Genomic DNA, 57,671 nt, shown 5'->3' on the forward strand with positions numbered 1-57,671 from the left:
AAAAACAATAACCGATAACGACAACAATAGATGGATACAAACGACTAAAACCATCTGATGCTTTTAGCATCGTTGTCGCAATAACCTCAGATATAATTGCCAGCATTAGGTAAGTTAATCCATTCATTTTTTAGCCTTAGTCTTATACACATTCAATTTTGTGAATTCTATCACAAGCTAAAGTGATGGCATTAAAGCAATAAAAATAAAAAAGACACTTTTTATTTTAAATAAGTGCCCTTTATCTTAATAATTTTTTATTTAATGTTGATGAATTTGATTTTTCTTACGAGGCGCACCACCCATTGAAATACGATAACGCGTGAAGATAAACCCACACCAAATTACCGCAATAATGCTCAATAGTGTTCCTGCGTAACCAATGTTTGTCATACCCGCATGAAGGGTAACTTGATTACCTAATAAGGCACCTGCGCCTATTCCAATATTAAAAATACCAGAATAAATCGACATTGCGACATCTGTTGCATCGGGAGCTAAATCAATAACTTTTACTTGTAATCCAAGGCCAATACACATAAAACCGATACCCCAAAAGATAACCAGAATAATAAATGTATTGATATTCTGACTGCTCATCATTAATAAAGCTAAGCAAAAAGTTAATAATATCAAAGCGAAAAATAAAAATGACGTTGGCATTTTAGCACTATAACGACTAAATAAAACACTACCGATAATACCTGCACCGCCAAAAATCAATAAGACTAAAGTGGCAAAATTTGGTGCTAAATGAGCAACATCCACAACAAAAGGCTCTATATAGCTATAAGCGGTAAAATGAGCGGTTACAGCAATAACCGTTAGCAAAAATATTCCCATTAATGGTCCGCGTTTTAACAACACAGGAACACTTTTTAATGAACCAGAATGCTCACTAGGTAATAAAGGTAAATAACGCATTAACGCGAGCATGGTAATTAACGCCAAGAGACCAATTCCCATAAATGTTGCACGCCATCCTAACCATTGACCAATAACACGGCCAATTGGTAGGCCTAACACTGTCGCCAATGCAGTACCTGTTGCTAACAATCCTAGTGCTTGTGCTCTTTTACCATGAGGTGCCACTCTAATCGCTAATGAAGCTGTAATTGACCAAAAGACGGCATGAGAAAAAGCAACACCGATACGGCCAACAATCAGAGATTTAAAATCCCACGCAAGCCCTGACAAAATATGACTGACGATAAAAACAGCGAATAAAATAATCAGTAGCTTACGTCGTTCAACTTTACTCGTGGCTAACATAAGTGGTAGTGACATTAAAGCCACAACCCAAGCATAAATAGTGATCATTAATCCAGTTTGAGCAGGTACCATTGCAAAACTTTCAGAAATATCACTTAACAATGCAACGGGGACAAATTCTGTCGTATTAAAAACAAAAGCCGCAAATGATAAAATAATCACCCTGATCCACGCGGTTTGACGACTGACCTCATTAATATTTGATGTGGTGATATTCATAGTTAATTAACGCTTTTTTTTAAAAGTGGTAAAGATAAATGACTTACGCTTTTTTATATAAATATTCGTGTGGCTAATTAAGTATTTTTATCTCTAATCAATACTAATCAGATAACGACTTAGTTATCCTTATAAAACAAAAAATAAGCCAAATTTTCACGAAATTATATTGCTAAAGCGAATCAGCAATCAATTTTAGCATATCAATGTGATAATTTTAAATCCTATCAATAACTTCTTTTTAACTTGGATAGTACTTAAGGAAATAAAAATGAGATATTTAATCAATAATTGAAAGCAAGTGGTTTAACTGAATAAGCCACTTAATTATAAGAAAAATAGCAGTATATTCATTTAGTTATAAATTATAAAAAAACAGCAAACAAATGAAATTAAGATGAATAAAAGAGAGTTTAGAATAAAAGAATAAAGCAAAAGAGAAAATTACTAACTTAATGTATCAATTACGTTAGTCGCCTGCTCACAGGTAAGATTTTTAGCGGATGTAGAAGCACCATTAAGGCGATTTTTAATAGAAAAAATTTGCGCAATAGAAGCTCTAGGTAATACTAAGCGACCATTTGCAAGAGCGGCCTCTATCGAACTTAACTTAGCGGCTAATTGCTGACAATTTTCAGAGTTATCTAATGATTGATAATAATTGACCAAACTATCACTCTGCTTTTGAGCCGATGAGATAATTTGAGTTATTGGCACTGATTGGCGTTGAATTATATCACGGCTGTCCTGCCAAACTCCGGCCCCGTCCTCTTTTATAAAAGTGACTATAAGAATAGCAACCAAGATTGCGAGTATAATTGCTAACGACAACATTCCTCCTGCAATAATCAGTATTTTTTTCATCATTTACTCCACAAGACTTATTAGCTATATAGTTATATATAATTAAAATAAGTGTGATTCAATTTGAATTACGATTCTTTTTATTTTTTACATTTTATTACGCTGTTATACAGTTTGTTTAATTTAAAAATTAGAGATAAAAATAACATTTTGATTAATAATATAAATAAAAATGGCACATTAAAATATTTTATATAACATACCACTTAAAGATAAATTCAATTTTTTGAAAAAATAAGTGCTATTTTTTAGAACAACAAGCAATATAATTTAAGTTTTTACGATTTGATCTAAAAAATTTAAACATTGATAAAAATCGTGTACGATTTGACTTATTTTTAAGCCCATTTTTAATAATTTTTGCCGTTGTTAATAAGCCTTCGTCTCGAAGCAATCCTATTGGCGAAAGCAAGCTCATAGCACCAAATTTCATTTCTACTGCAGAAAATCCAACATCAATAAATAAATCATGCCATTCCTGTTTAAACATAGGGGCTACATTTGATTGCACAACACCCACTAAGTTTTTTTTATCCACTTCATCATTGCTCTTCATAATATCATGCGTTAATAAAAGTCCTCCTGGTTTTAATACTCTAAAGTATTCTTGTACTAATTTAGATTTTGCTTTATCACCATACATCGTTAGCATTGCTTCATTAATAACAACATCAAAGGTTTCATCAGGAAAAGGAAGTGAAAACCCATTGGCTTTGGTTAGCTGAATTAAATGCGTTAATTGTGCATTATCGATATTACGTTTTGCATTAGCTAAAGCCTGATCATCCATATCAACAGCAACAATTTGGCAACCATATTTATCTGCTATTTCAATAGCGGTTGTCGCCATATTGCACGCAATTTCTAATACATGGTGTGATGATGTAAATTGGGCTTGGTTAATTAACCACTCTGAAGCGTCTATTCCACCAGGTCTTAAACGTGTTTTACCCAAGCTTGCTAAAAAAGTATGCCCTGCTTTAGGCACTGATTGTTCTATTGTTTTACTCACTATTGTTTGATTACTCATGCTACCCACCATTTGCTAATTATTAAGTTGCATTATAAATACACCTTATAATAAAAAGCATTTAATGGGAATAGTTATCATTACTTTATTGAGAAATTGATCCGTCATCAAAAGTAAAGAACCTTAAATTTATAGAAACAACATTGACCTTACCCTTAGGGTAATCTTTAAAGTTATAACACTTTCACATGAAAATTAAGGAAACTGTTATGAAAAAGATTTTACCTGCTGCGATAATTTTAATGAGTGCGTTCTCTTTTAGCGCAATGGCTAATTCTTCACATATGAATATGGATATGCCACAAAGCAATTCTCCTATGCATAAAGAACTAAATGAATCGATGAATAAAATGCATGCTGACATGGCAAAAGGCATGAATACAGATAACGCAGATATCGCTTTTGCTGATGGTATGATCGCTCACCATTTTGGCGCTATTGATATGGCTAAAATTGAATTAAAATATGGTACAGATCCAGAAATGCGTAAACTAGCTCAGGCTATTATTGATGCTCAAGGGCCTGAAATTGAGCAAATGCAAAAATGGTTAGAAAAAAACCGCAGCAAAAAATAATTAATATAAGTAGGCTATATGATTATAATATGGCCTATACTTTCTACTCAAAATAGAAAATGTCATTCATTTAAATTTTAACTTATTGATATATTACAGCCTATTTTTTACCCTTCATTATTATAATAATAAATAATTACTACATTCATATTGTTATAAGTTCTATTTCCTTGCAGTTAATCTGGTTTTATCTTAGTTGTATTTATTTTATCTCTCACACCTTTATAATTATCTACCGTAAATAAGGCTTATAGCCAATTTGTTCATTTTACTATATCAACATACATTAAGGAAAATATATGGCGAATAGTTTTTTACTGACTTACTCCGTTATTGCCAAATATGGTACCCCTACCGATGGAGATAAAGCCGATAAGGTACGTCACGATATAGCTAAAGTAAGGGGGTGGATAAAATCACATACCAATGAAACTACATTTACTGGAATAATGAGTATAAAAGGAAAAAATAATGAAGAGCGGCAAAAGTCGGCGATTAATAATATAAAAAATGAATTTAAGCCAATTTTAAAAAAACATGAAGCTTCAAGAAGCAGCGTGACCATCTATTGTACATTAATGGTAAGTTGCGTAGATAAACCATTTCAGTTCGAAGTTTATTACTAAATTTTTTTAATTTCTAAGAGCCATCATGATTGTATGGCTCTTAATCCTATGAATTAATTTCATCTAAACTAGCCTTGTTATTCAAAATGACAGCACAAATCACATCCTCGACCTAACTATCGCCTAATAAATGACACAAATCTATTGATAGAGATGTCTCTACTTATCGAATCGTTTATAATCATAATTATGACATATGTTTATTGCCGTTATCATCAATCACCGCAATAAACTTCACTAATTTTAAATATAAACAGATTTAAATATGCCAAAGATATTAATAATACAAAGAGATAACATCGGAGACTTAATACTAACAACGCCTCTGATAGATGCCCTTGCCCAAAAATACGATACAAAAATCGATCTTCTCGTAAATTCTTATAATCAAGCAATTTTAGAAGGTAATCCTGCTGTAGGAAATGTTCATATTTACAGTAAGTTACATCATAAAAAATCTGGACAATCCGCATTAAAACTTATTTTTAGTCGTCTAAAAATTATTCTAGCTATGCGTAGACAACACTATGATATCGCTATTATTGCGAGAGATCATTGGGCTAAAAGAGCATTACAATGGGCAAAATTATCAGGTGCTAAACGTATTATTGCTATCGGTGATGACACGCCGTCATCAGTAACTGACCCAATACCTACCCCTGCAAACAAAGGCCATATCGCTGAGCTTTTTTGTCAATTAGCTCATCCTCTTGGTATATACAGTAAACCTGGCCCACTTAAGTTATATGTGAAAAAGGAAGAAATTGATACTCTCCTACAACGAATAAGTATTCCTAATGATATTCCTATTTATGGACTACAAATCAGCTCTCGCAAGCCACAACAACGTTGGCAAGCAGAAAAATTTATCGCTTTAGCTCATCTACTTACACAACGTGAAAAGTGCCATATTTTACTCTTTTGGTCACCTGGTAGTAGCGATAATAAACAGCATCCTGGTGATGATGAAAAAGCCGTATTTATTTTAGAACAATGTAAAGATATTCCTATTACACCAGTAGCCACTCAAAATCTTCGCGAATTAATGGCGGGGATGTCTCTGTGTGACCAAATATTAACGAGTGATGGCGGCGCATTACATATATCAGTTGGAGTGGGAGTACCAACGGTAGCAATGTTTGGTAATAGCGAAGCTGAATTTTGGGGACCTTGGCATATTGCTAATGAAGTTCTTGAAGCACCTGAAAATAATGTAGAACTTCTTACTGTTGAAGATGTACTAACTCGTTTTATTAGACTACGAGAACAAGTTATTCATTCAAAGTCTCAAAATAAACCACAATCTGATATTGAATAACTAACAGCATCTTGTTAGCAGTAATATAGATCATCTTATTAATACTAATAATCAGATGATCTTTTATTACAACTAATGTCAAATACAAAAAATACCAAAGTAAGTTTAGTTTAAATATCAAATAATGGCATTAATAGGCAGTGACAATGGAGCAAAAATGAATAGCTCAGAATCAATGGCATCAGCGACAAAAATACTCGCCAAACAAATTGAAAAATGGACTCAAAACACCAATTTACTTGAGACAGAAATACCTGGGCTAAAACTCACTCATTGGACTTCACCAACACCTATCACCAGTCATACACATCAATCGAGTATTTGCTTGATTGCTCAAGGTGAAAAACGAGTTATATTAGGTGAGGAGAGTTTTATTTATGATGCCAACCATTTCTTAATTTCCTCTGTTGATTTGCCCGTTATCTCTAATATTTTACAGGCGAGCAAAAAAAAACCTTTCCTTGGCCTTATTATGGATTTAGATCTACAAGAAATTTCGCAACTTATTGTAGATGGTGAATTATCGTTCAGTGTTCAGAAAAATGCACAAAAAGGAATTGCCGTTGGAGAATTATCAGAACCATTACTTAACGCTTTTATTCGTTTAATGGATCTGCTTGAAGATCCAGATAGTATTAAAATCCTTGCCCAAGGAATTAAACGAGAGATTTTTTATCGACTTCTTCTTACAGAACAAGGCTCACGTTTAAATCAAATGGTAACCGCCGGAAGCCATAGCCACCAAATATCTAAAGCGATAGAGTGGCTAAAAAATAATTTTATTAAGCCATTAAATATTGGCGAATTAGCAACATGTTCTGGAATGAGCAAATCGGCATTTTATACACATTTTCGGACTATGACGTCGATGACTCCCCTGCAATTTCAAAAGAAATTACGCTTAAGTGAAGCTCGCCGTTTAATGTTAACGGAAAATTTAGCAGCGATTAATACCACTTTTCGAGTTGGGTATGAAAGCCCATCACAATTTAGTCGTGAATACTGCCGATTATTTGGTGCCCCTCCTGCTAAAGATATAAAAATGCTGAGAAAATCAAATACACTATAAATAAACCTCAATTTACTTATTTGTTATAAAATTCTTTTACTCTTTAGCGATAACAACTTCTCTTGCCATTTTTATTTTTGGAAAAATAGGCAAGAGACAGAGAGGATCAGACATTCATTCTTATCGATTAAAACGATAGCATTTACCTCAGCAATAAATGTCTCTCTATTTACAGAGGCAAAATTCTATTTTGAAATGAGGTATAACCATGCAACTCGATTTCACTTATTACAATCCTACCACCATACATTTCGGCAAAAACTCCCTCACCAATTTAAATGATGAATTAACACAATATGGCGATACCGTTTTGCTAATGTATGGTCGTAACGCTATAAAATCTAACGGCCTTTATGATCAAGTAATGACGATACTTGCAGAGACTGGGAAAAAAGTTATTGAATTATCAGGTGTAATGCCAAATCCAACTTATGAAAAAATGATGGAAGGTGCCAAACTAGTTCGTGAACATAATGTAAGCCTAATTTTGGCTGTTGGCGGTGGCTCTGTTATTGACTGCGCTAAAGGTGTTTCTGTTTCTGCCTATTGTGAAGGGCAAGATCCTTTCCAAAAATATTGGGTTGAGCATCAAGAAATCACTAACAAAATAGTACCAGTAGCTTCTATTCTTACAATGGTTGGCACAGGCTCAGAGATGAATGGTGGCTCCGTTATCACTCACGAAGAGAGCAAATATAAAGTAGGTCGTGCATTTCCAGCTAAAGTTTTTCCTAAATTCTCTATCTTAAATCCAGAATATACTTTTACTGTTTCTCAGTATCAGATGGTTAGTGGTGTTTTTGATACGATGTCTCATTTAATGGAACAATACTTTTCTGACCAAGGCGCGAATACAACGGATTATTTAATAGAAGGCTTATTAAAATCTTCTATTGATAATTTGCGTATTGCCCTTAAAAAACCAAATGATTACGAAGCAAGAAGTAATCTAATGTGGAATGCAACATTAGCACTTAACACAATGACTGGATTATCAAAAACTCAAGATTGGCAAGTTCATATGATTGAACATCAATTAGGTGCTTATACTGATTGCGCTCATGGTATGGGGCTTGCGGCAATATCATTGCCTTATTACCGATTGGTTTATAAATTTGGTGTTGAGAAATTTGTACGATTTGCTACCCAAGTATGGGGTATCTCTGCGGAAGGAAAAAACCCAGATCAAATTGCACTGGAAGGTATCGCAGCATTAGAGCACTTCACTAACGAGTGTGGCATTGTAACATCACTACAAGAGCTTGGCGCCACAAAAGAAATGCTGCCTAAAATTGCAAAATCAACAACAATTATAGGGAAAGGCTATAAAAAATTAACCGATAAAGACGTACTGGAAATTTTAGAAGCGTGCTTTTAAATCTACCTAAGATAACGATCTGACTTTATCTATACCGACGAATGAAACAGCACTTGTCGGTATAAACTTTACTAGCTATTCGCGTTTCAAGTAAAAAAGTACTGTAATTTTTTATCTTAATCTATTTTATGCAAAAAAAAACGGACCTCATTGAGGTCCGCTTCTTTTTATATGGTGCCCAGGGCGGGACTTGAACCCGCACAGCCTAATGGCCGAGGGATTTTAAATCCCTTGTGTCTACCGATTTCACCACCTGGGCTAAATTCTGTGGTGCGCCCGTAAATTTTATTGCTAAAAGTTTACTGGTAAGGACGACTTAACTGCTTCCCAATGCCATCATTGATGGTCTTTCTTTTGCACCATACTTTAATTTAACATTAAAGATGGTGCCCAGGGCGGGACTTGAACCCGCACAGCCTAATGGCCGAGGGATTTTAAATCCCTTGTGTCTACCGATTTCACCACCTGGGCATTTCATGGAGGCGCGTCCCGGAATCGAACCGAGGTACACGGATTTGCAATCCGCTGCATGACCACTCTGCCAACGCGCCTCAACTTCTCAATCTCTAAGAGATTGGAGCGGGAAACGAGACTCGAACTCGCGACCCCAACCTTGGCAAGGTTGTGCTCTACCAACTGAGCTATTCCCGCTTTACCGAACTAGCTGATTTACTTATTTATTTCCGTAAACCGTTGTGCCTTTCGATGCGTTGCATTCTACTGATTTCCTGTATCGAGTCAACACTATATTTGCATCTTTTTGACTGTTCGGTGAATTTTCAGTCATTTCGATCAAGCTTCACGCAAATCTGACCACGCAGCGCTCAAATATTGAAACATTGACCAAAAAGTAAGAACGGTTGCAACATATAACAAAGCAAATCCAAACCACTCGGCTTCAATAGTCGGTCGCCATAATAACACAACTAACGACCCCATTTGTGCGGTAGTCTTCACTTTTCCGATCCAAGAAACAGCAACACTATTACGTTTTCCTAATTCAGCCATCCATTCTCTTAATGAAGAGATAATAATTTCACGCGCAATCATAGTTGCGGCAGGTAATGTAATCCACCATGAATGGTAATGCTCAGTTATTAGGACTAATGCCGTCGCAACCATTACTTTATCTGCGACAGGGTCAAGAAAGGCACCAAATCGTGTCGTTTGTTTCAATCTGCGTGCTAAAAAACCATCAAACCAGTCTGTTGCTGCCGCTACCATAAAAATAATAGCGCATATCATAGGGGCATCTTGAAATGGCAAGTAAAATACCAAAACAAAAAATGGGATTAAAACAACACGAAACAGAGTCAGCCAAGTTGGGATATTTAGTTGCATAGCGTTCTACACGACCTAGAAAAGTGAGAGTTATTAGTATGGTGCATCAATACACTTAGTGTTTCAACGCATTAAAAATTTTTTCTGCTAACGCTGTCGAAATTGTGGGGACTTTCGCAATTTCTTCAATGCTGGCATCACGTAAAGCTTGTAAACCCCCCATATACTTCAATAACATTTGTCGACGTTTTGGCCCAACACCTTCAATAGATTCTAATGAACTGGTATTTTTTACTTTAGCCCTACGTTGACGATGCCCAGTTATTGCATGACGATGCGACTCATCACGAATATGTTGAATCAAATGTAATGCAGGAGAATCTGAAGGTAATGCCATTCCTTCACCTTCAGGAACAAAGAACAACGTCTCTAACCCTGCTTTACGATCACTGCCTTTAGCCACACCAATCAATTTAGGATGCGACTTATCCCAAGTAACATCAAGGGAATTAAATACATCTATTGCTTGAGCTAACTGCCCTTTGCCACCATCAATAAAAATAATATCAGGCACTTTATCTTCTTCTAATGACTTTCCATAGCGGCGGGTAAGAACCTGATTCATCGCTGCATAATCATCACCAGGAGTGATACCGCTAATATTATAGCGTCTATATTCCGATTTTAATGGGCCATTCATGTCAAATACTACACATGAAGCCACAGTTTGTTCTCCCATAGTGTGACTAATATCAAAACATTCCATTCGTTTTATCTCATTCATGCCAAGAAGTGACATTAATGCGTCATAACGTTGTTGAATTGTTGATTGTTCTACTTGTTTTGATGCTAATGCTGTAGCCGCATTTGTGCGTGCGAGTTTTAAATACCGCGCTCTATCACCACGAGGTTTGGTTTGTATTTGAATCTTTCTCCCAGCAATAGAAGAAATGGATTCAGAAAGTATTGCTTTATCTTCAAGATTAAAATCTAGCAATATTTCACTTGGAAGAGTACGAATAGCACTACCTTGCAAATAAAACTGACCAATAAAAGTTTGAACTACTTCATCAAGTGTAGTGTTGGCGGGTACTTTAGGAAAATAGCTTCGACTACCTAATACTTTGCCTTGGCGAAAAAAAAGGACATAAACACAAGCTATAGCGCCATTAAAAGCCACGCTAATCACATCAAGATCGTCACCAATATTAGCAACAAATTGCTTTTCGGTTACTTGCCTAACCGCTTGAATTTGATCTCTAATTCGCGCGGCTTCTTCAAAGCGCAAATCTTGGCTTGCTTGCTCCATTCGCTTTACCAATCCATCAATCACTTGCGTATCATCACCAGAGAGAAACAAACGGACATAATTAACTTGTTGTGCATACTCTTCATCCGTCACATACCCTTTTACGCAAGGTGCTAAACAACGGCCAATTTGATATTGCAAACATGGGCGAGAGCGATTGCGATAAACACTGTCTTCACACTGACGAATAGGAAACAGCTTTTGCATTAATGCCAATGTTTCTCTTACGGCGAAAGAGTTTGGGAAAGGCCCAAAATACTCACCCTTGGCATGTTTTGCGCCTCGATAACTGGCTAGCCTAGGATGTTTATCTCCACTTAAATAAATATAAGGATAAGATTTATCATCCCGTAGTAAAACGTTATAACGTGGCTGATAACGCTGAATATAACTATGCTCAAGTAAAAGCGCTTCGGTTTCAGTGTGTGTAATGGTGACATCAATATTAGCAATACATTTCACTAATGCTTCTGTTTTGCGGCTATTGACTTGTGTACGAAAATAACTAGAAAGTCTTTTTTTAAGATCTTTTGCTTTTCCGACATAAATCACCGTTTCTGATGCATCGTACATCCGATAAACACCAGGTCTATCTGTTACTTGGCTTAAGAATGCTTTAGCATCAAATTTGTCTTCCACTTTCTAAATGACTCTCTATCTGAATTAATCCATAACGTACAGCGATATGAGTTAATTCTACATCACCTGAGATTTTAAGTTTACTAAACATTCGATAACGATAGCTATTTACTGTTTTTGCATTAAGATTAAGTTCATCTGCGATTTCAGCTATCTTTCTTCCTCTAATAATCATAGACATAATTTGTAACTCTCGGTCAGAAAGGTGATGCAATGGATTTTGATTTGTTTGTAATTTAGTTAAGGCAATTTTCATTGCTAACTCTTGGCTAATATAACGTTGCCCAGAACACACTTGTCTGATGGCCTGCGTAATATTGTCGCAAGAGGTACTAAGTACCACAAATCCTTCAATACCTAATTCAAGAAGTGATATTGATAAAATAGAATCTGTGTTAGGTGCAATCACAATAATTTTAATTGTTGGTGAAAAACGTTTAATACGTTTTATGGTATCAATTAATGAAATAGAAGGAATTGAATAAATAATAATGAGATTAATAGAAAACTGGCGGCAATAACGAAAAGCCTCTTTTTCATCAGTCATAACTTTACGAATATTAATTTTATTAATCTGACAAAGTAATGTTTTTATTCCCAAGCTAAATATTTCAACTTTACTTATTAGCAGTGTATTAATCAATATAATTCCCTCTTAATAAAAACCAAGTCAATCAATTGAATTGCATAATATTGCAATTATCAGCAACTAGCTACCTTTTTTATTATAATCTGACTTGAACACTTAGAAAAACCAACAAACAACAACAAAGAATAACTATAGATATAATATAAAAATATAATTTAAAATAACAATAGCACTCATCAATTATGATGATGAATGCTACTGTTAAATTAAAAACTTATTGAATATTAGCTTATAAAATATAAATAGCAGTATTATTTTTGCGTATTAATATTATCAAGCTGCCTTTTCGGTGGCAATGGCGAAAAGTAACCAATTAATAGAATAAGTAATGCAACACCAATAAACGCAAGAGCCCTTAATAAACCGCTGCCTAAAGTAATGTCAATTAAGAACAACTTCGCAATAACTACAGCAAGTAATACTCCTCCCACAAACCACTGTGAGCGTAATTTTTTACGTGTTGCAGTCACCATCATAACTAAAGCAGTTATAGTCCAAATAATAGCTAATACAGTCTGAATAACCTTAGAGTTAAGAATTAAATAATAATTCCACTCAATATCAGTAGCGAATACTAATCCTCTTAATAAAATACCATTTGCCCACCAGAATACGGCGAATGGTATAAAATAAGCAATAACATACTGATAGGTTTGAAATATTTCTTCATATTTTGGTTGATGTTTTAATTGGCAGATAAATTTATAAGTGATCCACAGCCCAACAATCCCCATAACATCCATTAAATTAAGCAGTGGTATAAATTTCATTCCTAATGTATTCCCACTATTTAAATTTGCCATAACCAACAACAATACGAGCAAGCCTAAAATAGGAATAGTCATTGCCTGATAAACATCTTGATAGGGTTTTGACCAAGTAATTTTAGTACTTAATATATAGCTTAATACAATAAATAAACTAGTGACAAAAATAGCAACTGTAAAATGTAAACTTATCAATAAGTAATAAGTTCTAATTAACCACAGCATCTCTGTTAATAAAAACAACCCGATAAAACCAAGATGTAAACCATGAATAATTTGTTTATTAAGACGTTGATTTGGTAATAGTGTATTCAATTTAAGCAAATAGAATCCACTTGCAAACATGGCGACCCAAAGTATACAACTTAGCCATCCATCAATTAAAGGATCTGCTTTAGATAAATAAACCAGCATTAATAGTGCTGACGTTGGCCATAATAAAACTGAACAACTTGCCAATTCAGAAAATTGTGACTTTTTACCAGCAAAAAACATTGCCCAACAACTAATAATAATTAAAGCAAAAGCCAGCAGATCAACATGCGGAATTAACCAATATTGACCATTTTCCACTAAAAGTAATAAGCTATATATCCAACTTATTGCGCCAATAAATAAAACTGTAAAACCAACTGTTTTATTATCAATTTTGGTAAATTGTGCGCGAAACCAAAGTATAGCCGCAGCAAAAATAACCACCACTTGCACAATTAACATTATCCATTCGCTAAATTGGTAAATTCTCATATTGAGTAATATAACAAACGAAATAGCGATTAAAGCTGTACCTGCAAAGGCTGGCTTTTTTTGCTGTTGTAGTACAGAAAAAGCCAAAATCATCACACCTTCAATTGACCAAACAATGGATGTCCATTCTGCTGAGAATGCAAACGGAACGGCCAATGTAGCAAATGTTGCGGATAACATAAAGAACGCAATAGAAAGTAATTTACCCTCTTCACGATAACGCTTAAGAGTAAACCAAGTTAAGGCAAAATAAGCCAATGCATACAATGATGATGCAATAGCAATACCATATGGCCACGCCGAAGCTAATTTATGCTGGAATATAAAACCAACAAGCGGTGTACCAAATAACAAGGTAGCATCAAATGGAATATTTAATTTTAGCTTATTTTTTAATGTTGAAAGCTCTGTTGCTACACCAAAAATAAACCAGTTTGCAATAAGGAAAAGCTGGCAAGGCAGATAATCAGCATGACTATAATTTGGTATTGCCCACATCACGCCAATACCAAAAGTAAATGTAAAACCAATCAAGTTTAATAAACGCCATACTTGCCAATGGCTAATAATAAGAATGCCAATAGATAAAATAAGATAATAACTAAACAAGGCAACGTAGTTTCCACTGCCTGTGGAAAGTAAGACAGGTGCTAAATAACCACCTAATGAAGCGAGAATAGCTAAACTAATAGCTCGATGAATAACGGCTAACGCAACACTAACTAAACAAATAAATACCATGATCCCTAATGCAAAGCCAATAGGAATAAAGTCATAAATTTTAGTTGCTGCAAAGATAGTAATATATAAACCACCGATACCACCACCTTGTAATATCAAGGCATAAATAAGGTTTTTCTTTCTTAACCACCAGCCAATACCTAATAAAGTCAGGCACCCTCCACCCGCCATCATTAAACGCGTAGAAGCCGAAATAAGCTCGTTTTCAATACTGTACTTAAGCAAATAAGATAATCCAAAGAACAACAATAACATCCCTATTTTAGCTAATGGATTTCCTGTAATAACCCATTGCCAAATAAGTTCAGTAATGCTTTTTTGCTGTTTTTTGACACTCGCTTTATTGCCATTCCCATGATTAAGATTAACGGGGCTTTTAATATTCTCCATCGCAACTGTTGACGTATTTTGAGAAACCTCAACGTCAGAGACTTCGCGTTGAGACATTTGTTGTTGAGGAGAAAGTATTTGCTCTTTTTTATAGTGACGAGAGAAACGACTCGTTAATGTTTTCGGAGTATATTGTGAAGTCTCTTCTTTAGCGGCGGCACTCTGAGAAGTTATTATCACTTCTTTTGGCACAGCTTGTTTATTTTCAGCTATTGGCTGAGAAGATGTCTCTTTTATTGCTTCATTTGGAGAAACTTTATCAAATATTTTTTCCTCAACAGCAGCTAGCGCATGTTGGTAATCATCTGTTTCTTTCTGCTCATTTTTAAACTCATCTTTTAATTCATTACTGGCTAATTGCTCAATAGGTACTGAAGTTGGATATATCGTCTGTTCTAGTTTTGCAGATTGCACATCATGATGAATAGGAGATTTATGACTATCAGAATATGCATTATCTTTTATTGGTGCCGAAGTTATAATTGATTGATCTAACTCAGGTGATAACAACGTATTCTCAACAGTTGTTGCTTGAGACTTAGTTTCTGTTTTTTTCTCAGTTTTATTATCATCTGCAATAAATCTCAGTATTTTTTCTTGTTGTTCAAGTACTGTTTTCTCTAAAGCCTTTAATTTATAAAGCAGAGAATTAGTATTTATATAAGATTGATATTGCCAATATAGCGATAGCACGACAAATATCACACCTATACCAACAATTAATGTTAGCGTCTCCCACATAGCCTCAATCCTTTTTTTTCCATAAAGCTCAAATGTATTAAACCTTTTAGCTTTAGTTATACTTGAAATTTAATTGATTCATCTTAGTTTATTCCGAAATAGTGAAGTTCAATAACAATTGATTTAAACCTAACACACCATTTCTAAAAAAAGTGTATGATCGTACTCCTCTTTTAAGCTTCTCTTGATACATTAAAACTCACTAATAATATGAAACTAAACGATGAATTAACTAATGCTATTGCTTCGGTCACTGAAGCCGCTGCAATAGCTGCAATGCCTTGGGTAGGAAAGCAAAATAAAAACGCTGCCGATGCCGCTGCTGTCGCTGCAATGCGTGAACGTCTTAATAATCTAAATATTAATGGCGAAATTGTTATCGGCGAAGGTGAAATTGATGAAGCACCTATGCTTTATATTGGCGAGCAAGTCGGCAATGGTAAAGGTGAAAAAATAGAAATTGCTGTAGATCCTATTGATGGCACACGTATGGTCGCAACCGGTGAAAATAATTCACTCGCTATTTTAGCAGCAGGATATCAAGGAAGTTTTTTACAAGCCCCAGATATGTACATGGAAAAACTTGTAGTAGGAAAGCAAGCTGCCGGTATTATCAATCTTGATCGCTCACTTGAATATAATCTTGATGCCATCGCTCAAACATTGCGTAAACCATTACATCAATTATCACTCGCTATTTTAGATAAGCCCCGTCATCACGAGATTATTAATAATCTGCGCTTAAAAGGAATTAACGTTATTACATTAGCTGATGGTGATGTTTTAGCTTCTTTATATGCCACAATGCCAAATAATAGCATTGATGTAATGTACGGTATTGGTGGCGCACCTGAGGGAGTGATTAGTGCGGCTATTGCTAAAGCATTAGGAGGTGATATGCAAGCTCGCTTAATTACTCGAGATATCGCCAAGGGAAATAATGCAGAAAATAGACAGATGGCAATCAATGAAATTACTCGTTGCCATAAAATGGGTACTGACGTAAATATTAAATTGCCATTAGAAACATTAGTTCGTAATCAAGATGTAATGTTTGCAGCAACTGCAATTACCCCAGGTGATTTTTTATCTGGTGTTTGTGAGCAATCCGATTATATACAAACTCACTCTTTAATCATTAATGGATCTACACACTCTTTACGCTATATCCAAAATTATCATTTACGTTAATTGCTACCCTTTAATGCATATTTTTTCCATATTATCTTAATATGACAATAAAAAAAGCGGCGCCTTAATCGGTGCCGCTAAAATAATATCAAGGGGTATTTCTACTTTTTTACTCTTTACACTAAATACAATCTACGCTAATAAATTTGCTGGATTTTCAACACAAAGCTTATCGATAATCGATTTGTCGATACCACGCTGGGCTAATAATGACAGGAACACATTAGGAACAAAACCCCAACCATTTCCGCCATTTTTTGCCCACATTTGTTTTAAGAAAACATCATGACTTAATACAATTTGGTGGCCATAACCTCTTTCAATAAGTGTTGCAACTGCATTGACGGTATCCATTACGCTTGGCGCAGCGCCCTCTTTCGGGAACGATATATCTAATCCAATCATATCAAATTCAAGCCATACACCGCGATCTAGCATCTTGCATTGATAATCGATATCTTTACCTGATGGATCTGAATGAGCTAATGAAATCTTAGCAGGATCACAACCCATTTCCGTTAATAGAATATCTAGAACCTCATCACCACGACGCTGCCAACCTGGCATATGAATATTCATAGAAGCATGAGGATTATTATTTTGTGCAATTGCCGCAGCACGTAAACTATTTTTCTCACCGTCAGTAAAGAATGGAGAAACGCCAATTTCACCAATCATTCCTGCACGAATATCAGTACCATCGATACCAATATTTAATTCATCATCAATCATTTTTGCCATTGCCTCAATATCATCAGCAAGGCGTTGACCTTCAAATTTTTCAATATAAAGGCCTGAAGATGCCACAACATTTATACCCGTTAATTCTGCAACTTCTCTTAGTTTTCTAATATCACGACCAATAGATGAAGAACCTGTTGCATCAACTATCGTTCGGCCGCCTAATTCTTTAAAATTATTTAATTCAAAAATGACATCTTCAATTGGTTTTTTATCCATATTATCGCAACAACAATATGGATCGTATTTAAGTCCCCACTGAATATCCGCACTCACTTTTTTATCCACTAACACATGCGAAAACTCATAAAAAGGTTTATCCACAACACCAGAAAGATCATTAAAGAGATGTTCATGAGGCAATGTCAGCCCCATTTCTTCTTTCTTAACAGGACCTGTTACCGTTTGAATATAACCTTTCATTATTAAGCTCCTACGTTTTTAACTGTCTTAGCAGATCTGAACTCAGGAATAGTCGTCACTATCGCACCAACTAAAGCAAATAATGTACCGATAATAGTTACCAGATAAACCGTGTTACCTAATGATGGTAATAATGTATCGATTAAAACAGAACCTAATAACTGACCTGCTGTTGATGCAACACCTAACATCAATAAACCTAAACCACGAACTAAGATAGCCATTAATGCGATAGACATTAAGCCTAATGGACCACCTAAATACATCCACCAAGTTGCTGGTAATTCAACAGTGATATGACCTAATGCCATACGAACAATCAATGCGATGGTTAAAACAGTAAAGCCAACAATAAAGTTCCAAGTAATCGAAACCATCATAGAGCCGGTTGCTTCAGCAACTTTCGAGTTACCAGCTGGCTGCCAACCTGCTAATAAGCCTGCAAGGAAAGGAAGAATGGCTAAATAGATGAAAGATGTTGAATGCCATTGTGGCGAAACTACAAATAAAGTCGCAACAACAGCTAATACAGCACCTAAAACGCGGTATGGGGTAAAGTATTTTTTCTCATCAACACCTACGCCAAAACGGTCACATAATAAACCTGATAATAATAGTGCGGATATTAATGCAGTTTGGAAGGTAGCAATTCCTAATGCGCTGGCTGAAGCACCTTCTGAAAACACAACCATTGCACCACATAATCCAGCAAACCAGTTCCATAATGGAATTTTGCGCGTTTTAATTAAACTTGGAATAGAAGCAAATTGCTGGCGATATTGTTTTTTTGACATAATAATAAAAAACATCACGACTAAACCACTAGCAAAAGAGATAACGGCACTCGCGTTACCATCTTTTAAAACATGCCCTAGCTGACCATTCACCGCAGACTGCATTGGTGATAGCATACCGGCTAATACCGTCGCTAACATTAGAAATGGTGTTGATAAATTTTTTGTACTCATAAGATGTTCCTTTGGGATTATGGGCTATGAGTGATTTCTTTTTTTATTTTTCAAGTAATCGGTTTTTTATTAGCGCAGAGTTGCAGCTCTGCGCTTTTTACTTTTATTACTGTTATTCTTAGTCAGAATTAACGTGCGATTTGCTTAAGAATATTGACCCACATATCAGCATAATGAGGCCATGCTAAAAACTCTTTACTACCCCAGTGCGGCGAACAATCGCTCATAAAGCAACCGGTTTTACCTTTCTCAAATTGACCAAATACCAACAGTGGATCTTCGCCAATATTTAATACCGTTTCAGTATTTTCTTTAGCTGAGACTTTGTTATAACCAAGGAACATCGGCCATTGAGTAAAGCCTTTTACAGAAGCGTGTTCTGCATTAACAGCGCTTGCAAATACGCCCTCTGGCGCTTCAACACGATCATCACCATCAAGCATTTCTACAGGCAGAACTTCTGCAAGTAATGTATTTTTATAGTTTGCTTTTGCTTCAATACCCATAAATGACAGGTAACCACCAATCATTAATAAGCCACCACCATTAACAACAAATTCTTTTATTAAACCTAACGCATTTGGGATCACTTTCATGTTATAGAAAGTATCGTTTTGCAGAAGGAATGTATTTGCACCAATATCGCTGATAACAATGACATCATATTTAGCTAATTCTTTTGCTGTTTTAGGGAATGCAATTTGCACTGTATGAGCAGGCATATAATCAACTTCAACGCCTTTTTCTCTTAAACAACTCAGTAAAAACGTTGAACCTTCTTCATATTTGCTGGAAGTGAAACTGTCGTAGCCTTTAGAGTGAATCATATGAATGTGCCATGACTCACCAATAAATAAAATTTTCATTTTTATTCCTCTTTCAAAAGCATATTTATTCAGGGGATTGCGTAACAATCTGTGAATATGTTGTTTGATTGATGCGATGCATGACATTAATATCTTCAGGCATTTCTGAAGCATTACTCGTCTCAACAGCTAACGATGAAAAAGCTGATGCATAGCGTAACGCATAAGAAAACTGCTTTCCTTTTGCCAATGAGGCAGCCAGCGCACCATTAAAAGCATCACCAGCGCCTGCCGTATTTTTTACTACGGCCGGGTATGCCGGCGAGTAAATATACTTGTATCCGTCATAAGCTAACGAACCTTTACTACCCAGCGTAATAACAACTTTATTTACGCCTTTTTGATAAATAGAAACTGCGGCATTTTTTGCAGATTCTAAATCCAACACTTCGATACCAGATAATAAACTAGCTTCTGTTTCATTGGGGGTTAATACATCCACCATTGGAAGTAATTTATGAACAATTTTATTATAAGGCGCTGGATTAAGAATAATTGGAATATTATTCTCATTTCCTATAGAGATAATCTCTTTCAATGCCTCAATATTTGTTTCCAATTGTAATAAGATAATATCCGCGTCAATAATTTTATCTTTCTGTATTTTTACTTCATCAGAAGAAATATCCATATTAGAACCTGAGTAAATAGAAATTATATTTTCCCCACTCTCTTCTGATACAAAAATAGAGGCTGTTCCTGTTTGAAAATTTTCTGTTTGATATATCGTTGATGTTTTTATTCTTGATGACGATATAAAATTCACAGCATAATCACTGAACTGGTCCGTGCCGATTTTTGTTATAAAATGCACCTGAGCATCAGCATAACTGGCAGCTAGAGCTTGGTTACACCCTTTACCTCCTGGTGAGAAGATAAATTTATTGGATAATAAGGATTCCCCGGCTTCTGGCAATCTAGGTAGATAACTAATCATATCAACATTAAATGATCCCAGTACACACACCTTATTTATTGCAGTTTTACCTGCTAAATCAATTTTATCAATTTGGTCATTACATTCTAAAAATTGTATAATTTCTTTCTTGGCAACCTTATCTAAAGTTTCAAATTCGATAAAAGCGCCTCCGTGGCATCTTTTTATAATTCCTTTATCAGAAAGAGTATTTAAATCTGACCGAATAGTTTCTTTGGTAACATTAAGTTCTTTAGCTAAAACAGAAACTTTTACGGCACCATTACCTTTGATCAAATTAATAATTTTTTTATGACGTTCTGCTTTCATTTAATGTTACCTCTATGGCAACAACTTTAATTTAATAGTTGTTATGGGATTGTGATTACAATCATATGTTATTTATTAAAAGCAAAAAAAAGCAGAAATACAAAAATAAAAAACAAAAATAAACAGAAATAAATAATGGTTTTAATAAGATTATTTAATAAATAGAATTGCGAGTTTAATTCATATTTATCAATATAAATTATGAAAATAAAAATTTATTCTTTAGATTATCATTAGTAAATTTAATATCAGATATTTCATTTTTATTTTTGATTTTTTTTTAAAAAATAATTAACTCATTAAAAATATCTTAATACCTAATCACTTAGGAAAAATAATATCTTCCTATCATTTAAATAACTGTCGCTATGCTTAAATAATAGACAGCGCTATTGAATCGAGCAAAGCATTAATCTTTTTAATAAAATTATTAAATAAAATTTATCATTAATATAGTGATATTTATGACTAAAACCAAAAGAAAACGATAACGTCGAAAGAAAATGAGATCATTAGTTAAGTAATATAAAAGAAAAGGATAAAACACACACAAATTTCGCATTTCATTTTTGTGATCTAGATAACATTCAATATTGCTGCAATTTAACAGTGTTGACTAAAATTTATCCTTTTTTATCATTTTCAACGTTATTTTACTCGACTTCTAAAATTATTTGAGGTTATTCTTTGTCGATATAACCAACTAATAAGTCAAGCTTTGGCATACTTTTGTAAATTGTCAGTCTACCTATAGCACAATAATCAACTTGCAGTAGCAATGACTTATCTCATCGATAAATTAAATGGCAGATATAATAACCACAATAACCCATATAATGGCCTATTATGGTAGTTATCGTAAAATAATTGAAATTTATCACCATTACATTTTGTCAAATATCCTTTTCACTAGAAACATTTTGACATACATCTTTTCTAGTACTTAGCTGATTTAATGGTTAAGTTTAGGTAAATCAAAATTCAAAGCTATTTGATAAAAATGACAATTTAACTTGCATAAGGATATATCAATGAAAATAAAATCACTCATCGCAATCTCATTATTAAGTGCTAGTTTTTCTCTTTTTGCCAATGATGTAAAAGTTGAAAATCAAACCAATACTGCAACACTGCAGACTAAAGGCGCTATTCAAAGTCAAAAAGAATTAAATGACTATGAGAAAATTATGATAGAAAAAGTCTGGGTAACTACAGACGCTATTGATGAAAAAGGAAACAAAGTTTCAGCTGATAATGCTCAAGTAAGCAACTATTTTGGTTTAGCAGAGTATTATCCTAATGGCACATTCATTATGTTTACACCTGAAGGTAAACAAAAAATGCAAGGTGATTGGGCAATATCATCAGATGGTAAAACCCGGACATTAACCGCGAAAGATACTGAAGGAAAAGTGTTATTTACACGTGGTGTCGAAAATATCACAGTTAAAAATGATGAATATACTTATCGAATTTATCCAAATTCAGACGATAAAAACGTTTATTTTGATATTATTCACCAGCCTAAGAAGTAAAAATTCTCATATTCGTAGGCAAATAATTAAAAGGCTATTTTGTACTTACAAAGTAGCCTTTTTTTAATTTTATCTTTCTTGTTACTTGGTTTTAAACTATTACAGTAGCGTTTGTGATTGACCATTAACCCAATAAATAACTTTATGGGCTTCCTCTGGAGATGGAACTTCTAGCTTAGTTAACATTCTTTCCATTACTTTTATAGGAACTGACTCAACTCTTGCGTTATTCTGTTTTTGCCACTGTATATAAGGTACTTCAATATAAACCAAAGTAATTTTAGCTTGATAACGATAAAACAGTGAAATCAGCTGATCTCGCATTTGTCGAGTTATATTTGTCGCATTCCAAACAAAAGATTTATGCTGACGTAGATATTCCTTTGCTTGCTCTTTTGCTAACTGAGCGATCCAACCATTAGCATCTCGATTATCAGGCTTAATATTATGCTGTCTGCGTAGTGCGTCTAAACTAACTATCGGACGATCTGCACAATACTGCTGAATAAAAGTATCTTTTCCCATGCCTGGTAGTCCGCAAAGTATGGTGACTTCACTTCCTTTTTCAGGATACGGTTCATAATTACAATCAGCACTATTTTCAGTATAAAAATAATGAAAACATGCTCGTTCAGAAGGGAAAAAAGCAGGTTTACGCCAACATTCTAGCTCTTCACAATAAAGTGAGAACAAATCTATTTTATCGAATAGAGCTTGCTTATCTTCACAATCTCGGCCTAATACATCCGCTTTTGCTAATAGTGCTAATAAATAACAATCAACGCGTAATGAAGCAGATAATAATGCTTTTTTAGGATCCTGCTTATCCATTACCCATAAAGGTAATCCGTGATAACGTACTAATGCCGCAATATGTTCTCTATCGATAAAATTAACTGGCACTTTTTCATAAAGAAAACGGCGAGTTGTTAATTCACCTTTACGGGCATGACTCGGTGAAATAATTCTCCCCTCATCTTCTCGTGTAGTAGATCGTTTTTCTACATCATGCAACAGCGCCGCAATCCATAAAATTTGTTGTTCACGCTCTGATAATAAGCTGTATTCAGGCAATAACTTTACTGACGCAATAACACGCTGAGTATGAATAGCAACATCACCTTCAGCATGATGAATGGGATCTTGCACGACTCCTGCCATATCACTTATTTCACTATATAAGCTACATAGTTCATCCCATGACATTTTGGTATGTAATTTTTTATGAAGCATCATCGAGACTCCTGTGCTTTTTCCCAACTTAAGGGAGCTCTTTGCCAATTTTTTTTCCAATGCACATCTGTTTTAACATGATCTTTTCTCACATACTTAAACACCCGATGAGAAAATTCATTTAATGCAAAAGATTGAGCATCTCGGGTAACAATACCTTCCATTGGACTCGCTTTTTTTGTTGATACATCTTGAGACTGAAAAAAGCTTGGCTGGGTTGCTTGTGAAACAATCATCTGTTCAAATTTATTTTTATCGCTACAATCGGGCAACGTAATTTCTGGAACCGTAGGAAAATCAAACAGTGCAGCATAAAATTGCACTTCTTCCCAACTCAGCCATTTATCTTTACAGCGCACCGCAAACACATAAAAGTATTCTTCTAAAAATGTATATTCAATAGAATGAATGGCATAAAGGTTTTCACCGAAGATATCGATATCCCCTAAATCATTTTTTATTAATTGCCAACGTTGACGTAGTTGTGTCGTCCATGCTGATTGTGTTGGTGTTGCATGAGAGCGAGCAAATACCCCTGCTTGATTTAAACAATTATTTTCTCCATCCAGTTTTTCTGTATGGATAAGTGTTTTTATATTGCAGATATCCTGCCACCATTGCGAATTAATGCGATCATCATTCGTTGTGCCTGGTGAAAAAGGATAGTGATACGTTCTATCGTATTTTTGTGATTGATTGTTCATTATTTTTTACTCATTAAGTAACAGAAATCCTGCCAAACTAAAATAGCTATTCGGCAAGTAAACTCGTCTGTAATCTGCACTATTCCATCAGTGCCTTAATGCGTATTACATAATAACAACCTACAATAAGAAGAAGTGAAAAAATAAATAAGTGGCTATATTAACCATAAGATTAATAGAGTGCTAGATAAATAATTCTATTTATTACTTATATTACTTTTCACTTAATTTTTTAATCGAATATCGGAGGAAATATGTACAACGATCTTCAAGGAAAAGTAGCTGTCGTTACGGGATCATCAAGAGGTATTGGTGCTGCCGTTGTGTCACGATTAGTCGCTGAAGGGATGAATGTCGTAATTAACTATCATTCTGATGAAAAAGAAGCAAACGCTCTTGCTGATGATTTAAATAAATTAGGTTTAGGTAAAGCTATTATCTTTGGTGGTGATATTAGTGATGAAGATATCGCACATAATTTTATTTATTGTGCAATAAATCATTTTGGTAAACTTGATCTTCTTATTAATAATGCCGGAATTGAAAACCAGACCCCCTCCCATGCTGTCGATTTAGCTGACTGGCATAAAATTATCAATGTGAATTTAACTAGCTATTTTCTTACGGCTCGCTCCGCTCTAAGATATTTTGTAGAAAATAAAATTCAAGGCAATATCATTAATATGTCTTCTGTTCATGAAATTATTCCTTGGCCTACTTTTGCTAGTTATGCAGCCAGCAAAGGTGGCGTTAGAATGTTGACGCAATCTCTCGCTCTTGAATATGCAAGTCATGGTATTAGAATTAATTCTATTGGTCCTGGCGCAATCAATACACCAATTAATAAAGAAAAAATGGCAGATGATGAACTACGTAAAGAATTGGAAGAGATGATCCCAATGAAATACGCAGCAGAACCTGAAGTGGTAGCAAATGTTGCGGCTTGGTTAGCATCAGAGCAATCTGCCTATATTACAGGTCAGACAATTTTTATTGATGGTGGAATGACGCTTTACCCATCTTTCCAAGGTGGTAAAGGTTAAGTTATTCCAATAGAAAACCCACTTTTTAGTTCTTATAGTGCTAGAAGGTGGGAACCATGATTAGTAAAAATCAGTCTGAATAAAGAACAACATTTTCAGCATTAATCAGATTATCAGGAAAAATAAGCGGCCTATCTGAAATAAAAGGTATATTTAATATTTTCGTACCTGTTGAAATAGAAATACCTGCTTTTAACCATGCATCAGCAACTAATTCTGTGCAATAAACACCTTGTTCAGGATAAATACTAAAATTTTCACCAACACGATTTAAAGCAATATGTAACGCTTTATCTCTTGCTACATCATCCCCTTTAACTTGATAAAATCGAACAGAATTAGGTTTAGCTCTACTAGTAAAAAACTCAAGACTATCAATGGTGACACCGTCTTTTATATTAGGATGTTCACTTGGTGTTGAATGTATTACTTGAATACCTTCTTCAGTGATCCACAACATTCCTACGTGACTAAAACCACTGTTATCTACTTGTTTAATAATATCGCTAATAACCTCATCACCATCACGAAAAACTAAATCACCACTTTTTAATTCATAAGGTAAAGCGAGCGCATTATTTGCGCTCGCTAAAAATAAAACTAAAGAAAAAAATATGCGGATAATCACTTAACAGCAACTTTCCATTTGCCATCAATTTTAATCATTTGTTGGTCTTCAGTTTTTTCTTCGCCGTTTTTAAGTACTGTTTTTAATGTGACAACAGCACTGTTTTTATCTTCTGAATATTCGACTTTAACGACTTCAACTTTAGTTAAACCACCTTGTTCTTTAATTTGCTTACCTGCTTCGGTAATGATCATTTTAAATTTACCCGTAATTTGCTCTGCCATCGGGTCTTTTTCTAAGTCACCAAAGTACATTAATGAAACAGCTTTATCGCCATCTCCTGCTGCAACCGCTTCAACAAATGCGACTGCTGCTTGCCCTGCTTCATCTGTTTTATCGCCACATGCAGATAACGTCATTAACGCAACAGCTAGAAACAAGAAACTCATCATCTTTTTAAACATAATTCACCATCACCTTAAATATTATAATTTGACCAAATAATTTTGTATAACACACTATTTATAATAGCATTATGTTATTTATTGCCTAGTTGATATTTTTCTGTGTAGAAGTGTAGAAAAGTAAACTTTTCTTTTCTGCCACAGAATTATACTTGATAAGAATAGAAACAGTCATGGATTATTTTTATTTTAAACTTAAATTAAAATTTCTTTTCATCACTTAGCTAAAATTAAGTTAGAATACATTGAACAATTAGTCATAAAATGAGTATTTCCTATTTTAAATAATCTAATTACTTTTAATTTAATAAAAAAATATATTTGTATTGCATTAAAAATCAAACAATTAAGAAACATTACTTTTTACCAATAAAACCTACTGTTTGTTTTACGACCACTATCTATTTTATAGACTAAAAACAATAAATATTTTTAATACATATGGAATGTTATTTAATAATATTTTAGTTTAATAGTAATAGTTAATGTTTGAAATATTAAAATTTCTATTTAAACGTAAGAAATAATCAGAAATATAATAAACGAAATAAAAACATAAATTATTATTTATAATATAACAATTCATCTATTTTAAAAGGTATTAAAAACAAGTCTATTTGTTTTTTAAGTGGCTACACTGGCTTTATTTCTCGATTTTTTATAAATTTATCTATAACACATTCAGCTAAAATACAAATAAACACTAGAAAATTTGTGATCACAGACGACTTTTTACATCATTAATGTTATTTAAGATAAATAGAAACTGCATTTTTTATCGCGAATAGGTAATCTATTCATCTGATTTTGAATGGCGAAACATGAAAGGGCATTTTATGTTTACTTCACAGCTCATGCTGGTCGGTTATGTTTTACTTGTTAGTCCTTGTGGGCATGATTCTTGTGATGCGATCCCTGTTACAGAAACGATTTATACTAAAGATGAATGCACTACTCGGCTTAATTACTTGAAAAAGAAAAGACCTGATCTCTATATTTTTTGTGGACAAGTCCTGCGAGATCCTGAAGTTACCGACGAAAACCCGTTAAAATCTCCACCTAATAGTGCTGATGACGTTTTTCGAGTGCAGTAATATATTTTATCCTAATTTTAGCGTTACTATAAAATACAATTTAAATTGTTTTATTTTTAAGATATACTGCTTGTACTTAAATATGTAAGGACACGTATTAGGAGTCACCATGTCTATTGCGAAACGCACCAAAGACAAACGCATTGCATTAGCTTTAACACAATCTGAACTTGCTCTACTTGCGGGTACTACCCAGCAATCCATTGAGCAATTAGAAAGTGGTAAAACTAAACGTCCTCGTTTTTTACCCGAATTAGCTAAAGCATTAAATTGCGATTTAGTTTGGCTATTAAACGGCGAAGATGAACATGAATCTATATCTGAAATTCCACCTGAAAATGAGTGGCACCCAGTCAGTGAATGGGATAGTAATACTCCATTAAGTGCTGATGAAGTTGAAATTCCCTATTTTAAAAGTATTGAGTTAGCAGCGGGCGACGGTTGCTGTACTAATGAAGATCATAATGGATATAAATTAAGATTTTCAAAAAGCACATTACGTCGTTATGGCGCATCATCTCAAAATGTTATCTGTTTTTCTGTTTATGGCGATAGCATGTCACCCGTTATTCCAAATGGTTCAACTGTCACTGTAGACACAGGAAATACACGTATTGTTGATGGTGGTATCTATGCCATTGAACAAGATGCTTTATTTAGAATAAAACTACTCTATCGCCAACCTGGTGGAAAACTGATTATTCGTAGCTATAACAAAGATGAATTTCCTGACGAAACTGCAGAAACTGACTCAGTAAAAATTATGGGTCGTATTATTCACTGGTCAGTAATGGCGTGGTGATGCTCTATCAGCTATCTATTTTGGCCTTTTAGTTTTAACTAATAATTTGTCCTTTTGACAATAAAATCGTTTTATCAGCTAAAGCCTCTATTTCACGAGGTTCATGAGTTACCATAATCATCGTCATCTGCTTTGTTTTTAAGGCGATGATGATATCCCAAAGCTGATAACGAGTTTCCCAATCCAGACTTGAAAATGGTTCATCTAGTAATAATAGTTTGGGTTGGCTAATAAGCGCCCTTGCCAATGCAACTCTTTGTTGTTCGCCACCTGATATCTGATTAGGATAACGTGCAGAAAGATGAGCAATCCCCATTTGTTCTAATATCTCAATCTCTCTATTTTTATTACGTTTTTGTTTCGCACCATATTGTGCAAGCCAAAGATTTTGAGCTACTGTCATAAATGGAAATAGATAAAGCCGTTGATTCAAATAACGGCAAGAGCGTAACCACACTGGCTGCTGATTAATATTTTTATTATCAAGAATAATATCACCAAAATAGTTGGTATAGCCTGCTATTGCATTTAATAATGTTGTTTTACCACTACCTGAAGTTCCACTAACACCTAAGCATTCCCCTTTTATCACATTCAAAGAAATATCATTTAAAATTCCCGTTGTAAGTAAGTTAATTTCTAACATCAGGATTTCCTTTCACGTTGTAAACGATGCAAAGCAAACAGCAATGTAATTGCTATGGCAATAAGTACCAAAGCACAGCCTATTGCTAATGAGAAATCACCACTGGCAATATTTAAATAAATTGCCATAGGCAATGTTTCTGTTTTTAATCGAGTGGCTCCTGCTAACATTAAGGTGGTACCAAACTCACCTAATGCTCGAGAAAAAGCCACAATACTCCCACTCATTAACGCTGGCCAGCAAAGTGGAATTTCAATTAAAAGAAATGTTTTTGTTGGCGTTAATCCTAAATTTTGAGCCGTTTGAATATAAGCGGGATCAACTGCTTTAAATGCAGATAAGCTATTACGCATAATAATTGCACTAGCAACATAAGTTTGCGCAATAATAATACCTAACGGCGAAAATAAAGAGCGAGCTAATTGGGGGAAAATCGATGTAAAAGGTCCTTGATTCCCTAACAGTAATAATAATCCTATACCTATAACCAATGGTGGTGTCACTAAAGGTAAATCTAATAATGCATCAACAAAACGTCGTCCTTTAAATGAAATACGCGCCATTGCCCACGCAGCAGGAACCCCCAAAAAAATAGCTAAACATAATGATATTAATGCCGTACTTAATGACATTCCAATTGCGAAATGAAATTCACGATCAAAAATAACGTCTCTCAGTTGTTCATAAGAGAGTTGGCAAATTAACGCGATCAACGATCCTAAAATCAAAAAAAGTAATAAAAAGAGAGAAATTAATGCCCAACGAAACACTCGCGTTCCTTAAAATTATTATGAAGTATAAATGAAAAAAGCCACCAGTAAGCTGGTGGCGAAAAAACACAATTTATGTGAGAAAAAAATCTATGGTTTCGAAATAATAGGGAGAAAACCATAATCAGTAAAAGCCTTGATACCCTCTGCCCTTGTAAAGTAATCAGCTAATAGCTGCGCCTCTTGCGGATTTGTTGACGTTTTTAATACTGCTAATGTCGCTATTTCTTCAGGGCTACCGTCAGGAACAGGTAATAAAATGAGTTTGTCTTGATTTTTTATTGCATCTGCATAACCAATAATAGCGGCATCAACTTCACCGTTTAACAAATACATCAATAATTGTTTAATAGTTGCGGTACGAACAATTACTTTTCCTCGTAATTTATCACCTTGACCCGATGCATCAATAAGTTGTTCGCCACTTTTACCTAAAGCAATAGCTTTAGCATCACCCATTCCCAATTTTAAAGAGCTATTAGCAAGATCTTCTATCGTTTTTATATCACCTACTTTATCTTTGCGAACAGCAATAACAGGAATGTGACGAACAATGGAATATTGATTAACAATTTGTCCTTCTTTATCTAATTTTTCCACATAATCTTGTGAACCAGGGAAAAATAGATCGCCTTGTTTAGTTAAATTAAAACGCGTTAATATTTGTCCTGAGCCACCATATTCAATGATTACTTTATTACCCGTTTCTTTTTCAAATACATTAACAACCTGTTCTACAGGTTGTTTTAATCCTGCACCAGCATAGAGATGTAATTCTGCTGCAAGTGTATTGTGACAAAATAATCCTAAGGCTATACCTAAACTAGCCAATATACGGCGTGCCATAAAAACCTCTAAACCAATCTCTCGTTATATAATTCTTTATATAATGAATGATGTAATAAATTAAGGCAAGTTACTCATATAAAAAAAGATAAAAATGTTAGTGGTTTATCATTTTACTACTTTATTTATGGACTAAACTTATACAAAGTGCCTTAGTGAAATAAACAGTAATAAGATTTAATTTTCTAAGGCTAATGATGAAATCAGTCAACAGATCCTCGTATTCACGAGGATCTTATTATTAATTATCTATTTCTAATAGTGCGAGAGCGGTTACTTCATCAATAACAATATCAGTGGCATATCCTCCTCTTATTGCCCCTATTGTTGCCTGAATATTCTCAATACCTCCCGCTAAAAAGAGTCGTTGTGGTATTTGTCTTAATTGCGCAAGACTAATTCCCATGATACGAAGATCAACATCAGCCACTAGCGGATTACCTTGTGCGTCATAGAATCGACCACAGATAACACCTACAGCTCCTAAATCACGATATTGCGCCATTTCAGCTGTTGTTAAAACCCCAGTCGTGACTAACGGATTATCATCTTGCGTATTACCCACAACAAATAATGCTTTATTACATTGATTTAAAGCCGAAAAATTACGACGAATAATAGGTTCTGCTTGCAATTCCATCGCTAAACGCGCACTAGAAACAACTGCTGGCACATGTAAATTAATACTGCATCCTGAGAATTTATTTGCAATCAGTGCTGCTGCTTCTGCCGTTGTAAAATCAGGTTGCGGTGCAACTGCACCAATCATTTGTAATACAGTGATATTTTTCAATGACTTGGGTGGAAGGTAATTCCCTAACTTATAAATTGTTCTTCCCCAAGCAACACCCAAAATATCATCATCATTAATTAACTGAGAAAGATACATAGCCCCTGCTTTTGCTAATCTTCCTCTATTCATACTTAAAGTTTGTTGCGGTTTATTCTTTTCTTCATCTGGTAAAATAAGCACATTATTAAGATCAAATTTTGCTTTTATTCTGATCGCATAATCAATCGTAGAAAATACAGATGAATCTAAGCTAATATTTACGAACCCTTTCTCTCTGGCTAAATGTAAATATTTCACTACAGTTACCCTAGAAACGCCCATAATATTCGCAACTTCACTTTGACTGAGTCCGTCCTGATAGTAAAGCCATGCAGCATAGAGAACGGGATCATTATCAAATAAACTCGCATTTTTTAGCGAATTATTTTCCATTTTAAACCCCACATTTATTTATAAATGTTGTTACTAATTAATTTATTTTATATTAGTGATACCACTGAAGATAAGAATGTTATTAAGTAAATAAATTCTTATAACACAAATAGATACATTTCATTAAACTACTAATAATATCGGCAAAAACATATTTTTCTTTACATGAGAACTTTGCGATATGTAAAAAGCTCTTAATAATGCCGTAAAGAATTCATAACGAGAAAGTTTTTTTTGAAAATGTTTTTTTATCTGGTTAAAAATTAAAAACATAGCTTTAAGTTTTAAAAAGTTTTATTTAGATAATATTTAAAGTGAATCAAACTTATCATATTCGTAAAAAACAGATGAATAGATAAGGACTAAACGATGATTATCGTATATTTAACTACACCCAATGAGAAAGTTGCTAAAGAAATCGCATATCAACTTATAAATACAAAACTCGCTGCTTATATCAATATAATTTCTAATCTGAAATCTATATATTTTTAAGATAATGAAATTAGTTAATATAATTAAGTGCTTATGGTAATTTTAGGTGAAGTAACCAAACAATCAGCACTTATTATATCTATATGATGAACCTGAAATTATTATAATACCAATAGAAAATTGTTTCGATAGTTATCTTAATTGAGCCTCAATTCTTTTAAATAAAAAATTAATCACTTTTTTCATTTAAATTATCCCTAATATTATAAAAAATGATAACCATCTGTAAATATCAACAACTGAAATATCTAAATATTTAGACAAGTAAATTATTGAAAATATTAAAAATAACTTCTGATTTTCAATCCTAGATTTATACAAAAAGCTTAATCCAATTTTATTTTAATAATAGTTACATTCTAATTTCTTTAATTTTATTTCATGCTGTTTTTTTGAAGAATATATTTAACCATAATTAAAGTTTTTATATTATTAAAGATAGTATATAGCTATTTATGCTAATTAATGAGATATCCGACATCTTATTCTTATTATTTTTTGCTATACTATTTAAGCTTTCTCTCTATTACATGTAAAAAAGGAGTGAGTTGTGAAAAAAAACAGAGTCGCAAGGCGTCTTTTAGGTTTACCTTACAATTTAAGTCGGTCTAAAAAGAAAGTGCGTTTATCCATTATTACCCCTACAGAAGCGGATAATCTGCCTTTAGAGCTAAAAAATGCAACACAAGTCTGCTTAAAGCAAGATTTTAGAAATTCCACAGAGAAAAAACGTATATATTTAAAATTGACTGATGCTTACCCTGCATATCTTGTCAATAACTTATAATACGTTAAAATACTCTTACTGTTTTATAAATAATTACAGATTTTTATTTAACGATAATTATTTATAACCTCAGTTTATCCCTTACTTACGTAAGGGATAATTATTTTATAGCTATTTTTAACATTTTATTTTAATTATTTAATATTCTTTTCTCTCTTTTATCCCTGATATAATATTTTTCTAATATTAACTAATGCTAATTTGGCTTTTTTATAGTTAATATCTTCAGGTAATTTACTTGTTTCAAAAGCCTTATAAATTTTTTCAATAAGCTCTTCACTACGAAACAGTAATTCCTTGTAGCTAAATACTCCTGATTTTATTTCTAATAATTCATCTCGATTATCGCACCAAACTTTTACGTTTCCTTCTTGCGCAATACCTAAGGCGATATAAAGCAACCTGAATGTATGCATCATATTCTTACTATCATAACTACGGCCATGCTCAACATTTTGTTGATAACGAGCCTCATTGCGTAACGCTACCCACTGCCAATATTCATGATATTGTTTACAATAAGCACTATACCCTTCTTTATTAAAGCTTAGATAAGCCTCTAATTTTGCTGATTTAGGAATACTGCTTAGTAATACATCTGTTGCTTTTTCCTTTTTTATTATGCCTTGATAATGACCTAACTTATCATAATAAACGGCATAAAGATCTTGAGCATGAGTTAAATCAACTAGCCCAATATGCTCTTGTTGCCAATCATGTATTGCCAACCACTCATTAACTGGAACTGTTTTTCCTTGCTCAATAATGTAGCAAAAATCTAAAATTGTTTTTAATTGTTTATCAACAGGATTAACTATCTTTTTATTTAATCCTTGTGCTTTTTTAATTTGCCCTTGAGCATAACGTACAAAAGTTTGTACACAAGCTTTAGATAAAAACCATTCCGGTTTTAGTTCTGAAATTAATGGGTGTTTATAAATAACAACCTGTTCTGGTGAATTTAGTAACTCTAAAATATTCGGATTTGAAGCACATAATAATTCAACAAAGCGCCCTAATTCATAATAAACGATATCATTGCTTTCGTTACTTACTTGTGGGACATAATTTAACCCATAGAAAAGATCCTTTGGTAAATAGAATACACCTTTAATATCAGTATCTGAGGTTTCAGTTGCAAGGTTGTGTGAACGGCTACCAGAAATACTCTCAAATAACAGGTAAGGTTTTATATCATCGATGGTCAGTTTCATTTAATTTATCCCTAAACCAGTTATTTAATACTTCATTACTAGGTACATCTCTTTTAGCAAATTTAACATCTGTTGCTTGCCATAAAAAACTGATAAGCTGTTGCATATCTTCTGGTGGTAACCAAGTAAAATATTCGTCTTTATCTGATTTAAACTCAACCAATTGATTAATTCTAATCTGCTGTTCTTCAGTTAGAATTTTTATTAATTTATTAAGTTCCATTGGTGGTATTTCACCTGTTTTTACTGTCCAATATGCTGATAAAAGTGAACGTAATAAATAAAACCACTTTTTTAGTTTTATCGTATTATTGCTAATCTCTCCTGTTGTTTTCGCAATACCTCGATAATGATGTACAATAACTTTAGGCTGATAATAAAGTTTGGCTAATTCAAAAAGCTCTTGTTGTACATTGGGATATTGCTGATAAACAATAGGTGATTGTAACCATTCTAGTAAAATACAATTAGATTTTCTTAATAAATGTAGCGCTTTAGTAATATCCCATGCACCGACATCAAACCAGCTATTTTCAATCCATTCAAATGTCTCTTTAGGCTTATCTATTGAGAGGTAAGCCTTACGTGGTTGTATAAAAATACCTCGCACATCATAATCGCTATCTGTTGATGCAAAACCCCAAGCACGACTACCACTTTCTGCAACATAGAGTAGTTTTACCTGATACTCTTGTTCGATTTGTGGTAACTTTTTTAAAATCTCATTGTGCATGATTTCCTTATCTCCTATTTTTATTATTTTTTAATTAACTTAGATTTTTAACATACTCATTATCGTTTATACAACAAGAATAAAATGGCATTTTTTCATCATTGTTTTTCTACAATATATTAATTGATCTTTTGTTACGAAAAAATAAATATTTTCTTTTAACTCAAGATGCTATATAAATTTTCTTAGTACAGAATATTTTTATCTTTTAATAACGAGCAATATATTATGGCTATCATTTACACAACCGGGTTAAGCAACTTGGAAATTAAAGCTCTTGAGTCTTCCTATTCAATCTCATTTCCCGATGACTACAAGCTTTTTTTAGCATACTACAACGGTTATAGGGTCTCATCACCTGATTATTGTGATTTACCTTGTAATCAAGTTGATGATGGTTTTATTGCTTTTGATGTTCTCTTTGGCTCAAAAATAACAAACGACAATTTTTGTTTAGAACATATCAATAACGAGTTCTTAGAGGAAATTACACATATTTCAAATTCGTTTTTAATTGGTGAAGATCCAGGTGGTAATTTTTATCTTTTAATTACTAAAGGTAAACAAAAAGGCATTTATTACTGGGATCGCACAGGCATTCATGCTGAAGATAAAATGCAAGAATATGCTTACCAAAGTGTTGATAGTTATGGAAATATTTATAAAATCTATAATTCCTTTACTGATTTTTTTAACGAGATATCAATAATTGTAGGCGACAAAGAAAAGGTTTTCAGTTTGGTGTTATGAGCTTATTTAAAAAATTACATATAAAAAACAACTAATAACTAATAACTAATAACTAATAACTAATAACTAATAACTAATAACTAATAACTAATAACTAATAACTAATAACTAATAACTAATAACTAATAACTAATAAAAAATTAAAGTTATTATTTTTAAATACATAATTATCTATTTTTATTTATACAGAACATAAATAAAAACAAGCATGAGTATATAGACTTACTAAATTCATACTGAATATTTTATAAGCATCTGTTTTTAAAAGGTTAAGCCTAATCAAAACTTTAATTTTGATCAAGATTTTAAAATTCATTTCATTTTATCTATTTTTAGTATAATTCATTATTTAATAGATATTTCCATGTGAATTATTTTTATTACCTGAACCAATAAAGACGATTATCTACATAAAGAATACAAAGTAGTTGAAATATTTATTAATAAATGTAATGTTAAATATATTAATCTTTTATTAATAAGCTAAAAAATGAATTATAAAAATTTATATAGTACAGAATTAAATAATCCGAATACAAAATTTTTCATCTTAGATACAAAAGGTAGTAGTGCCGTACACGATGATGTAGATTTTGTAAGGTATTCCTGGAGAACTAGTAAGTTTGGATTAGTTAAACCTGGAGATTTATTTATATATCGCCGTCCAGGTAAAGCTTCCGAAACAGGAAAATTTTATTTTTTTGGAGCAGGAAAAATAGAAGATATCACTCCATCTCTAGATATTAGTAAAAAAAATAATGATAAAACCAGTGTAAATGGAACTATCACTAAACCTTATCCATTCATTAATAATATTCATCCTGAAGAACTCGAAAAATTTAATTGGCACTTCAAGGAAAAACAACAAGGATCGTGGGGGAATTTTTTTAACCAATATGGAATGAACAAAATTGCTAAAGAGGATTTTGTATCTTTAATGGAGCTAGCGGAAGACGATAATAAAATTGATTATGATAATAATGCTGCAACAGAAGCACTTCAAAATATTCAAACTAAAAACTACTATGTTGATGATATAAAAAGTGAAAGTACCCGTCGTTCAAAACAAATTGTATTTTCTAATACCGTTAAAAATAATTATAGAAACAAATGTGCAATTTGCGGAATTAATACAAAAACATTATTGATTGGTTCACACATAATTCCATGGGCGACCAGAAAAGATATTAGATTAGATCCCACAAATGGTATTTCTCTTTGTGTAATGCACGATAAATTATTCGATGCAGGCTATATTACTTTTGACTCTCAGCTTAAAATTATAGTTACTGAAATAGTAAACAATGATCCATCATTGAAAAAAATTACCGACCTGATTAAAGGAGATAAACTTTGCAAACCAAAAAGTTTTCCGCCGAATCAAGAGTATTTGGAATATCACAGAAAAAAAATATTTGAAAAATTTTTAAAAATTTAATGGTTAACTACTATTAATTGTCTTTTCAATTAAAATCATATGTTAGAAAAAAAAGCCACCAGTAACTTACTGATGGCTCTTGGTTTTTTAACCTTTATCAACTATTGCTGATAAACGGTAGTTTATTCCCACTCTATCGTTGCAGGGGGTTTTCCGCTGATATCATAAACGACTCTTGAAATACCGCTAACTTCATTAATTATGCGGTTAGATACTCTACCAAGGAAATCGTATGGTAAGTGTGCCCAATGTGCAGTCATAAAATCTACGGTTTCGACTGCGCGTAATGAAACAACCCAGTCATATTTACGACCATCACCCATTACACCGACTGAACGTACGGGTAAGAATACAGTGAATGCTTGGCTAACTTTATTATATAAATCGGCTTTATGTAGCTCTTCGATAAAAATAGCATCAGCACGACGCAGTAAATCGCAGTACTCTTTCTTCACTTCACCCAATACACGCACGCCTAAACCAGGACCTGGGAATGGATGACGATACAGCATGTCGTATGGTAGGCCTAATTCTAGGCCAATTTTACGCACTTCATCTTTAAAGAGTTCTTTTAATGGCTCAACTAATCCCAGTTTCATATCATCAGGTAAGCCACCCACATTGTGGTGTGATTTAATCACGTGAGCCTTGCCTGTTGCTGATGCCGCCGACTCAATCACATCTGGGTAAATGGTGCCTTGTGCTAACCATTTAACTTGTGGCAGCTTAACCGCTTCTTCATCGAAAATTTCAATAAATGAATGACCGATAATCTTACGCTTTTTCTCTGGATCATTTTCGCCTTTCAGCGCAGTTAAGAAACGATTTTCAGCTTCAACATGGATAATGTTAAGGTCAAATTTGCCTTTAAACATTGCCATTACTTGCTCTGCTTCATTTAAACGCAGCAAGCCATTATCAACAAATACGCAAGTTAAACGCTTACCAATTGCACGATTTAACAACAACGCAGTAACTGATGAATCCACCCCGCCAGAAAGCGCTAAAATAACGTGATCGTCGCCAATCAGTTCTTTTAAACGAGCCACTGTATCTTCGATAATCGCAGCCGATGTCCACAGTGCATCACAACCACAAATATCTAATACAAAACGTTTTAAAATTTCTAAACCTTGATGTGTGTGTGTCACTTCAGGGTGAAACTGAACACCATAAAAACGTTTTTCTTCATTTGCCATAATCGCAAATGGACAAGTTTCAGTACTTGCCACTGTAACGAAATCTGATGGAATAGCGGTAACTTTATCACCATGGCTCATCCATACGTCTAACAGTGGTGTGCCATTTTCATTAACAGAATCTTGAATACCACGGAATAATTCGCAAGTTTCGCGGATTTCAACTTGTGAATAACCAAATTCACGCTCACCAGAAACTTCAACTGCACCACCTAACTGCATAGACATGGTTTGCATACCATAACAAATACCTAATACAGGAATACCTGCATTAAATACATATTCTGGCGCACGTGGGCTGTTATCTTCTGTAGTACTTTCAGGGCCACCAGACAGAATAATACCATTAGGATTAAATTCACGAATTTGTTCTTCTGTAACATCCCATGCCCAGAGTTCACAATAAACGCCGATTTCACGAATACGACGAGCAATAAGCTGTGTATATTGTGAACCGAAATCAAGGATAAGAATGCGATGATTATGGATATTTGCTGTCATTTGTGGTGAATTCCAAAACAGATAAAGTCATTAAGTTGAAAGGTTTGTAACTATGTTTGCTATATTTTAGCTGCAATAGTACAAACCTTTCTCGAAATAAATTACATACCTAAGCGATAATTAGGTGATTCTTTTGTGATAGTTACATCATGAACATGGCTTTCCTGAATACCCGCACCACTGATGCGAACAAATTCAGCTTTAGTATTCAGCTCTTTAATTGTTGCACAACCGGTTAAGCCCATGCATGAACGTAAGCCACCCATTTGCTGGTGAACAATATTTTTTACCAAACCTTTATAAGCAACTCGGCCTTCAATGCCTTCAGGAACCAGCTTATCTGCTGCATTATCGGTTTGGAAATAACGGTCTGATGAACCTTTCGACATCGCGCCTAAAGACCCCATACCACGATAAGATTTATATGAACGGCCTTGGAATAGCTCAATTTCACCCGGAGATTCTTCTGTACCAGCAAACATTGACCCCACCATAACACAAGCGGCACCTGCTGCTAATGCTTTAGCAATATCACCAGAAAAACGAATGCCGCCGTCAGCAATAACGGGAATATTACGATCTTTCAATGCTTCAACCGCATCTGCGATAGCCGTAATTTGTGGTACACCCACACCAGTTACGATACGTGTAGTACAAATTGAACCTGGGCCAATACCTACTTTTACTGCACTCACGCCGGCGTCTGCTAATGCTAAAGCCCCTTGCGCAGTTGCAACGTTACCGCCAATAATAGGTAAGTTAGGATATAAGGCGCGTGTATCACGAATACGTTGCAATACACCTTCTGAATGACCGTGAGATGAGTCGATAAGTAATACATCAACGCCAGCTGCGACTAATGCAGCAACACGCTCTTCATTACCAGCACCAGCACCAACGGCTGCACCAACACGCAAACGCCCGTGCTCATCTTTACAAGCGTTAGGTTTACGTTCTGCTTTTTTGAAATCTTTCGCCGTGATCATGCCACGAAGATGGAAGCTGTCATCAACGACTAACGCTTTCTCAACACGTTTCTCATGCATTTTTTGCATAACAATATCGCGTGCTTCACCTTCTTTTACTGTGACTAAGCGCTCTTTTGGCGTCATTACTGCGGTCACTGGCTGATCTAAATCAGTAACAAAGCGAACATCACGGCCAGTAATAATACCGACAAGCTCATTTTGTTCAGTAACAACCGGATAACCCGCAAAGCCATTACGTTGTGTCATCTCATGTACTTCACGTAATGAAGTTTCAGGTGTTACAGTAATAGGATCGGTAACAACACCACTTTCATGTTTTTTCACACGACGCACTTCTTCAGCTTGACGCTCGATAGACATATTTTTGTGGATAAAACCGATCCCCCCCTCTTGTGCTAAAGCTATCGCTAAAGATGCTTCAGTAACAGTATCCATTGCAGCGGAGAGCATAGGCACATTTAAGCGGATAGTTTCTGTCAGTTGAGTAGACAAATCGGCAGTATTAGGAAGGACAGTTGAGTGTGCAGGAACTAACAAAACATCATCAAATGTAAGTGCTTCTTTTTTAATTCGTAACATAGCAATATCTCACCAGGCGGCATTTAGGAAATAGAAAATATTGCCGCGGCATTATACACACCGAAATCGGTTGCTTCTAGCTTTTTTTCAAAATTTATATTGATCCTACTGCTAACTTCGGTAGTATCGATTAATTAAGTCATTGTTTTAAAATTTGATCTGGCTCACATGACACTACCTGTAAATAACAATATTTTTACTGTCAGCCGTCTAAATAAGACCGTTCGTCAGCTGTTAGAAATGGAAATGGGACGCATTTGGATAAGTGCAGAGATTTCCAATTTTACTCAACCTGCTTCAGGGCATTGGTACTTCACGTTAAAAGATAACCAAGCTCAAATTAGAGCAGCGATGTTTCGTGGGCAAAATAGCAAAGTGACGTTTCGGCCTCAGCATGGTCAACAGGTTTTAGTTCGGGCCACAATTACCTTGTATGAGCCTAGAGGCGATTACCAACTTATTGTAGAAAGTATGCAACCCGCTGGTGATGGCTTATTGCAACAGCAATTTGAGTTATTAAAACAAAAACTCAGTGCTGAAGGTTTATTTGATGCTCTGCATAAAAAACCACTCCCAACACCAGCAAAACAGATTGGTGTTATTACTTCATCAACAGGTGCTGCATTGCACGATATTTTGCATATTCTTCGTCGTCGCGATCCTTCTCTGCCTGTACTTATTTATCCAACCGCCGTGCAAGGTGCCGAAGCGCCAATGCAGATAGTTCATGCTATAGAATTAGCCAATCGTCGCAAAGAGTGTGATGTACTCATTGTTGGTCGTGGTGGTGGCTCATTAGAAGATCTTTGGGCTTTTAATGATGAACGTGTTGCTCGTGCTATTTTTGCCAGTAAAATTCCTATCGTAAGTGCTGTCGGTCATGAAACTGATGTCACTATTGCTGATTTTGTTGCTGACTTAAGAGCACCAACACCTTCTGCTGCCGCTGAATTAATTAGTCGTAATAAACTTGAGTTATTACGTCAATTGCAATCTCAGCAACAGCGCCTCGAAATGGCAATGGATTATTATTTAGCGAAAAAATTGCGCACAATGACGCAAATACATCATCGTTTACAACAGCAACATCCACATTTACGTCTTGCTCGTCAGCAAAACTTGCTGACATCAACACAACAGCGTTTAGTAAATAGTTTTCAGCGAATTTTACAATCAAAACAACATCAACAAATTCAATTACAAAAACAACTTAATTACCAAGAGCCTAGACCTCAAATTCAAGCATTACTCCGTCAGCAACAACAGTTGATTTACCGTATGCGAGAAAGTATTTCACAACAGTTATCCCGTCAACGAGAACAGTTTGCTATCAGTTGTTCTCGTTTAGAAAGTGTGAGCCCTCTCGCAACGCTTTCTCGCGGTTACAGTATTAGTGAAACAGAGTCCGGAGAAGTGCTGAAAAACACCAAGCAAGTTAAAGTGGGTGATGCACTAAAAACCCGTGTTGAGGATGGTTGGATAATGAGTGAAGTAGTAAAAACACAAAAAATCAGAGCAAAGCGAAAAACAATTAGCAAAACAGACGAATAACACATAAATATCTAGAATAAAAAACGGCACCTTAATGATGCCGTTTTTTATTAACTTGTTATTAAGAATATGATGGTAAAATATTAAAAACGAATTTCACCACCAAAGAGATAACTTCTTCCTCGCGCTGTTTGTTTTTCACTTCCTTGCTCACTCATATCTGGCGCTGAATTACTTCTATCTAATGGATTAGAATAGTTTTTGTTCATTACGTTTTGTACTGAAAATTTCAATGAAATATTTTTATTTACGCGATAATTACCATACAGATCAATGACTGTTGGCATATTTTCTTGTTCTTCCATTGGAATTTTACCCGTATCAGAATCTACACCATTTGGTGAAGCTTTACGTGTTTTACCCGTCAATTGAATTATTGTTCCTAATTCTAGTGATCGGTCGTCAAATAATCGAATACCTGCATCAACAGTCGCATAATATTTAGGTAATTCAGAAGCTGGCGATTGACCAAAAGATGCGGATGCAAGAGAAGTTGGCTGCGCTGTACGTTCATTGCTATAGGAAATTGTGGAATAAACTACACCAGCATCATAATTAAGTTGTAATTCATAACCCCTCATAGCAACAGGATCGATACTATTAGTATATAAATTAATATTACCGTCATTTTCTATATTATTAAAATCTTCAATTGTTAAACTACCGTCATCTTTACAACGTCGTCCTCCTTTACACACTAAATAGGAATCACTAGAAATATAATTTTTAACTTTGGTGTGATACCAAAGTGCTTTTAAATAAAAACTATCACCTTCAATGAATAAATTAGGACGATAGCTATTAAAACCTATTTGAAATGTATCTGCCTTTTCACTTTTTAAAAATGGATTCATTGAAGCACCACCTTCATTAGCAAAAAAGATTTCTTGTGGATTAGGTGCCCTCATACTATGCGCATAACTAACAAATGGCTGAAATTCAGGGATAACTTCTGCCGCGATTAATACACCTGGATCCCAATTCCTGTCATGGCGATTTAAATCCATAGCGCCTTCAGGAAAACAAGCATCACGTGCCGCACAAGCCGGTTTATGCCCTTTTATATTGTAATCAACATAATTTAAATTAAGATCGAAGGTATAAATATCATACTCAAATTTCATTTGAGAAAAGAAGCTCGTTAAATTATTTTTACCTTGAGGCGCAAATGGGTTACTTTCCACCATATTATTGGCTTGCCAAGGATCAGTAGAAGGTGCAATAACAGAGCGTTTGTATTCTGTTGACATTAATTTAGAACCTAATGTTAATGCCATATCTAATTCACCATAATTAAAGCGACTAGTGTTTTTCGCAACCAGTGAATTAGAGATATTTTCCGCATTTGCATTACGTAAACTCATCAAAGAGTCACCTTCAAACTTTTGTGACGCATTGCTACGGCTTAATAGAATCTCACTATCAAATAAATCATTTAATGGTGTATAACGATATTTTGCATAATAATCTTTACTGTCGATATCTCGACGGTTAAATTTATTACGATAAAAACGACCGCTTAGCTCTAGTTCATGAGAATCATCGGGTTTTATATTAATTTTAGTTAATTCTGAATGAGGTTTTTGATTGAAATTTTTATTTGTTGCAAATTCTTCACTATTAAATCCAGCACCATTCTTATAAGAAGATTCAATATTATGCCCACTTAATGCTAACATTGCACCAATACTACCATTATCATTAAATAGGGATTGTCTTCCCGCTACCGCAACCATGCCGTTATATCCCAACCCATTACTACCACCAGCCGCTTTACTTCTTACTCCCCATAAGTGGTTTGTAAATAAAATATCTTCTATTCCAATAGTTTTAAAATTAGCGCTACCCGCTAATGCGTTAATACTATTTTCACCATCTTGTTGTCCGCGAGAAATATCAATTTGAACAATAAAGTTAGGATCAACCATACTATTAAACTGGTTATAAGGTTGCCCACCATGAGAATATTGACTTGGGGAAGTGCTATATAATGTTTGAGTAACACCATCAACCATCATATTAACTCGACCAAAGCCACTAAGACCACGAATATTCACACTGACCCCTGGCTGACTTACATCCATTTGAGTATAAGTTCCGGGAGTTGAACGCAAAGCTTGTTCTACTGATTGCAAATTATTAATTTCACCAATAGCGCTATAAGCCCCCGGTTTGGCTAGTGCTTTCTGTTCAGGGGTCTCTTTTTGTTGTGCAGATGAAACTTTTAAGCTACCAAATTGAACTGGTTTATTTTCTTCAGCGGCAATAACAATGCCATTAATACCTGAAAATAGAATAAAGGTACTAATTATTTTCCTTGTAGATCTCATAACGAACCCATTCTTTATTTTTATTTAAATAATAGGCTCACGCTGCTTTAATATAATATGAAAATAACCTTTTTTATAAGGTATTATTTATTACTAGTATTATTGTTATTATATCTGTAGTTATTATTATTCTAAAAAATCGACAAAAAGCTGTCTCTCTTAAAATGAGAGACAGCTTATAATGTAATTATTTAATCAATTAGTTTATATTTTGCGCTTTAAAATATATTTCAGGTTTCTCAAGCATCAGAATAAATGCATATTCTTTGGCTGTATCACGTAAGCGATTAAATCGGCCTGATTTACCACCATGACCTGCACGCATATCTGTATCCAGCAATAATAAATTATTATCCGTTTTTAATTCACGTAATTTAGCAACCCATTTAGCAGGCTCGAAATATTGAACTTGTGAATCATGTAACCCTGTCGTTACTAATAAATGAGGATAATCTTGAGCCACAACATTATCGTATGGGCTGTAGGATTTTAAACGGAAATAAACATCTTTATCTGCTGGATTACCCCATTCTTCATATTCACCCGTTGTTAATGGAATAGAAGCATCAAGCATAGTCGTCACAACATCAACAAAAGGCACTTGGGCAACAACGCCCCGGTATAATTCTGGTGCCATATTAACAACAGCGCCCATTAATAACCCCCCTGCACTTCCACCCATAGCATAAACATGATTAGAAGCACCATAGCCTTTTTGAACTAAGTATTTCGTTGCATCAATAAAGTCAGTAAAGCTATTAACTTTATGCTCCATTTTACCTTGGTTATACCAGCGTTTACCTAATTCTCCACCTCCGCGTACGTGCACTATCGCATATACAAAGCCTCTGTCTAATAAGCTTAAGCGGGATGAACTAAATGAAGGATCAATACTGCTACCATAAGAACCATAACCATAAATTAAGATAGGATTTTTAGCATTAATAAAGAGATCTTTCCGATAAACCAATGAAATTGGTACTTCTACACCGTCACGCGCTTTTACCCAAATACGCTGGCTTTCATATAAATCACGTTCAAAACCTTTGACTTCTTGCTGTTTGAGTAACTGTTTTTGATGAGTTTGCATATTCCACTGATAAGTGGAAGTAGGGGTTGTCATTGATGTGTACCCAAAGCGCAATTCTTCACTATCTGCTTGTGGATTAAAACCTAACCATGCCATATAAACCGGGTCATCAAAGGTTACTTTTGTTGACTCACCCGTTTGCCAATCTATTTGACGCAACGATACTAAGCCTTGTTGACGTTCTTCAAGCACTAGCCAGCGGTTAAATAAGTCAAAACCTTCCAGATCAACATCTTTTTGTGGTGCGATTACGGTTTGCCAAGGTTTATCAATTGCTGCTGTTTTATATAAACCAAATAATTCACTTTCATGATTTGAGCGAATATAGAATTCACCTTTAAAGTGATCAATATCGTATTCGCGCCCTTCTTGACGCGCGGAAAATATCACCATCGGTTTTTCTGGTGAATTAGCATCGATTAAACGATATTCAGATGTGGTAGAGCTTTCGATAGAAACTAAAATATAATCTTTTGATTTACTTTTGCCCATCCATGTGTAAAAGCGATCATCATTCTCTTCAAAGATTTTTACATCTTTTGCACGCTCTGAACCATATTGATGGCGATAGATTTGATATGGCAATAATGTCTGAGGATCTTTGTCAACATAAAACAGAGTATTGCTATCATTTGCCCATACTAGGTTTGCTGAGATATCAGTTAATACATTCTCTTTCCATTCTTTATCAGCAACATTTTTATAAGCAACAGTATAATTTCTTCGACCTTCTTTATCTTCAGCTATAGCAATGCGCTTGTTATCTGGGCTAATAGTTAAATCACCAAGTTGGTAAAACTCATGACCTTTAGCACGCTCATTCCCATCAATAAGTACTTCCCAGTTATCTTTGTCACCAATAGGTTTGCGTTGATAAATAGGAAAGTCTTTTCCTTCTTGATAAATAGTACGATATGTATACCCATTATAATCATATGGTACAGATTCATCGTTTTGAGCCATGCGACTTACCATTTCAGTAAAAAGTGTTTCTTCAAGGGCTTTCCCCTCTTTCATTACTGATTCGGTATAGGCATTTTCCGCGTTTAAATAATCCAAAACTTGTGGATCTTTGCGTGCATCATCTCTTAACCAATAATAATTATCTGTACGCGTATCCCCATGTTCAGTCATAACATGCGGTATTTTATTTGCTTTTGGTGGCATCGTTATAGCGTCCTTCTGAGTTTGAGCCATTGCAGGTGTTGCTGTTATTAACAGCGCCATCATGGCACCTGTTAATCTCATCGTCACCGTTTTTCTTGTCACTGATAACATTCTTATTTCCTTTTCAATCCTTGGTTATAGCGCCAGTGTAGAAAACTCAATCGACATTTCAACTGTAATTTCTCCCTTAAACAATAACTCTTCAGGGGGAATAGGAAGAGGCTGAGCCCGTTTGAGTACTCTTTGCGCTTCTCTGTCTAAAGAACGAACACCACTGCTATTAATAAGTTCACTTGATATAACATATCCTTGCTGATCTACGATAAATCGCACTTTCGGTATTCCCATCCGTCCTTTGCTTTTCGCCTCTTCAGGATAAGCTTTATAACGGTTTAAGTGCCCTTTAGTTTTAGCTTGCCATAGCGCTAATGCATCTGCTTTTTTATCTGAATCGCTATCATAGTTTGCAGAAACAGTATCAGATTGCTGTTTAGCAACAGAACGGCTGCTTGAAGGCGCTGATTGGCTAGAAACATTCTCACTAATTATTGGTGAAGGCTTAGTGGGGGTAGTTGTTGGTTTTACTGTAGCCGTTTGTTCAACACTCACCATTTTTTTAGGTTTTTCAATAACAATATCGGCATTCTCATTAATTACGATATCGGGTTGTTTTTCAGCCATCTCTTGTTCAACTTTCTTTTGACTAGCAACAGCCAATTGTTGATCAATACCAATTACTTGTTTTTCTTCACTAAGCGCTTGAATATTTTCACTAAGTGTCATCATTACAGCTAATTCAGGCTCTTGTATTAACGTTGTTTTATCTTGATAGAAGTGAAAACAAGCAATAACTAAAACCGCATGAACACTAATGGCCAAAACCAACGCTTTATAATTAAAAGGCTGCAATCTCGGCATTTGGTCTACGTAAGAAGATATAATCATAATGGCGATATCGAAAATTAAGGTAAAGCGATAGGCGTTATCCAAAGATAATCAGCATGTACTGAGGTAATATCGCTACCTTCTTCAGCCATTATTACAACCGTAATTTTTTCATCCGGTGCTAAATCAGCAATATGTAAAGGCACTCCCATCACTTTTGTTGCATGAAAAGATCCTGCGATTAATAGTGCCGGCGTTGGTGCGGCTAATAAACGCTCTGCCATTGTGCGGTCTCGCAGCTGTTGGATAAGCATCATTTTTTCATAGTTTATTTTATCAAGCGTATTGCCGTGTGAAGTTTGAATAGTTTCTTGAATTAACTGGCGAACTTGTGGTGCTGTTGAATACACACCATCAATTACAGGCGGGTTTTTATAAGCTTTAGATATATCTTCTCGATTAATATTCGCGGCAAGTAGTGGATAATTGGCACTTAGCCCTTCCTTCACAATATTTCCATACCATTTCCAAGGCCAACCAGTATTCCATTTCAATGCAGCCATTAAACGTTCGTCACGTAAATATTCAGAACCTGAATAACGCTTTTTGACGTTATCGACTAAATATTGTTGATTTGGTGTTAACATTTCTAGCAATACCGCACCTTGTGGGCGTATTTGCGTTAATTGTGTCATTAACCAATACTCAATATCGTGATGATAAAGATTATCGTGCTTTTCCCCAATAATAACGCGTGATTGATTTGCCAACTCAATCAATAATTCTTCTGCCGTAATCGATTTTCCATTATGTGTATTAATGATTTGAGCTGAATGAATAACTTCAGTATTTACAATTGGTTTAGCTTGTTTCTCTAGTGAACTACAAGCAGGCAACGCAATTAGCACCACTAATGGTAGAATTTTTTTAGCTATTGAGAAAAGCATGATAACCCTTGCTAGTTATATTTACTTATTAAAGAAAGCAAATAGGGTAATATCATTACTAATGATTATCAATATCATTCTCATATTAATTTGTATTTATGTTTTTTTTATGTGTAAAAATAAAGCGCCTAAGATCAAGGCGCTTTTCTAACTTTAATTAAATCAGTTTGATTAATGTATCATTAACCTTAGAGCTGAGATTGCGCTTGAGCTTCAACCACTGCTAATGCAACCATATTAACGATACGGCGAACTGATGCTATTGGCGTAAGAATATGTGCAGGTTTTGCCACTCCCATCAAGACAGGACCGACTGTTACGCCATTAGAACTGGTTACACGTAATAAGTTATAACTGATACGTGCTGCTTCCATTGTTGGCATTACCAATAAATTAGCAGAACCTTTTAATGTGCTGTCTGGCATAATATCGCGGCGAATAGATTCAACAAGTGCCGCATCTGCATGCATTTCACCATCAATCTCTAATTCAGGTGCACGTTGCTTAATTATTTCTAACGCTTTTCTTAGTTTTATCGATGATGGACTATCGAAAGAACCAAAACTTGAACGCGAAACTAACGCAGCTTTGGGTTCAATACCAAAACGACGAATGGTATCAGCTGCCATAATAGTAATATCGGCTAATTGCTCTGCTGTTGGATCTTCATTCACGTATGTGTCAGTAATAAAGGTGTTTCCGCTTGGTAATAACAGTGCATTCATTGCCCCTGCTGTTTCCATACCTTCGCGTAAACCAAACACATTTTTATATACTTCAAAGTGTTCCGCATAACTACCAACCGTACCGCAAATAAGACCATCGGCTTCACCTCTGCGCACCATAATGGCACCGATAAGCGTTGGATTACCAATCATTGCGCGACGAGCTTGTTCTTGTGAAACACCACGGCGCTTCATGATTTGATGATATTCTTGCCAGTACTCTTTAAAACGTGGATCGTTTTCGTTATTCACTACTTCAAAATCTTTGCCTGCTTGAATGTGTAATCCTAATTTTTGGATCCGCATTTCAATCACACTAGGACGACCAATCAAAATTGGCGTTGCTAACCCTAATGTCACTAACTCTTGTGTGGCATGTAATACGCGATTTTCTTCGCCTTCTGCAAGAACAATGCGTTTTTTCTCTTTTTTGGCTTGAGAAAAAATTGGTTTCATAAATAAGTTGGTTTTATAAACAAACTCGTTGAGATGTTCAATATAAGCTGCAAAATCTTTAATTGGCCGTGTTGCAACGCCTGAGTCCATTGCTGCCTTTGCCACAGCGGGTGCTATTTTTACGATTAAGCGAGGATCAAATGGTTTTGGAATTATATATTCAGGACCAAATGATAGCTCTTGATCACCATAAGCAGAGGCCACTTCTTCATTTTGCTCAGCTAATGCCAATTCTGCTATTGCATGTACACAAGCCAGCTTCATTTCTTCATTAATTGCCGTTGCCCCTACATCTAATGCACCTCGGAAAATAAATGGGAAACAAAGTACGTTATTAACCTGATTTGGATAATCAGAACGTCCTGTACAAATAATAGCGTCGGAACGAACTGCTTTTGCTAATGGTGGCAGTATCTCAGGTTCGGGGTTTGCCAGCGCGAGAATAAGAGGATCGCGCGCCATTTTCTTAACCATTTCTTGTGTCAATACACCAGGCCCTGAACAACCTAAGAAGATATCTGCATTGTTGATAACATCATCCAATGTACGACTGCCATTATCTTCTATTGCGTAAGCCGCTTTGGTTTCTGCCATATTTGCTTCGCGGCCGCGGTAAATAACCCCTTTAGAGTCACAAACTACGATATTTTCGCGCTTTAATCCTAAGGCAACTAATAAGTTCATACATGCAATAGAAGCCGCACCCGCACCTGAAACAACAAGTCTAACTTTATCAATTTCTTTACGAACAATACGTAATCCATTGAGGATCGCAGCAGTAGAGATAATTGCGGTACCATGTTGGTCATCATGAAAGACTGGGATCTTCATTCTTTCGCGCAGTTTTTGTTCAATATAGAAACATTCTGGCGCTTTAATATCTTCTAAGTTGATACCACCAAACGTCGGTTCTAATGATGCAACAATATCAATTAATTTATCTGGATCCGTTTCATTGACTTCAATATCAAAAACATCAACGCCAGAAAATTTCTTAAATAAAACACCCTTACCTTCCATTACAGGTTTACCGGCTAATGCACCGATGTTACCTAAACCAAGTACCGCAGTACCATTTGAGATAACACCGACAAGATTCCCCTTAGCGGTATAACGATAAGCGGCTAAAGGATCTGCGGCAATTTCCAAACAAGGTGCTGCTACACCAGGCGAATAAGCTAATGCTAAATCACGTTGTGTTATCAGTGGTTTTGTGGGAGTAACAGTAATTTTACCGGGCGTTGGAAATTCATGAAAATCTAATGCGCTTTGTTTTAATGTGTCTTCCATTTTCATATCCTTTTGTATCAACAGAGTAAGGGCTTCGTTAGTATAATGGTAATAATGCGTTAAATCATGACGAAATCGACACTTTTTTCAAATTAGTAGACAAGATTTATTATAAATATCTAATACCTCGTTATAGGTATATTATTAACTCAGTTTAATTTCATCTCTGTAATAAACTCGAACAGAAAAAAGACAATGTTTGTTTATTATTTATCAGTTACTAAATTAACAATTCAAATAATTATTTTTTTTATATTGTTTTATAAACCAATAACTATTTTCACTTGTTTATTAATTTTAAAATAGAAAAATATTATCTTAACTCATTGTATTTACTTCAGATTCATAGTATTAGGACTTTTGTTAGTCGTTTTGGTTATTTTCTTTTTTACCCGTAACAATAATTGGTGTAATATTGCCAACCGTCAATTTTATTTTCTTATTGTTTTAATAAGATGTCTGATTCTATTTTTTATTCCTCATTTGGAATTTGTTTTATTTATTTTCTACTTTTGGAAAGATTACGCACATTTTTATTTTTTTTAGGGAGAGGGGTTATGCCTAGCTACTCAATTATGATAGTGGATGATCACCCTGTCATGAGATATGGATTACGGCTATTGTTAGAAAAGGACAAGGAATTTGTTGTAGTAAGCGAAAGTGGCAATGCAAAAGAAGCAATAACTACCGCGCAACAGTTAAATCCAGACCTTATTATGATGGACTTAAATCTTCAGGGTCGTTCTGGTATTGATATTATCCGAACTTTACGCCGAGCAGGTTTAACATCATATGTTTTGGTTTTATCTGTTTCAGATGCCCGCAGTGATGTTTATGCTGCTTTGGATGCTGGCGCAAACGGTTATCTTTTAAAAGAGTGTGAAATTGATATGCTGCTATTAAGTTTACGTAAGGCGGTGGTTGGGCATCCCGTTTATAGTGAACGTGTTTGGCAATATATTCAATTACGACAAAACTATTCTGATCCACTATCAGCATTAACAAAAAGAGAATTAGATGTACTTCATGAAGTTTCTGCTGGTATGAAAAATAAACAAATTGCTGAGAATTTGTTTATTTCTGAAGAAACTGTCAAAGTGCATATTCGCAATATATTAAAAAAGCTACAGGTAACATCGCGTTTAGCTGCAAGCCTTATTTTAATTAAGCATCAACATTAATAAATCTACCCCGGCTTAAAACCGGGGTAGATTTGTAATAGTGATGTATAAATTAAACACCAACTCGCTGGCTATTCAATTGGAACGGGATAACTTATTACTTTAAAGTGCTCATCAGGTAGCTTTTCAATTTTTAATTGATAAAGCTCTCGGTTAATACCATTGATCACAATGTCCAGCTCACTAAATGCGGATTGGATTTCTGAATTATTTGCCCAAGATGGTATACCCTTTACTCCATAATAAAAATAAATCGTACTTTTCCCTGAATCTATTGGTTCTATTTCTTTAATTTGACTAATAAAAAGGTGCCCATAGCAAAAGTCTTGGTAAGGCTGCCAAGCTTTACGCCCTTTTTCACTAAGGTTAAAAACCCATTCTTCACCATTAGATGTTTGTTCAATTAAACCGGCTTCCATCAATGCATGCATTCTTTCTAATACCCAAGGGGCATCATCTTCATTGCTGTAAACGGGCCATTTCCCTTCACCTAAACACAATAAATAATCACTGTTGAAAAATGCCTGTAGGGCTATTTTATACTCATCAACTTTTTTGCTGTCTTCGTCTTCATTTGCCCAGCTACAAGTTGAAAGTAAAAGCAATATAAGACTCAGTGAAATGCTTTTCATATTTTCTTTTACCAACGGAAATCTTTATTTCTATTACTCTACGTTACACAATTCGCTACACTACTATGACAGGTTAATATCCGATATATTTTATAATGTAAATAGGATTTTTCACTACAGCAAAACCTGTTATTTTGGAATTGTATAACACTCATTCTATTTATTACCGATATTACTATTACCGATATTACGCATTGTCATATAAGGAAAATTTCATGTCCACTACAAACCTGACATATACTATGTACGGCATAAAAAATTGCGATACCATCAAAAAAGCAATCAAATGGCTGGACGAAAATCATATTCCTTACGTTTTTCATGATTACCGCAAAGACGGTTTGACGGAAGCATTATTACGCAGCTTTACAGAAAATATAGATTGGCAGACACTTGTTAATAAAAGAGGAACAACTTGGCGCCAATTATCTGATGATGAAAAAAATGCAATCACTGACACAACATCGGCTATTGCTTTAATGCTAGATAAACCCGCAGTGATAAAACGCCCTATCCTTGTTGCCTCTGATAACCGTTTTCTTGTTGGTTTTAATACCAATGACTACACCACTTTTACAGGAGCCTAATTTTTATGTCCTGTCCTGTTATTGAGCTTGCACAACAACTGATCGCTCGCCCTTCTATCAGCCCTGATGATCAGGGCTGTCAGCAGCTAATTATCGATAGACTTAGCCCCTTGGGCTTTACTATTGAAAAAATGCCCTTTGGTGATACTGAAAACTTATGGGCATGTCGCGGTGGTGAAGGTGAAACCCTCGCATTTGCGGGTCACACTGATGTGGTTCCTACTGGTGATCCTGCTTTGTGGGATAATCCACCATTTGAACCTTCTATTCGTGATGGAATGCTTTATGGTCGAGGTGCCGCGGATATGAAAGGTTCACTAGCTGCAATGATTGTTGCTGCTGAACGTTTTGTCCGCTCATATCCTGAACATCGTGGCCGTTTAGCTTTTCTTATTACATCAGATGAAGAAGCGAAAGCCGCAGATGGCACAGTGAAAGTTGTACAATCTTTAATGTCTCGCGGTGAACGCCTAGATTATTGTCTTGTCGGTGAACCTTCAAGCCAACATCAATTAGGTGATATGGTGAAAAATGGCCGTAGAGGTTCAATAACAGCAAATCTGATTATTCATGGTGTACAAGGTCACGTTGCATACCCTCATCTCGCAGAGAACCCCATTCATTGTGCATCGCCGTTTATACAAGAATTAGTAAATACTGTTTGGGATGAAGGTAATAAATTTTTTCCTGCAACCACCATGCAAATTGCCAATATTCATGCAGGCACCGGCAGCAACAATGTCATCCCTGGTGAATTATTTATTCAATTTAACTTTCGTTTTAGTACCGCAATCACCGATGAAGAAATACGCCAACGTACCGAAACTTTATTACAAAAACACCAACTTCGTTATAGTTTAGAATGGTCTTTATCGGGTCAACCATTTATTACAGGTAAAGGTAAACTACTTGATGCTGTTCGTTATTCTGTCAAGCATTACACAAATTTAGATCCAGAATTATCCACCAGTGGTGGCACTTCCGATGGTCGATTCATTGCACAAATGGGTGCTCAAGTTGTCGAGCTAGGGCCTATCAATGCGACAATTCACAAAGTAAATGAATGCGTTAATGCCGCTGATTTACAACAACTTAGCCGAATTTATCAGAGAATTATGGAGCAACTCGTTTTATGATAACCCCATTAATGTTAACTGGACGATCCACTGATCATTTGGTGTCGTTATCAGGCCAACATCGCTTACAATTTAACGCCACAAAAGCTTTTTTAGCGTTACAGCAGCAAGCAGCGAAAGCGGGTTTTAAATTAGAGGCAGCAAGCTCATTTCGTGATTTCAATCGTCAATTAGCGATATGGAACGATAAATTTGAAGGCTCTCGCCCTGTGTTAAATGCTCAAAGTCAGCCCATAGATATTCATCAATTATCAGAGGATAAACGTTGTCAGGCTATTTTAAAATGGTCTGCATTGCCCGGCGCAAGTCGCCACCACTGGGGAACAGAAATCGATATTTACGATCCTTTTCGTCTACCTGCGGGACAATCTTTACAATTAGAGCCTTGGGAATATGAAGCTGGAGGCTATTTCGCTCAATTAAGTGAATGGTTAACAGAAAATATGTCGAGCTATGATTTTTATCGCCCATTTATCCATAAAGAGAGTTATATCGCTTATGAGCCTTGGCATATTAGTTATTGGCCATTATCTTATGAAGCATCTTTAGCTTACACTCCCGATATTTTAAAGTCTGTATTACTAGAAGAAGATATCCGTGGTAAGCAGTGGTTATTAGCAAACCTCGACGAAATATTTCAGCACTACATTGTGTTGCCTGAATAACACTATTTATCACAAGGGACTTCTTGTTGTTCATTTACAGGGAGTCGCCACATAAAAATCAGTAAACACACTAAGATAATCAGCAATAATACTCTTACCCATAGCATGGAAACTAGCCATAATGAGAGTGAAAAAGTAACTAAAATAATTATTATCGCTTTTGGTTTAGCCCCTTTAGGCATTGCTTTATAAGTTTGCCAATAACGTAAGTAAGGACCAAACCAAGAACGATAAAGTAACCAGTAATGAAAACGCTGTGATGAACGCGAAAAACACCAAGCGGCTAATAATAAAAATGGGGTTGTGGGAAGTACAGGCAAAATAACACCAAGAGTTGCTAAACCAACACATAACCAACCCGCTATAATTAAGAGTATCCGTTTCACGTTATATTTTTCCGATTAATCTCTTTTGGTTGTATATAATAAACAAAACAGAAATATTTTCTAAGTAAAGAACCTAAAAATAAGGCTAATATATGAACTGGTTTGCTGATTATTGGTGGGTAATTCTCATCCTTTTAGTAGGTATTATTATTAATGCCATTAAAGATATGAATAAAATAGATCCAAAACAATTTCTTAAAAATAAACGAAAATTACCACCACATCGTGATTTCAATGATAAATGGGATGATGAGGACGATTGGCCCAAGAAAAATGGGGATAAGTAGCTAACCATTGTTGGTAATTTTGCGTCAATTGAACATCATATTCACTCATTAACTGTGCACATTGCTGACGTAGTGCTGTTATAAGTGCTTTTTTACCTGATAATAAAAATTGCTTAACACACTCTTCATCCGACTTTTTATCAATAAAATAAGCAGCTAATAGTGGATAATCTAATTCATAACCAATCAGAAAATTAGCCATGCTGTCATATACTGTTAAAGCTGAGCGATAAGCAAATGCAAATCCAGCCATAAATAACCATCGCCCTTGTTGAATAAGATTATTATCAAAACATTGGCTAATAGATAAATCTATTCCTGTTTGTCTTTTTATGTGTTGGTATTGTAGTGCCAATGATATCAATGCAATTTGCTGTTGTTGCTCACCTTTTTTGTTTAAAGGATAAATAGCCATTGCAGTATAACAACCACTACTTGCCTCTTTGTGTACTCCTAAACGAACAATATTAAAACCACATTGTGTCCAAAATTTAGCTAATGAATCTGTATAACCAAAACTAACGCTCAAATAATCAATATGTTTTGCTTGTGCGTCTTTAACAATATGTTTAATAAGATTTGCTGCAACTTTTTGACGTCGATAGGGTGGTAAAACAGCAATCCGACTAATACGCAATGATTTTAAACACATAGCCTCAATGGTTAAACCATATGTAACCAATGATTGTGCAACTAAATTGCCTCTAGGCCGACGTATCCCTAACCATACTTCTTGCGCCAAGGTTTCGGGTAATTCACCTTCATCAATACACCAAACTGCACCAATCATGGTTTGATTAACTGAGGCCGACCAATAGCTTTGTTTTTGCCCATCTAATAATCGGCGAAAATCTAATGGGGTTGTACGATAATGTGCGCTAGTGAGTAATCGATAAAAACTTTGCAGATCCTTAACATCTTGGTTCCAGTTATCTTTTTGCTGAACAATTGTGACTTCACCTTGTTGTTTATCAAGGCAATAATTAGGCTCATCAAGTAATAACAACTGGTTAAGCCAATGTTCTAGAGGATCATGCTTAGCCCAACGAATTGGTGTTTTTAATTGAAGCGTTTGCAATAAAGGTAGGCTATCACCTAACTTAAGCATAAAACCTCGACCTGTTCCTTCATACCCTTGAACAGTGGTTGTCATTAATACACGAGGGAAATAACTACAAAGTGCAACCAATAGCGCTATCGGTAATGCTGCCGCTTCATCAATAATTAACCAATCACTTTTATCACACCGATTCGTTGAACATAAAGCTAATAGATTATCTGGTGAGTAAAATAAGATAGGTTTATTTGTGTGTGAAGATAATACATTAGTACTATTTTTAGCTGGCGCACATACAATTACGGAACCTTGCCATTGTTCAATAAACATCCCCGCAAGTGCAGATTTGCCTCTGCCTCTTGGCGCTATTACGCTCCAGACCCCTTTTTGCGTCATTAGCAATTTTTCTAAAATGACTTGTTGTTCTTTGGTAGGCTGGCCTTGCGGTAATGTCCAAAGTGGTAGATTTTTATTTAGTTCAGGTAATTGCAGCGGTTGGGATTGCTGCCAAATAATAGTTTGTGGATCATTTAAAGTAATATCTTTTAGCCATGCCATAAAATTTGGGGTTGGTAAGACGGTTTGCATGTCATTCCAACGCCGACTATCACCATCTATATATCGCTCCCAATAA

General features: G+C 34.9%; 52 protein-coding genes and 4 tRNA genes (1 of these 56 running past the window's edge). 20 read left to right on the forward strand and 36 right to left on the reverse strand.

All coding sequences use genetic code 11. From position 1 onward, the window contains the following. The 4 genes from M997_RS11030 to M997_RS11045 all read right to left on the reverse strand — a co-directional run. Positions 1-127: DMT family transporter (locus tag M997_RS11030; RefSeq protein ID WP_248846338.1), on the reverse strand; the 127-nt coding region annotated here is incomplete at its 3' end. A gap of 134 nt (positions 128-261) precedes the next feature. Next, the gene (locus M997_RS11035) at positions 262-1,491 is read right to left on the reverse strand and encodes a sugar transporter (protein WP_064720180.1); all 1,230 of its coding nucleotides are present in this window, start codon (positions 1,489-1,491) and stop codon (positions 262-264) included. 447 nt (positions 1,492-1,938) lie between these two features. Continuing rightward, entirely contained in the window at positions 1,939-2,355 is a 417-nt protein-coding gene (locus M997_RS11040; RefSeq protein WP_064720181.1) for a hypothetical protein, read from the reverse strand. A gap of 241 nt (positions 2,356-2,596) precedes the next feature. Continuing rightward, a complete protein-coding gene (locus tag M997_RS11045) occupies positions 2,597-3,385 on the reverse strand; it encodes a class I SAM-dependent methyltransferase (RefSeq protein ID WP_064720182.1) in 789 nt (262 codons plus the stop codon). Positions 3,386-3,594: 209 nt separating this feature from the next. Between M997_RS11045 and copM the strand changes: the two genes are divergently transcribed. From copM to M997_RS11070, 5 genes are all read left to right on the forward strand, one after another. Next, positions 3,595-3,960, forward strand: a complete 366-nt coding sequence (gene copM / locus M997_RS11050; protein WP_064720183.1) for a CopM family metallochaperone — start codon at positions 3,595-3,597, stop codon at positions 3,958-3,960. 299 nt (positions 3,961-4,259) lie between these two features. Then, the gene (locus M997_RS11055) at positions 4,260-4,586 is read left to right on the forward strand and encodes a hypothetical protein (RefSeq protein WP_064720184.1); all 327 of its coding nucleotides are present in this window, start codon (positions 4,260-4,262) and stop codon (positions 4,584-4,586) included. Positions 4,587-4,851: 265 nt separating this feature from the next. Further along, positions 4,852-5,904: a glycosyltransferase family 9 protein gene (locus M997_RS11060; RefSeq protein WP_064720185.1), complete on the forward strand. Its 1,053-nt coding sequence runs from the start codon at positions 4,852-4,854 to the stop codon at positions 5,902-5,904. Between the two features lie 157 nt (positions 5,905-6,061). Beyond that, complete coding sequence (locus tag M997_RS11065; protein ID WP_064720186.1) at positions 6,062-6,973, forward strand: AraC family transcriptional regulator; 912 nt, start codon at positions 6,062-6,064, stop codon at positions 6,971-6,973. Between the two features lie 208 nt (positions 6,974-7,181). Further along, complete coding sequence (locus M997_RS11070) at positions 7,182-8,351, forward strand: iron-containing alcohol dehydrogenase (RefSeq protein WP_064720187.1); 1,170 nt, start codon at positions 7,182-7,184, stop codon at positions 8,349-8,351. A 172-nt stretch (positions 8,352-8,523) separates the two neighbouring features. Here M997_RS11070 and M997_RS11075 read toward each other — a convergent pair. The 8 genes from M997_RS11075 to M997_RS11110 all read right to left on the reverse strand — a co-directional run bounded on the left by M997_RS11075 (position 8,524) and on the right by M997_RS11110 (position 15,615). Continuing rightward, positions 8,524-8,610, reverse strand: a tRNA-Leu gene (locus M997_RS11075). 125 nt (positions 8,611-8,735) lie between these two features. Beyond that, positions 8,736-8,822, reverse strand: a tRNA-Leu gene (locus M997_RS11080). A 6-nt stretch (positions 8,823-8,828) separates the two neighbouring features. Further along, a tRNA-Cys gene (locus M997_RS11085) sits at positions 8,829-8,902 on the reverse strand. A 24-nt stretch (positions 8,903-8,926) separates the two neighbouring features. Next, positions 8,927-9,002 (reverse strand) — tRNA-Gly (locus M997_RS11090). Between the two features lie 141 nt (positions 9,003-9,143). Next, positions 9,144-9,692 (reverse strand): CDP-diacylglycerol--glycerol-3-phosphate 3-phosphatidyltransferase, encoded by a 549-nt coding sequence (gene pgsA, locus M997_RS11095; RefSeq protein ID WP_064720188.1) that lies wholly within the window; start codon positions 9,690-9,692, stop codon positions 9,144-9,146. 55 nt (positions 9,693-9,747) lie between these two features. Next, on the reverse strand, positions 9,748-11,580 hold the full coding sequence (gene uvrC / locus M997_RS11100; protein ID WP_064720189.1) for an excinuclease ABC subunit UvrC: 1,833 nt from the start codon (positions 11,578-11,580) through the stop codon (positions 9,748-9,750). Then, positions 11,564-12,223 (reverse strand): LuxR C-terminal-related transcriptional regulator, encoded by a 660-nt coding sequence (locus tag M997_RS11105; RefSeq protein WP_064720190.1) that lies wholly within the window; start codon positions 12,221-12,223, stop codon positions 11,564-11,566. The genes uvrC and M997_RS11105 overlap by 17 nt, the downstream gene beginning before the upstream one ends. A 257-nt stretch (positions 12,224-12,480) precedes the next feature. Continuing rightward, positions 12,481-15,615, reverse strand: coding sequence for a DUF2339 domain-containing protein (locus tag M997_RS11110; RefSeq protein ID WP_064720191.1), 3,135 nt, complete (start codon positions 15,613-15,615; stop codon positions 12,481-12,483). Between the two features lie 210 nt (positions 15,616-15,825). On the opposite strand from M997_RS11110, the gene glpX reads away from it, so the two are divergent. Further along, positions 15,826-16,806 (forward strand): class II fructose-bisphosphatase, encoded by a 981-nt coding sequence (glpX, locus tag M997_RS11115; protein ID WP_064720192.1) that lies wholly within the window; start codon positions 15,826-15,828, stop codon positions 16,804-16,806. 132 nt (positions 16,807-16,938) lie between these two features. Here the strand turns inward: glpX and M997_RS11120 are convergent, their stop codons facing one another. From M997_RS11120 to M997_RS11135, 4 genes are all read right to left on the reverse strand, one after another. Continuing rightward, positions 16,939-17,970 (reverse strand): methylphosphonate esterase, encoded by a 1,032-nt coding sequence (locus M997_RS11120; protein WP_064720193.1) that lies wholly within the window; start codon positions 17,968-17,970, stop codon positions 16,939-16,941. 2 nt (positions 17,971-17,972) lie between these two features. Beyond that, positions 17,973-18,938, reverse strand: a complete 966-nt coding sequence (locus tag M997_RS11125) for a DMT family transporter (RefSeq protein ID WP_064720194.1) — start codon at positions 18,936-18,938, stop codon at positions 17,973-17,975. 128 nt (positions 18,939-19,066) lie between these two features. Beyond that, positions 19,067-19,804 carry a glutamine amidotransferase gene (locus M997_RS11130; protein WP_064720195.1) on the reverse strand — a complete coding sequence of 246 codons (738 nt, stop codon included), beginning with the start codon at positions 19,802-19,804 and terminating at the stop codon, positions 19,067-19,069. 25 nt (positions 19,805-19,829) lie between these two features. Next, entirely contained in the window at positions 19,830-21,050 is a 1,221-nt protein-coding gene (locus M997_RS11135) for a PfkB family carbohydrate kinase (RefSeq protein WP_064720196.1), read from the reverse strand. Between the two features lie 1,031 nt (positions 21,051-22,081). Between M997_RS11135 and M997_RS11140 the strand changes: the two genes are divergently transcribed. Then, positions 22,082-22,585, forward strand: coding sequence for a DUF4822 domain-containing protein (locus tag M997_RS11140; protein ID WP_064720197.1), 504 nt, complete (start codon positions 22,082-22,084; stop codon positions 22,583-22,585). A gap of 99 nt (positions 22,586-22,684) precedes the next feature. Here the strand turns inward: M997_RS11140 and M997_RS11145 are convergent, their stop codons facing one another. Beyond that, positions 22,685-23,821, reverse strand: a complete 1,137-nt coding sequence (locus tag M997_RS11145; RefSeq protein ID WP_064720198.1) for an AAA family ATPase — start codon at positions 23,819-23,821, stop codon at positions 22,685-22,687. Next, positions 23,818-24,522: an RNA ligase family protein gene (locus tag M997_RS11150; protein ID WP_064720199.1), complete on the reverse strand. Its 705-nt coding sequence runs from the start codon at positions 24,520-24,522 to the stop codon at positions 23,818-23,820. Before M997_RS11150 ends, M997_RS11145 begins: the two co-directional genes overlap by 4 nt. A gap of 254 nt (positions 24,523-24,776) precedes the next feature. Between M997_RS11150 and M997_RS11155 the strand changes: the two genes are divergently transcribed. Then, positions 24,777-25,565 (forward strand): glucose 1-dehydrogenase, encoded by a 789-nt coding sequence (locus M997_RS11155; RefSeq protein WP_064720200.1) that lies wholly within the window; start codon positions 24,777-24,779, stop codon positions 25,563-25,565. 70 nt (positions 25,566-25,635) lie between these two features. On the opposite strand, the gene M997_RS11160 is transcribed toward M997_RS11155, so the two are convergent. Both M997_RS11160 and M997_RS11165 read right to left on the reverse strand, forming a co-directional pair. Beyond that, positions 25,636-26,193, reverse strand: a complete 558-nt coding sequence (locus M997_RS11160) for a YiiX/YebB-like N1pC/P60 family cysteine hydrolase (RefSeq protein ID WP_064720201.1) — start codon at positions 26,191-26,193, stop codon at positions 25,636-25,638. Then, positions 26,190-26,597, reverse strand: coding sequence for a DUF4878 domain-containing protein (locus M997_RS11165; protein WP_064720202.1), 408 nt, complete (start codon positions 26,595-26,597; stop codon positions 26,190-26,192). The genes M997_RS11160 and M997_RS11165 overlap by 4 nt, the downstream gene beginning before the upstream one ends. 836 nt (positions 26,598-27,433) lie before the next feature. Here M997_RS11165 and M997_RS11170 point away from each other — a divergent pair. Both M997_RS11170 and M997_RS11175 read left to right on the forward strand, forming a co-directional pair. Continuing rightward, entirely contained in the window at positions 27,434-27,691 is a 258-nt protein-coding gene (locus M997_RS11170; protein ID WP_064720284.1) for a hypothetical protein, read from the forward strand. 109 nt (positions 27,692-27,800) lie between these two features. Next, the gene (locus tag M997_RS11175; RefSeq protein ID WP_064720203.1) at positions 27,801-28,493 is read left to right on the forward strand and encodes an XRE family transcriptional regulator; all 693 of its coding nucleotides are present in this window, start codon (positions 27,801-27,803) and stop codon (positions 28,491-28,493) included. A gap of 34 nt (positions 28,494-28,527) precedes the next feature. Here M997_RS11175 and M997_RS11180 read toward each other — a convergent pair whose 3' ends face one another. From M997_RS11180 to M997_RS11195, 4 genes are all read right to left on the reverse strand, one after another. Continuing rightward, positions 28,528-29,139 carry an ABC transporter ATP-binding protein gene (locus M997_RS11180; RefSeq protein WP_064720204.1) on the reverse strand — a complete coding sequence of 204 codons (612 nt, stop codon included), beginning with the start codon at positions 29,137-29,139 and terminating at the stop codon, positions 28,528-28,530. After that, positions 29,139-29,909: an ABC transporter permease gene (locus M997_RS11185; protein WP_064720205.1), complete on the reverse strand. Its 771-nt coding sequence runs from the start codon at positions 29,907-29,909 to the stop codon at positions 29,139-29,141. The genes M997_RS11180 and M997_RS11185 overlap by 1 nt, the downstream gene beginning before the upstream one ends. 90 nt (positions 29,910-29,999) lie before the next feature. After that, positions 30,000-30,755: a molybdate ABC transporter substrate-binding protein gene (gene modA / locus M997_RS11190; protein WP_064720206.1), complete on the reverse strand. Its 756-nt coding sequence runs from the start codon at positions 30,753-30,755 to the stop codon at positions 30,000-30,002. Positions 30,756-30,996: 241 nt separating this feature from the next. Further along, positions 30,997-31,980, reverse strand: coding sequence for a sugar-binding transcriptional regulator (locus tag M997_RS11195; RefSeq protein ID WP_064720207.1), 984 nt, complete (start codon positions 31,978-31,980; stop codon positions 30,997-30,999). 369 nt (positions 31,981-32,349) lie between these two features. Between M997_RS11195 and cutA the strand changes: the two genes are divergently transcribed. Next, positions 32,350-32,475, forward strand: a complete 126-nt coding sequence (gene cutA, locus M997_RS17770) for a divalent cation tolerance protein CutA (protein ID WP_239994653.1) — start codon at positions 32,350-32,352, stop codon at positions 32,473-32,475. A 550-nt stretch (positions 32,476-33,025) separates the two neighbouring features. Next, positions 33,026-33,262, forward strand: coding sequence for a stationary-phase-induced ribosome-associated protein (sra, locus tag M997_RS11205; protein ID WP_064720208.1), 237 nt, complete (start codon positions 33,026-33,028; stop codon positions 33,260-33,262). Between the two features lie 158 nt (positions 33,263-33,420). Here sra and M997_RS11210 read toward each other — a convergent pair whose 3' ends face one another. Further along, a complete protein-coding gene (locus M997_RS11210; RefSeq protein WP_064720209.1) occupies positions 33,421-34,476 on the reverse strand; it encodes a DNA polymerase beta superfamily protein in 1,056 nt (351 codons plus the stop codon). Beyond that, a complete protein-coding gene (locus M997_RS11215) occupies positions 34,457-35,209 on the reverse strand; it encodes a nucleotidyltransferase domain-containing protein (RefSeq protein ID WP_064720210.1) in 753 nt (250 codons plus the stop codon). Before M997_RS11215 ends, M997_RS11210 begins: the two co-directional genes overlap by 20 nt. A gap of 228 nt (positions 35,210-35,437) precedes the next feature. Between M997_RS11215 and M997_RS11220 the strand changes: the two genes are divergently transcribed. After that, positions 35,438-35,959 (forward strand): SMI1/KNR4 family protein, encoded by a 522-nt coding sequence (locus tag M997_RS11220; RefSeq protein ID WP_064720211.1) that lies wholly within the window; start codon positions 35,438-35,440, stop codon positions 35,957-35,959. Between the two features lie 490 nt (positions 35,960-36,449). Beyond that, complete coding sequence (locus M997_RS11225; protein ID WP_064720212.1) at positions 36,450-37,397, forward strand: HNH endonuclease; 948 nt, start codon at positions 36,450-36,452, stop codon at positions 37,395-37,397. Between the two features lie 122 nt (positions 37,398-37,519). Here the strand turns inward: M997_RS11225 and guaA are convergent, their stop codons facing one another. Further along, positions 37,520-39,097, reverse strand: a complete 1,578-nt coding sequence (gene guaA, locus M997_RS11230; protein WP_064720213.1) for a glutamine-hydrolyzing GMP synthase — start codon at positions 39,095-39,097, stop codon at positions 37,520-37,522. 101 nt (positions 39,098-39,198) lie between these two features. Further along, complete coding sequence (gene guaB / locus M997_RS11235; protein WP_064720214.1) at positions 39,199-40,665, reverse strand: IMP dehydrogenase; 1,467 nt, start codon at positions 40,663-40,665, stop codon at positions 39,199-39,201. Between the two features lie 168 nt (positions 40,666-40,833). Between guaB and xseA the strand changes: the two genes are divergently transcribed. After that, a complete protein-coding gene (gene xseA, locus M997_RS11240; RefSeq protein ID WP_064720215.1) occupies positions 40,834-42,216 on the forward strand; it encodes an exodeoxyribonuclease VII large subunit in 1,383 nt (460 codons plus the stop codon). Positions 42,217-42,299: 83 nt separating this feature from the next. On the opposite strand, the gene M997_RS11245 is transcribed toward xseA, so the two are convergent. The 5 genes from M997_RS11245 to maeB form a co-directional block, all read right to left on the reverse strand. Further along, positions 42,300-44,546, reverse strand: a complete 2,247-nt coding sequence (locus tag M997_RS11245) for a TonB-dependent receptor domain-containing protein (RefSeq protein ID WP_064720216.1) — start codon at positions 44,544-44,546, stop codon at positions 42,300-42,302. Between the two features lie 199 nt (positions 44,547-44,745). Next, positions 44,746-46,914 (reverse strand): S9 family peptidase, encoded by a 2,169-nt coding sequence (locus M997_RS11250; protein ID WP_082918431.1) that lies wholly within the window; start codon positions 46,912-46,914, stop codon positions 44,746-44,748. A 24-nt stretch (positions 46,915-46,938) separates the two neighbouring features. Next, positions 46,939-47,721 (reverse strand): energy transducer TonB family protein, encoded by a 783-nt coding sequence (locus M997_RS11255; RefSeq protein WP_239994652.1) that lies wholly within the window; start codon positions 47,719-47,721, stop codon positions 46,939-46,941. A gap of 44 nt (positions 47,722-47,765) precedes the next feature. Further along, positions 47,766-48,635: a ChaN family lipoprotein gene (locus M997_RS11260; protein ID WP_064720217.1), complete on the reverse strand. Its 870-nt coding sequence runs from the start codon at positions 48,633-48,635 to the stop codon at positions 47,766-47,768. Positions 48,636-48,823: 188 nt separating this feature from the next. Beyond that, on the reverse strand, positions 48,824-51,106 hold the full coding sequence (maeB, locus tag M997_RS11265; protein WP_064720218.1) for an NADP-dependent oxaloacetate-decarboxylating malate dehydrogenase: 2,283 nt from the start codon (positions 51,104-51,106) through the stop codon (positions 48,824-48,826). Positions 51,107-51,663: 557 nt separating this feature from the next. Here maeB and M997_RS11270 point away from each other — a divergent pair. After that, on the forward strand, positions 51,664-52,287 hold the full coding sequence (locus tag M997_RS11270; protein WP_064720219.1) for a response regulator: 624 nt from the start codon (positions 51,664-51,666) through the stop codon (positions 52,285-52,287). Positions 52,288-52,358: 71 nt separating this feature from the next. On the opposite strand, the gene M997_RS11275 is transcribed toward M997_RS11270, so the two are convergent. After that, the gene (locus M997_RS11275; protein ID WP_064720220.1) at positions 52,359-52,919 is read right to left on the reverse strand and encodes a hypothetical protein; all 561 of its coding nucleotides are present in this window, start codon (positions 52,917-52,919) and stop codon (positions 52,359-52,361) included. A gap of 215 nt (positions 52,920-53,134) precedes the next feature. Between M997_RS11275 and M997_RS11280 the strand changes: the two genes are divergently transcribed. From M997_RS11280 to M997_RS11290, 3 genes are read left to right on the forward strand one after another with little or no spacing between them, the layout of a single operon-like run. Beyond that, on the forward strand, positions 53,135-53,506 hold the full coding sequence (locus M997_RS11280) for an ArsC family reductase (protein ID WP_064720221.1): 372 nt from the start codon (positions 53,135-53,137) through the stop codon (positions 53,504-53,506). Positions 53,507-53,511: 5 nt separating this feature from the next. Further along, complete coding sequence (dapE, locus tag M997_RS11285) at positions 53,512-54,642, forward strand: succinyl-diaminopimelate desuccinylase (RefSeq protein ID WP_064720222.1); 1,131 nt, start codon at positions 53,512-53,514, stop codon at positions 54,640-54,642. Next, the gene (locus tag M997_RS11290; RefSeq protein ID WP_064720223.1) at positions 54,639-55,307 is read left to right on the forward strand and encodes a M15 family metallopeptidase; all 669 of its coding nucleotides are present in this window, start codon (positions 54,639-54,641) and stop codon (positions 55,305-55,307) included. Before dapE ends, M997_RS11290 begins: the two co-directional genes overlap by 4 nt. 2 nt (positions 55,308-55,309) lie before the next feature. Here M997_RS11290 and M997_RS11295 read toward each other — a convergent pair whose 3' ends face one another. After that, complete coding sequence (locus tag M997_RS11295) at positions 55,310-55,693, reverse strand: DUF454 family protein (RefSeq protein WP_064720224.1); 384 nt, start codon at positions 55,691-55,693, stop codon at positions 55,310-55,312. 92 nt (positions 55,694-55,785) lie between these two features. Here M997_RS11295 and M997_RS11300 point away from each other — a divergent pair, with 92 nt between their 5' ends. Further along, a complete protein-coding gene (locus M997_RS11300; protein ID WP_064720225.1) occupies positions 55,786-55,980 on the forward strand; it encodes a YpfN family protein in 195 nt (64 codons plus the stop codon). On the opposite strand, the gene M997_RS11305 is transcribed toward M997_RS11300, so the two are convergent. After that, positions 55,925-57,671, reverse strand: the 3' portion of a protein-coding gene (locus M997_RS11305) for a tRNA(Met) cytidine acetyltransferase TmcA (RefSeq protein ID WP_064720226.1). 320 nt of this gene lie beyond the right edge of the window; 1,747 of the gene's 2,067 nt are visible here — the last part of the coding sequence; the start codon falls outside the window, past its right edge — the gene reads right to left on this strand; it ends in the stop codon at positions 55,925-55,927. The genes M997_RS11300 and M997_RS11305 overlap by 56 nt on opposite strands.

It is taken from the genome of Proteus hauseri ATCC 700826, assembly GCF_001654965.1.
Taxonomy (GTDB): Bacteria; Pseudomonadota; Gammaproteobacteria; order Enterobacterales; family Enterobacteriaceae; genus Proteus; species Proteus hauseri.

Bases quoted from the DNA above. Each gene is read 5' to 3' on its own strand.
- M997_RS11035 (WP_064720180.1), bottom strand. From the start codon at position 1,491: ATGAATATCACCACATCAAATATTAATGAGGTCAGTCGTCAAACCGCG.
- M997_RS11040 (WP_064720181.1), bottom strand. From the start codon at position 2,355: ATGAAAAAAATACTGATTATTGCAGGAGGAATGTTGTCGTTAGCAATT.
- M997_RS11045 (WP_064720182.1), bottom strand. From the start codon at position 3,385: ATGAGTAATCAAACAATAGTGAGTAAAACAATAGAACAATCAGTGCCT.
- copM (WP_064720183.1), top strand. From the start codon at position 3,595: ATGAAAAAGATTTTACCTGCTGCGATAATTTTAATGAGTGCGTTCTCT.
- M997_RS11055 (WP_064720184.1), top strand. From the start codon at position 4,260: ATGGCGAATAGTTTTTTACTGACTTACTCCGTTATTGCCAAATATGGT.
- M997_RS11060 (WP_064720185.1), top strand. From the start codon at position 4,852: ATGCCAAAGATATTAATAATACAAAGAGATAACATCGGAGACTTAATA.
- M997_RS11065 (WP_064720186.1), top strand. From the start codon at position 6,062: ATGAATAGCTCAGAATCAATGGCATCAGCGACAAAAATACTCGCCAAA.
- M997_RS11070 (WP_064720187.1), top strand. From the start codon at position 7,182: ATGCAACTCGATTTCACTTATTACAATCCTACCACCATACATTTCGGC.
- pgsA (WP_064720188.1), bottom strand. From the start codon at position 9,692: ATGCAACTAAATATCCCAACTTGGCTGACTCTGTTTCGTGTTGTTTTA.
- M997_RS11110 (WP_064720191.1), bottom strand. From the start codon at position 15,615: ATGTGGGAGACGCTAACATTAATTGTTGGTATAGGTGTGATATTTGTC.
- glpX (WP_064720192.1), top strand. From the start codon at position 15,826: ATGAAACTAAACGATGAATTAACTAATGCTATTGCTTCGGTCACTGAA.
- M997_RS11120 (WP_064720193.1), bottom strand. From the start codon at position 17,970: ATGAAAGGTTATATTCAAACGGTAACAGGTCCTGTTAAGAAAGAAGAA.
- M997_RS11125 (WP_064720194.1), bottom strand. From the start codon at position 18,938: ATGAGTACAAAAAATTTATCAACACCATTTCTAATGTTAGCGACGGTA.
- M997_RS11130 (WP_064720195.1), bottom strand. From the start codon at position 19,804: ATGAAAATTTTATTTATTGGTGAGTCATGGCACATTCATATGATTCAC.
- M997_RS11135 (WP_064720196.1), bottom strand. From the start codon at position 21,050: ATGAAAGCAGAACGTCATAAAAAAATTATTAATTTGATCAAAGGTAAT.
- M997_RS11140 (WP_064720197.1), top strand. From the start codon at position 22,082: ATGAAAATAAAATCACTCATCGCAATCTCATTATTAAGTGCTAGTTTT.
- M997_RS11145 (WP_064720198.1), bottom strand. From the start codon at position 23,821: ATGATGCTTCATAAAAAATTACATACCAAAATGTCATGGGATGAACTA.
- M997_RS11150 (WP_064720199.1), bottom strand. From the start codon at position 24,522: ATGAACAATCAATCACAAAAATACGATAGAACGTATCACTATCCTTTT.
- M997_RS11155 (WP_064720200.1), top strand. From the start codon at position 24,777: ATGTACAACGATCTTCAAGGAAAAGTAGCTGTCGTTACGGGATCATCA.
- M997_RS11165 (WP_064720202.1), bottom strand. From the start codon at position 26,597: ATGTTTAAAAAGATGATGAGTTTCTTGTTTCTAGCTGTTGCGTTAATG.
- M997_RS11170 (WP_064720284.1), top strand. From the start codon at position 27,434: ATGTTTACTTCACAGCTCATGCTGGTCGGTTATGTTTTACTTGTTAGT.
- M997_RS11175 (WP_064720203.1), top strand. From the start codon at position 27,801: ATGTCTATTGCGAAACGCACCAAAGACAAACGCATTGCATTAGCTTTA.
- M997_RS11180 (WP_064720204.1), bottom strand. From the start codon at position 29,139: ATGTTAGAAATTAACTTACTTACAACGGGAATTTTAAATGATATTTCT.
- modA (WP_064720206.1), bottom strand. From the start codon at position 30,755: ATGGCACGCCGTATATTGGCTAGTTTAGGTATAGCCTTAGGATTATTT.
- M997_RS11195 (WP_064720207.1), bottom strand. From the start codon at position 31,980: ATGGAAAATAATTCGCTAAAAAATGCGAGTTTATTTGATAATGATCCC.
- cutA (WP_239994653.1), top strand. From the start codon at position 32,350: ATGATTATCGTATATTTAACTACACCCAATGAGAAAGTTGCTAAAGAA.
- M997_RS11210 (WP_064720209.1), bottom strand. From the start codon at position 34,476: ATGAAACTGACCATCGATGATATAAAACCTTACCTGTTATTTGAGAGT.
- M997_RS11215 (WP_064720210.1), bottom strand. From the start codon at position 35,209: ATGCACAATGAGATTTTAAAAAAGTTACCACAAATCGAACAAGAGTAT.
- M997_RS11220 (WP_064720211.1), top strand. From the start codon at position 35,438: ATGGCTATCATTTACACAACCGGGTTAAGCAACTTGGAAATTAAAGCT.
- M997_RS11225 (WP_064720212.1), top strand. From the start codon at position 36,450: ATGAATTATAAAAATTTATATAGTACAGAATTAAATAATCCGAATACA.
- guaA (WP_064720213.1), bottom strand. From the start codon at position 39,097: ATGACAGCAAATATCCATAATCATCGCATTCTTATCCTTGATTTCGGT.
- guaB (WP_064720214.1), bottom strand. From the start codon at position 40,665: ATGTTACGAATTAAAAAAGAAGCACTTACATTTGATGATGTTTTGTTA.
- xseA (WP_064720215.1), top strand. From the start codon at position 40,834: ATGACACTACCTGTAAATAACAATATTTTTACTGTCAGCCGTCTAAAT.
- M997_RS11245 (WP_064720216.1), bottom strand. From the start codon at position 44,546: ATGAGATCTACAAGGAAAATAATTAGTACCTTTATTCTATTTTCAGGT.
- M997_RS11250 (WP_082918431.1), bottom strand. From the start codon at position 46,914: ATGTTATCAGTGACAAGAAAAACGGTGACGATGAGATTAACAGGTGCC.
- M997_RS11255 (WP_239994652.1), bottom strand. From the start codon at position 47,721: ATGCCGAGATTGCAGCCTTTTAATTATAAAGCGTTGGTTTTGGCCATT.
- M997_RS11260 (WP_064720217.1), bottom strand. From the start codon at position 48,635: ATGCTTTTCTCAATAGCTAAAAAAATTCTACCATTAGTGGTGCTAATT.
- maeB (WP_064720218.1), bottom strand. From the start codon at position 51,106: ATGGAAGACACATTAAAACAAAGCGCATTAGATTTTCATGAATTTCCA.
- M997_RS11270 (WP_064720219.1), top strand. From the start codon at position 51,664: ATGCCTAGCTACTCAATTATGATAGTGGATGATCACCCTGTCATGAGA.
- M997_RS11275 (WP_064720220.1), bottom strand. From the start codon at position 52,919: ATGAAAAGCATTTCACTGAGTCTTATATTGCTTTTACTTTCAACTTGT.
- M997_RS11280 (WP_064720221.1), top strand. From the start codon at position 53,135: ATGTCCACTACAAACCTGACATATACTATGTACGGCATAAAAAATTGC.
- dapE (WP_064720222.1), top strand. From the start codon at position 53,512: ATGTCCTGTCCTGTTATTGAGCTTGCACAACAACTGATCGCTCGCCCT.
- M997_RS11290 (WP_064720223.1), top strand. From the start codon at position 54,639: ATGATAACCCCATTAATGTTAACTGGACGATCCACTGATCATTTGGTG.
- M997_RS11300 (WP_064720225.1), top strand. From the start codon at position 55,786: ATGAACTGGTTTGCTGATTATTGGTGGGTAATTCTCATCCTTTTAGTA.